The following is a 54,631-nucleotide window of genomic DNA, read 5'->3' on the forward strand; positions in this document are numbered from 1 at the left end:
TTGCTATATTTATTTTTTTTCCGTGTCCCGCCCCCCCCCCACTGTTTGGGGGGGGGGGTGTCACCTATCCACACTATATACGCCCCGCACTTTCAACTTCCACGCGGCGGGGTTGCCGGGGCCGCCCATTCCATCTGATCAAAGCGCGGTGCGAGGGAAAAAGCGAAGTCATCCCGTTCAGCCGCGCTTCAAATCGCCGTTACTCGGCGGCGGCCACTTCCGGCAGCTTCACCGACCCGCCGGCCTTCTCGATCTTCTCGATCGCGGCCTTGGAGGCGCCGGCGACGTCGAAGGAGAGCTTGGCCTTGAGCTCGCCGTCGGACAGCACGCGCACGCCATCCTTGGCGCGGCGGATGACACCGGCGGCGACCAGGGCCTCGGCCGTCACAGCCGCCTTGGCATCAAGCTTCTTGGCATCAACCGCCGCCTGGATCTTGGCCAGCGAGACGACCGCGAAGCTCTTGCCGAACAGGTTGTTGAAGCCGCGCTTCGGCAGGCGCCGATAGAGCGGCATCTGGCCGCCTTCGAAGCCGTTGATGGCAACGCCTGAACGGGCCTTCTGGCCCTTGACGCCGCGACCGGCGGTCTTGCCCGAGCCGGAGCCGATGCCGCGACCGAGGCGCTTCCTGGAATGCGTGGCGCCGTCCTTGTCACGCAGATCGTTGAGTTTCATCATTCTTCTCCTGCGCTTCCGTTCAGGCCTCGTCCACGACGCGGACGAGGTGCTGGACGGCTGCGATCATGCCGCGCACGGATGGGGTGTCTTCCAGCGTGCGCCGCTTGTGCATCTTGTTCAGGCCGAGGCCGACCAGCGTCGCGCGCTGCTCCTTCGGCCGGCGGATCGGCGAACCGATCTGCTCGACGGTGATGGTCTTGGTAGCTTTCTTGGCCATGGTCGAAATCCCTGGTCAGCGTCGACTATTCTTCAGCCGCAACGGCGGTGCCGCGGCGGGCCTGAAGGGTCGAATACTTGATGCCGCGCGCGGCAGCCACATCCTTCGGATGCATCTGGCTCTTCAGCGCGTCGAAGGTGGCGCGAACCATGTTGTAGGGGTTCGACGAACCCATCGACTTGGCGACCACGTCATGCATGCCGAGCGTCTCGAAGACGGCGCGCATCGGGCCACCGGCGATGATGCCGGTACCCTGCTTGGCGGCGCGAAGGAGAACGCGTCCGGCGCCCCAGCGGCCCTCGACGTCGTGATGCAGCGTGCGGCCCGAACGCAGCGGCACGAAGATCATGTCACGCTTGGCCGATTCGGTCGCCTTGCGGATCGCTTCCGGCACTTCGCGCGCCTTGCCGTGGCCGAAGCCGACGCGGCCCTTCTGGTCGCCGACAACGACGAGAGCGGCAAAGCCGAAACGACGGCCGCCCTTCACCACCTTGGCGACGCGGTTGATGTGGACGAGCTTGTCCACCATGCCGTCGTCACGCTCTTCGCGTTCACGCTCGCGGCCGCGGCCGCCTTCTCTACGTTCCTGTGCCATATCCTAGTCCTTGTTCTTTTCCGGAAGCACGGGTTGCTGTTTGCCGATGCCGCTTTGCGCCATCAGCGGCGAACTTTTCCTTTGCATGAGCTTGTCCGAAAAGTCTGCAACTTTTCGGGATCATGCATTAGAAGCTCAACCCGCCTTCGCGGGCAGCTTCGGCCAGCGCCTTGACGCGGCCATGATAGATGTACGGGCCGCGATCGAAGACAACTTCCTTGACACCGGCCTTCGAAGCGCGCTCGGCGATCAGCTTGCCGACCGCAGCCGCGGCGGCGGTGTCGGCGCCGGTCTTGAGCGAACCCTTGAGGTCCTTCTCGAGCGTCGAGGCGGCAGCCAGCGTGTGGCCGTTGGCATCATCGATGACCTGGACGTAGATGTTCTTCGAGGTGCGGTGCACCGAAAGCCGCGGACGCGCGCCGGCGACCTTCTTCAACTGGCGGCGGACGCGCTGCGCGCGGCGCTGGATGGTTTCCTTGGGGCTTGCCATGATGTCAGTTCCTTGCCTTCAGAAAACGGGGGCAACCCTGTGCGGTAGGCCAAGCCTCCCGCGGCCGCTCCCCGCGGCGTTACACTTCTCAAGCCTGGCCCCTTCCGAAAAGTCCGCGACTTTCCGGGGCCAAGCCTATTACTTCTTCTTGCCTTCCTTGCGCACGATGCGCTCGTCGGCATAGCGCACGCCCTTGCCCTTGTACGGCTCCGGACCGCGATATTCGCGGATCTCAGCGGCGACCTGGCCGACCTGCTGCTTGTCGATGCCCGAGACCGTGATCTCGGTCGGCTTCGGCACAGTGATGGTGATGCCCTGAGGCGTCTCATAGACGACGTCGTGGCTGAAGCCCAGCGCAAGCTGCAGATTCTTGCCCTGCAACGCCGCGCGATAGCCGACGCCGGTGATCTCGAGCTTCTTCTCGAAGCCGTCCTTCACGCCCTGCAGGATGTTGACGATCTGCGTGCGCGACATACCCCACTTGGAGCGGGCGGTCTTGGTCTGGTCGCGCGGCTCGACGGAGATCTCGTTGTTCTCCATCTTGACCAGCACTTCGTCGTTCACAACGAACTTCAGTTCGCCTTTCGGGCCCTTCGCCGTCACGGTCTGGCCGTTGACAGAGGCGGTCACGCCCTGCGGCAGCGAAACGGGTTTCTTTCCGATACGAGACATTTTGTTGTCCTCGTCACTTCTTTGGTTTCAGGTTCCAATTCCCGGGCGCGATCCCGAGAACCGAAGCCCATTCATCAATCTCTCAGCCGATCAGAAGATCTGGCAGAGGATCTCGCCGCCGACATTCTGCTCACGCGCTTCATGGTCGGCCATGACGCCCTTCGGCGTCGAAAGGATGGCGATGCCGAGGCCGTTTGCGACATGCGGGATCGACTTGGCCGAGACATAGACTCGGCGGCCGGGCTTCGAGACACGCTCGATTTCGCGCACGACCGGAGCGCCGTCGAAATACTTCAGCTCGATCTCGATTTCCGACTTGCCGTTTTCGAAGTCGGTCTGGCTGTAGTCGCGGATATAGCCCTCCGACTTCAGCACTTCCAGGACGCGGGCGCGCAGACGCGAGGCCGGGGTCGAGACGCTCGACTTCTTGCGGCCATAAGCGTTGCGGATGCGGGTCAGCATATCGCCGAGAGGATCGCTCAATGACATCTCAGTGTCTCCTTACCAGCTCGACTTGACCAAGCCCGGGATCTGGCCGGTATTGCCCAGATCGCGAAGCGCGATACGCGAAAGCTTCAGCTTGCGATAGTAGGCACGCGGACGGCCCGTGACTTCGCAACGGTTGCGGATGCGGATCTTGGCCGAGTTGCGCGGCAGCGCCGACAGCTTCAGCTGGGCGCGGAAACGCTCTTCCATCGGCTTGGACTGATCCATGATGATGGCCTTGAGCGCCGTGCGCTTGGCGGCGTACTGGTCGGCGAGCTTGCGGCGCCTGTTGTTCTTCTCGACTGAGCTGGTCTTTGCCATTTCAGATTTTTCCTTTTTCGCTGCCGTTACTGGCGGAAGGGGAAGTTGAAGGCCTTGAGCAGAGCCCTGGCCTCGTCATCCGTCTTCGCCGTCGTACAAACGATGACGTCCATGCCCCAGACCTGATCGACCTTGTCGTAGTTGATCTCCGGGAACACGATGTGCTCCTTGATGCCCATGGCGTAGTTGCCGCGGCCGTCAAAGCTCTTCGGGTTCAGTCCGCGGAAGTCGCGAACGCGCGGCAGCGCGATGTTCACGAGGCGGTCGAGGAACTCGTACATGCGTTCCTTGCGCAGCGTGACCTTGGCGCCGATCGGCATGTTCTCGCGCACCTTGAAGCCGGCAATCGAGTTGCGGGCGCGGGTGACGACGGCCTTCTGGCCGGCGATCAGCGCGAGATCCTCGGCCGCGACCGAGGGCTTCTTGGAATCGGCGGTTGCTTCGCCGACACCCATGTTCAGCACGATCTTGTCGATGCGCGGAACCTGCATCTCGTTGTCGTAGCCGAACTGCTCCTGCAGCGCCTTGCGGATGGTCTCTTGATAGACCTTCTTGAGGCGCGGCTCGTTCTTGGCAGCCGCCTGCTTGGTTTCAGCCTTAGCCATTGATGACTTCTCCCGAACGCTTGGCGACGCGCACCTTCTTGCCGTCCTTCTGGACGGTGAAGCCGACGCGGGTCGGCTTGCCGTCCTTGGGGTCGGCCAGCGCGATGTTCGACAGGTGGATCGGCGCTTCCTTGGTGATGATCCCGCCCTCTTGGGACTGGGTCTGCTTCTGGTGACGGCGAATGAGGTTCACGCCGCGGACGACAGCGGTGTCTTCTTTCGGCTGCACCGACAGGACTTCGCCCGAACGGCCCTTGTCCTTGCCGGCAAGCACGACGACCTTGTCGCCTTTTCTGATCTTTTGCATTGGTCCGGCTCCTTACAGCACTTCAGGCGCGAGCGAGATGATCTTCATGTGGTTCTTGGCGCGCAGCTCGCGCGGAACCGGTCCGAAGATACGGGTGCCGATCGGCTCTTTCTTATTGTCGACGAGAACGGCCGCGTTCTTGTCGAAACGGATCACGCTGCCGTCCGGACGGCGGATGTCCTTGGCCGTGCGAACCACGACCGCCTTCATCACATCGCCCTTCTTAACGCGGCCGCGCGGAATGGCTTCCTTGATCGACACCACGATGATGTCGCCGACGGAGGCGTACTTCCGCTTCGAACCGCCCAGCACCTTGATGCACATGACACGACGGGCGCCGGAATTGTCCGCGACGTCGAGGTTTGTTTGCATCTGAATCATGACTGGCCGCCTTCTTCTTTTCTAACGGGACAGGCGCGCGACGCCCCTCCCCGGTCTGTCCAAAATTCGTTTGTTTACGCCTGGTCCGAGGTAACCACGACCCAGCGCTTGTCCTTCGAAATCGGCTTCGATTCCTGGATGAACACCTGGTCGCCGACCTTGTGGGCGTTGTTCTCGTCGTGCGCCTTGTACTTCTTGGTCATGCGCACGGTCTTCTTCATCACCGGATGCGTGAAGCGACGCTCGACCTTGACGACAACCGTCTTCTCGTTCTTGTCGCTGACGACGGTGCCCTGCAGGATACGCTTCGGCATGGTCTTAACCCTTCTTGGCCGCGGCTTTTTCCGCGGCGATGGTCTTGATGCGCGCGATGTCCTTGCGGACCTGCTTCACGCGTGCGGTCTTCTCGAGCTGGCCGGTGGCCTTCTGGAAGCGCAGGTTGAACTGCTCCTTCTTCAGCGCGGCCAGATCGTCGGTCAGCTGATCCTGGGTCTTGGTCCGGATGTCTTCGGCTTTCATGATCGCCTGTCCTTATTCTGCGATGCGCTGCACGAAGCGCGTCTTGACCGAGAGCTTGGCGGCGCCGAGACGCAGCGCCTCACGCGCGGTCTCCTCGCTGACGCCGTCGATCTCGAACATGATACGACCGGGCTTCACGCGCGCCGCCCAATAGTCGACGGCGCCCTTGCCCTTACCCATGCGGACTTCGGTCGGCTTCGAGGTGACCGGCAGGTCCGGGAATACCCGGATCCAGACGCGGCCGGCGCGCTTCATCTCGCGGGTGATCGCGCGGCGGGCCGCCTCGATCTCGCGCGCGGTGACGCGGTTCGGCTCAAGCGCCTTCAGCCCGAAACCGCCGAAATCCAGATTGGTGCCGCCCTTGGCGGTACCGTGGATACGGCCCTTGAACTGCTTGCGGAACTTTGTGCGCTTTGGCTGCAGCATCGTTCTAACTCCAAATTCTCAAATGTCTCAGGCGTTCTCGCGACGACGTCCGCGTTCGCGCTCGCCGCCAGCACCGCCGCCGCCATGCGCGGCATCGCCTTCGGTTGCACGGCGCTCGGAAGCCATCGGGTCGTGCTCGAGGATCTCGCCCTTGAACACCCACACCTTGACGCCGCAGATGCCATAAGCCGTGTTCGCCTCGGCCGTGCCGTAGTCGACATCGGCGCGCAGGGTGTGCAGCGGCACGCGGCCTTCGCGGTACCACTCCATGCGCGCGATTTCGGCGCCGCCGAGACGGCCGGAGCAGTTGATGCGGATGCCTTCGGCACCGAGACGCATGGCCGACTGAACGGCGCGCTTCATGGCGCGGCGGAACGCGATGCGGCGCTCGAGCTGCTGAGCGATCGACTGGGCGATCAACGTGGCGTCGATTTCGGGCTTGCGCACTTCAACGATATTGAGGTGCGTTTCGGACTTCGTCATCTCGGTCAGCTTCTTGCGAAGCTTCTCGATGTCGGCGCCCTTCTTGCCGATGATCAGGCCTGGACGCGCCGCGTGGATGGTGACGCGGCACTTCTTGTGCGGGCGCTCGATCACGACCTTGGAGATCGCGGCCTGCTTGAGTTCCTTCTCGAGATACTTGCGGATCTTGAGGTCCTCATGCAGCAGCTGGCCGTACTCGCCGGTGTTCGCGAACCAGCGCGAATCCCAGGTGCGGTTGATGCCGAGACGCAGCCCGATCGGATTGACTTTCTGGCCCATTATGCGGCCTCCCCTTTTTCCTCGACTTCACGAACGACGATCGTGAGGTGCGAGAACGGCTTCTCGATACGGCTGGCGCGACCGCGGCCACGAGCGTGGAAACGCTTCATGACGATCGACTTGCCGACATAGGCTTCCGCCACCACCAGCGCATCGACGTCGAGGTCGTGATTGTTTTCCGCGTTGGCGATCGCCGATTCCAGCGTCTTCTTGACCGTGCCGGAAATCCGCTTGGCCGAGAATTCGAGGTCGGAAAGTGCTGTCGCGACCTTCTTGCCGCGGATCAGCGCGGCAACCAGGTTCAGCTTCTGCGGGCTGATACGGATCGTGCGCAGAACGGCGCGAGCCTCGTTATCAGCAAGCCTGCGCGGAGCTTTGGCCTTGCCCATGATTATTTCCTCTTCGCCTTCTTATCCGCGCCATGACCGTAATAGGTCCGGGTCGGAGCGAATTCACCGAACTTGTGGCCGACCATGTCCTCGTTAACCGAGACCGGGACGTGCTTCTGGCCGTTGTAAACACCGAAGGTGAAGCCGACGAACTGCGGCAGGATGGTGGAGCGACGGCTCCACATCTTGATCACCTCATTGCGACCGCCTTCACGAACCTTATCCACCTTCTTGAGAAGGTAGCCGTCGATGAAGGGGCCTTTCCAAATCGAACGAGTCACTTGGCGTTACCTCTTTTTAGCTCTTGCGCTGATGACGCGAGCGCAGGATGAACTTGTCGGTCGCCTTGTTGGACCGCGTCTTCTTGCCCTTGGTCGGCTTGCCCCAGGGCGAAACCGGATGACGGCCACCCGAGGTGCGGCCTTCGCCGCCGCCATGCGGATGGTCGACCGGGTTCATGGCCACGCCGCGATTGTGCGGACGCTTGCCGCGCCATACGGTGCGACCGGCCTTGCCGTCATTGATGTTGCCGTGGTCGGGGTTCGACACGGCACCCACGGTGGCCATGCAGGAACCGTGCACGACGCGCTGCTCGCCCGAGTTGAGGCGCAGGATCGCCATGCCCTGGTCGCGGCCGACAAGCTGGGCGTAACCGCCAGCCGAACGGGCGACCTGGCCGCCCTTGCCTGGCTTCAGCTCGATGTTGTGGACGATCGTGCCGACCGGCATGGAGGCCAGCGGCATCGCATTGCCCGGCTTCACGTCGACCGCTTCGCCGGCCACGATCTTGTCGCCGGCAGCAAGGCGCTGCGGGGCCAGGATGTAGGACAGCTCGCCATCGTCATACTTGATCAGCGCGATGAAGGCGGTGCGGTTCGGATCGTATTCGATACGCTCGACCGTGCCGACGACGTCATACTTCTTACGCTTGAAGTCGATGATGCGGTACGAACGCTTGTGACCGCCGCCGATGAAGCGAGCCGTGATGCGGCCGTAATTGTTGCGGCCGCCCGACTTGGTCAGGCCTTCGGTCAGGCCCTTGACGGGCTTGCCCTTGTAGAGGCCCGAGCGGTCGACGATGACCAGCTGGCGGGTGCTCGGCGTTACCGGGTTGAATTTCTTGAGTGCCATTGTCCTGTCCTCGCGGCCTTGCTCAGAGACCCGTCGCGACGTCGATCGACTGGCCGTCGGCCAGCGTCACAACCGCCTTCTTGACGTCGCCCTGGCGGCCAACCGTGCCGCGGAAGCGCTTGATCTTGCCCTTGCGGACGAGTGTGTTCACAGCCGTCACCTTGACGCCGAAGAGAGCTTCCACGGCAGCCTTGATTTCCGGCTTCGACGCCTTCTTGGCGACGTTGAAGACGACCTGGTTCTGCTCGGAAGCCATGGTCGACTTTTCGGTGATCGCCGGCGAGACGATCACGTCGTAGTGACGGAGGTCGGTCATTTAAAGCGCTCCTCGAGAGCCTCGACGGCGGCCTTCGAAAGGACCAGCGTGCCGCGGCGCAGAATGTCGTAGACGTTGATGCCCTGGATGGGCAGCACGTCGATGTTCGGAATGTTCGTCGCGGCCAGCTTGAAGTTCTGGTCAAGCTCGGCGCCGCCAATCACGAGGGCGTTGGTCAGCCCCAGCGTCTCGAGGTTCGCCGCCAGCGCTTTGGTCTTGGCTTCGGCAAGCTTCAGCTCGTCGACGATGATGAGCGAAGCGCTCTTGGCCTTGGCCGAGAGGGCGTGCTTGAGGCCAAGCGCGCGCACCTTCTTTGGCAGCTCATGCTCGTGGCTGCGTACGACTGGGCCGTGCGCCTTGCCGCCGCCGCGGAACTGCGGCGCGCGAGCCGAGTGGTGACGGGCGCGGCCCGTACCCTTCTGCTTGTACATCTTGGCGCCGGTGCGCGCGATCTCGGCGCGCCCCTTGGCCTTGTGCGTGCCCTGCTGCTTCTTGGCGAGCTGCCAGCGCACGACGCGCTGCAGGATGTCCTCGCGCGGGTCGAGGCCGAAAATCTCTTCGGAGAGCTTCAGCTCGCCGGCGTCCTTGCCGCCCAGCGTTTTAATCTTGAGGTCCATTATTCCGCTCCCTCAGTGGCCGGGGCTTCGTTCTTGGCGGCAGCAGCGGCACGGATCGCGGCGGGCTTCGGCGCGTTGGCCGGCAGCGCAACCTTGGCAGCGTCGCGAACCAGGATCCAGGCGCCCTTGACGCCGGGAACCGCGCCGCGGATCAGGATCAGGCCGCGATCCACGTCCGTCGAGACGACCTCGACATTCTGCGTGGTCACGCGGGCGTCACCCATGTGGCCGGCCATCTTCTTGCCTTTGAACACCTTGCCGGGGTCCTGGCGCTGACCGGTCGAGCCGTGCGTGCGATGCGAGACCGAGTTACCGTGGGTCGCGCGGCCACCGCCCATGTTGTGCCGCTTGATCACGCCCTGGAAACCCTTACCGGTCGAGGTGCCGGTGACGTCGACCTTCTGACCGGCGACGAAATGTTCGACGGTCAGCTCGGCGCCGACATCGATCATGTTGTCGGCGGAGACGCGGAACTCCGCGAGCTTGGCCTTCGGCTCGACGGAGGCGGCGGCGAAATGGCCGCGCAGCGCCTTCGACGTGTTCTTCACCTTGGCGAGGCCAACGCCGAGCTGGACGGCGGTGTAGCCGTTCTTCTCCTGCGTGCGCTGAGCCACGACCTGGCAGTTCTCCATCTGGAGAACAGTGACGGGAACGTGTTCGCCGGCATCGTTATAGATGCGGGTCATTCCCACCTTCTTTGCAATCACACCTGAACGCATCGGTTCAATTCCTTTAGAGTTCCGGGCCAGGGGCAGTGCCCCTTGCCGCGCTCTCGTTCCCTTAGAGCTTGATCTCGACGTCGACACCGGCGGCCAGATCGAGCTTCATCAAAGCATCGACCGTCTGCGGGGTCGGATCGACGATGTCGAGCAGCCGCTTGTGCGTGCGCATCTCGAACTGCTCGCGGCTCTTCTTGTCGACGTGGGGCGACCGGTTGACCGTGAATTTTTCGATCCGCGTCGGCAGCGGGATGGGGCCGCGGACGTTGGCGCCGGTGCGCTTGGCGGTCGACACGATTTCTCGGGTCGAGGCGTCGAGCACCCGGTGGTCAAACGCCTTAAGGCGGATGCGGATATTCTGTCCGTTCATGCGTCAATTCCTTGTTCTGGCGCGGCGCGGGCAGCTCCCGCGCCCGCGACAGATCCGTTTCAGTCCAATTATTCCTTGATGGTGACGACGATGCCTGCACCGACGGTGCGGCCGCCTTCACGGATGGCGAAGCGCAGCTTCTCTTCCATCGCGATCGGCACGATCAGCTCGACGTCGACGGTGATGTTGTCGCCGGGCATCACCATCTCGGTGCCGGCCGGCAGCGTCACGATGCCCGTAACGTCCGTCGTGCGGAAGTAGAACTGCGGACGGTAGTTGGTGAAGAACGGCGTGTGACGGCCACCCTCGTCCTTGGTCAGGATGTAGGCTTCGGCCACGAACTTCTTGTGCGGCTTCACCGAGCCGGGCTTGGCCAGAACCTGACCGCGCTCCACGCCTTCGCGGTCGATGCCGCGCAGCAGCGCGCCGATGTTGTCGCCGGCCTGGCCCTGGTCGAGCAGCTTGCGGAACATCTCTACGCCCGTGCAGGTCGTCTTGGCGGTCGGACGGATGCCGACGATCTCCAGCTCCTCGCCAACCTTGACCACGCCGCGCTCGACGCGGCCGGTCACGACCGTGCCGCGGCCCGAGATCGAGAACACGTCCTCGATCGGCATCAGGAACGGCTTGTCCAGCGGACGAACAGGCGTCGGGATGTAGGCGTCGACCTGAGCCATCAGCTCGCGGATGGCGTCCTCGCCGATGGTCTTGTTGGAATCCTCAAGCGCAGCCAGAGCCGAGCCCTTGACGATCGGAATGTCGTCGCCGGGGAACTCGTTCTTCGACAGAAGCTCGCGAACCTCAAGCTCGACCAGCTCGAGCAGCTCGGCGTCGTCGACCTGGTCGACCTTGTTCAGGAACACCACGATCGAAGGCACGCCAACCTGGCGGGCCAAGAGGATGTGCTCGCGGGTCTGCGGCATCGGGCCGTCGGCGGCCGAAACGACCAGGATCGCGCCGTCCATCTGCGCGGCACCCGTGATCATGTTCTTCACATAGTCGGCGTGGCCGGGGCAGTCGACATGGGCATAGTGACGGTTGGCCGTCTCATACTCGACGTGAGCCGTCGAAATCGTGATGCCGCGCGCCTTCTCTTCCGGCGCCGCGTCGATCTGGTCATAGCGCTTGTATTCGCCAAAATACTTCGTGATCGCCGCCGTCAGCGACGTCTTGCCATGATCGACGTGGCCGATCGTGCCAATGTTCACATGCGGCTTGGTGCGCTCGAATTTACCTTTTGCCATGTGATCTCTCCATTCCTGCCTGCCCGTGCGGGCCTTGAATTAAGGTCTCGTGCAACCCGCTCGAGTTACGCGTATTTCTTCTGAACTTCCTGGGCGACCGCGGTCGGAACCGGCTCGTAGTGGTCGAACTGCATCGTGTACTGGGCGCGGCCCTGCGACATCGAACGCAGATTGTCGACGTACTTGAACATGTTCGCCAGCGGCACCATCGCGTTGATGACGACGGCAACGCCGCGCGCTTCCTGACCCTGTATCTGGCCACGACGGCCATTGAGGTCGCCGATGACGCCGCCAACATAATCTTCCGGCGTCACGACCTCGACTTTCATGATCGGCTCCAGCAGCTGCACGCCGAGGCGCGGAGCCGCTTCCTTGAAGCAGGCGCGGGAAGCGATTTCGAAGGCCAGCACCGAGGAGTCGACGTCGTGGAAGGCGCCGTCGACCAGCGTGGCCTTGACGCCGATCATCGGGAAGCCAGCGAACGGGCCGGAACCCATGACGCTGTTGATGCCCTTCTCGACGCCCGGGATGTATTCCTTCGGAACCGCACCGCCGACGATCTTGGACTCGAACACGAACTCTTCGCTCTCGGTGTTCGGCTCGAAGATGATCTTGACGCGAGCGAACTGGCCGGTACCGCCGGTCTGCTTCTTGTGCGTGTAATCCTGTTCGTGCGTGCGGGTGATCGTTTCGCGATAAGCCACCTGCGGCGCGCCGACATTGGCTTCCACCTTGAACTCACGGCGCATGCGGTCGACGATGATGTCGAGATGCAGCTCGCCCATGCCTGCGATGATGGTCTGGCCCGATTCCTCGTCGGTCTTGACGCGGAAGGACGGATCCTCAGCCGCCAGGCGATGCAGGGCGAGGCCCATCTTTTCCTGGTCGTTCTTGGTTTTCGGCTCGATGGCGATCTGGATGACCGGATCGGGGAATTCCATACGCTCGAGGATGACCGGGTGCAGCGGGTCGCAGAGCGTGTCGCCGGTGGTCGTGTCCTTGAGGCCAGCCAGAGCGACGATGTCGCCGGCATAGGCTTCCTCGATGTCGGCGCGCGAGTTCGCATGCATCTGCAGCATGCGGCCGATGCGCTCCTTCTTGCCCTTGACCGTGTTGTCGAGCGATGTGCCCTTGGTGAGCTTGCCCGAATAGATGCGGGCGAAGGTCAGCGAACCGACGAACGGGTCGTTCATGATCTTGAACGCCAGCATCGACAGCGGCTCGTTGTCGTCGGCATGACGCTCGATCTCGGCGTCGGTCTTGGCGTCGACGCCCTTGATGGCCGGCACGTCGATCGGCGACGGCAGGTATTCGACGACGGCGTCGAGCAGCGGCTGCACGCCCTTGTTCTTGAAGGCCGAACCGCAGAACATCGGGAAGAACTTGACCGCGATGGTGCCCTTGCGGATCAGCGCGCGGATCTCGTCATTCGACGGCATGTTGCCTTCGAGGTAGTTCTCGAGCGCGGTCTCGTCCATCTCGACCGCGGCTTCGATCATCTTCTCGCGGTACTGAGCGGCCTTCTCCTTGAGGTCGGCCGGGATCTCGACGACGTCCCAGGCAGCACCCAGGGTCTCGTCGCGCCAGACGAGCGCGTTCATCTCGACGAGGTCGACGACGCCCTTGAACTCGGTCTCGGCGCCGATCGGCAACTGCATGACGACGGCCTGAGCGCCGAGGCGCGAACCGATCATTTCCACCGAGCGGTAGAAGTCGGCGCCGATCTTGTCCATCTTGTTGCAGAAGATCATGCGCGGCACGTGGTATTTGTCGGCCTGGCGCCACACGGTCTCGGTCTGCGGCTCCACGCCGGCGTTGGCGTCGAGCAGCGCGATGGCGCCGTCGAGCACGCGCAGCGAACGCTCGACTTCGATGGTGAAGTCGACGTGTCCGGGAGTGTCGATAATGTTGAAGCGGCGCATCTTGCCGTCACGACCCTTCCAGAAGGTCGTGGTCGCGGCAGACGTGATGGTGATGCCGCGTTCCTGCTCCTGCTCCATCCAGTCCATGGTGGCAGCGCCGTCATGGACTTCGCCGATCTTGTGCGACTTGCCCGTGTAGTACAGGACGCGCTCGGTCGTCGTCGTCTTGCCGGCGTCGATATGCGCCATGATACCGAAATTGCGGTAGTCTTCGATCTTGTATTCGCGGGCCATGGGAGGTGCCTCTCAGTCTCTTTCGCGTTACCAGCGGTAATGCGCGAAGGCGCGGTTGGCTTCCGCCATCTTGTGGGTGTCTTCACGCTTCTTGACGGCCGTGCCGCGGTTATTGGCCGCGTCCATCAGCTCGCCCGAGAGGCGGTCGACCATGGTGGTCTCGTTGCGGTTGCGAGCCGCGGCGATCAGCCAGCGGATGGCCAGCGCCTGACGGCGCTCGGGGCGCACATCGACCGGAACCTGGTAGGTGGCGCCGCCGACGCGACGCGAGCGCACTTCCACATGCGGCGCGACATTGTCGAGCGCCTGATGGAATACGGTGACCGGCTCCTGCTTGGTCTTGGCCTGGACCTGGTCCAGCGCGCCATAGACGATGGTCTCGGCAACCGACTTCTTGCCGTCATACATGACGGCGTTCATGAACTTGGTGACGATCAGATCGCCGAACTTGGGATCCGGATTGATCTCACGCTTTTCTGCACTGTGACGACGGGACATGGGAAACCCTTACTTCGGACGCTTGGCGCCGTATTTCGAACGACGCTGCTTGCGGTTCTTCACACCCTGCGTGTCGAGCACGCCGCGGATGATGTGGTAGCGGACGCCCGGCAAATCCTTGACGCGACCGCCGCGGATCATGACCACCGAGTGTTCCTGAAGGTTGTGGCCTTCGCCGGGGATGTAGCCGATCACTTCAAAACCATTGGTCAGGCGAATCTTGGCCACCTTGCGCAGCGCCGAGTTCGGCTTCTTCGGCGTCGTGGTGTAGACGCGCGTGCAGACGCCCCGCTTCTGCGGGTTCTGCTGCATGGCCGGGACCTTGTTTCGCTTCACCGGCGCCAGGCGCGGCTTGCGGATCAGCTGGTTGACGGTAGGCATTAAACCCTCTTGTCTCTCAATTCCGTGTCTGCCCTGTCAGGGCCGCTCAAAGCGTCATTTCCATACGCGAATTCGGGCAACACACCGCGTCTCGCGGTCCTGCCCGAACAAATTGCAGAGGAAGCGGATGCCGCTTCATGCGCGCCGGAAATGTCTTTTCGCTCGTAAAACGAACCCTGTTTGAGACAAACTCCAAAGCGTGTCGCCTCGGAAAGGCTGGTCTCACATCGGTTCTGACGTCGCGGCTTCTACTCGTAAGGCCATTGCCCGTCAACCCCGCAACGGCAAATATTGCGGTCAATTCGAGGCTAATGAGCCATGCGCAAAACGCATGTAATTTTATTGCGCCTTTTTTCAAGAGCGAGGAAGAAAGTGACCGGCTTGCGGCTGTCTTCCGCACCGGCTTCGTGCCAAAAGGCGGCTTGAGCCGGACTTTCTGCCGGAAAACGAGGAATCAGCCCGTGAACGACAACGAAGAACGGCCGGTCACCATCATCACCGGACGAGTCTGGCGCAAGAAGGGCGGCAAGCCGGAGGGCGTGCATGTAATGCTCGTTGCGCCCGACGATGATTCTGCCGTGCGCCGCGCGCTCGAATCGCTCGCCGCGGAAGGATTCGCGGAGGCCGAGCTCGACCAGATCGGCGACATGGAAGGCGAGCCGGACGAGGAACCGCATCTGTCAGCCTATCAGGGCGCGCTGGAAGGCGAGGTCTCCATCGTCACTTTCGACGAGCCGTTCTGATCTCGCTGCCGGGCGCAACATCCCTTCCCGCTCTGCCCCCCACGCTTCTCTACTAGACGGCCATTCTTTCCTTCCGGAGTTCCCCATGACCAGCAATCCCATCAAGCTCGGCATCGTCGGCGTGGGAAAGATCGTGCGCGACCAGCATCTGCCGGCGGTCGCCAAAGACGGCGACTATCAGCTCGCCGCCGCGGCCAGCCGCCACGGCAAGGTCGACGGCATCACGAACTATCCGACGATCGAGGCGATGCTTGCGGCTGAACCAGGTCTTGAGGCGGTCTCGCTCTGCATGCCGCCGCAGTTCCGGTACGACGCTGCGCGCACCGCGCTGGAGGCGAAAAAACATGTGTTCCTCGAAAAGCCGCCGGGCGCGACGGTGAGCGAGGTCGAGCATCTCAAGGCGCTGGCCGAAAAGAACGGCGTCTCGCTCTTTGCCAGCTGGCATTCGCGTTATGCGCCGGCGGTAGAGGCTGCGCGCTCCTTCCTCGGTTCGGCCAAGCTGGCTTCGGCCGCCATCAACTGGAAGGAGGATGTGCGCCGCTGGCACCCGAACCAGGAATGGATCTGGGAGCCCGGCGGCTTCGGCGTCTTCGATCCGGGCATCAACGCGCTGTCGATCGCCACCCACATCCTGCCGCCGATGTTCATCACCTCCGCCGTGCTCGACTTTCCGGAGAACCGCGCGGCTCCGGTCGCGGCGCATGTCGCCTTCCGCACCTCGAACGGCCTGCCGGTGACGATGGAACTCGACTGGCTGCAGACCGGCCCGCAAAGCTGGGATATCCTGGCCGAGACCGACAAGGGCAAAATGGTGTTGTCGGGCGGCGGCGCGAAGCTCATCGTCGACGGCAAAGTCATCCACGACGAGCCGGAGGCAGAATATCCGATGCTTTACAAGCGTTTCGCCGAGATCATTCGCGGGGGAGTTTCGGATGTCGATCTCGCGCCGCTGCAGCACGTCGCCGATGCCTTCATGCTCGGCAAGCGTAATGTGGTCGAGGCGTTCTTCGACTGAGTCAGCGGCAATGCGCCGAGGCGAACGAGGGCCTTATTCTACGATCGCGATGGCAAAGCCGTCATAGCCCTTGGCGCCGACGGTCTGGACGGCGGTGCCGTCCAGCCGCTTCTCGCCGCCGATGAACGAGAACGCGGCGCGGGCGCCTTCGACATTGACGTCGCCGCTGTTCTTCTTCACGACCGCGCCGTCGCGGATGACGTTGTCGCAGACGATGACCGTGCCCGAACGTGACAGCTTCATCGCCCAGTCTAGATAATTCGGGTTGTTGGGCTTGTCGGCGTCAATGAAGATCAGGTCGAACGTGCGGGCATTTTCATCAACCAGCGCGGCGAGCGACTGGAGCGCGGGACCGACCAGCAGGTCGACCTTGTCGGAAACCCCAGCCCGCTCGAAATTCGAGCGCGCAACCTTGGCATGGTGCGGATCGAGTTCCAGCGTCACCACCTTGCCGTCCGCCGGCAGTCCCCTCGCCATCCAGATGGTCGAGTAGCCGCCGAGTGTGCCGACCTCCAGCACGGTCTTCGCGCCGCGGATGCGCACCAGCAGCGACAGAAACTTGCCCTGGGCAGCCGAGACGTCGATCGCCGGCAGCCCCTGGTCGCGGTTGGCCGTAAGCACCGCGTCCAGCACGGGGTCCGCTTCGAAAAGCGACGAAACGATGTAGTCGTCGACTGCGACCCAGGTCTTGCTACTCATAGCTCTTCCTCGTTGCATGAAGCCAGATCAGGATGACGGCTAAGAGCCATCATCCCGATCCGGTTTCTTTGTTGAAGCATGATCTTCCCGAAAACCGGTACCCACTTTTCGGGATCATGCTCTGAATGCAAGAAGGGGCCCGCGTGGGCCCCTTCTCTTCTTCTCTCACATCATGCCGCTTTACTGCGCGGCGTTGACCATGTCAGTCAGCATCGGCTCGGCGACCTCGACACCGGAGGCCTTGCGGCGCTCGTCGATGATGAGCTCGTCGCGCGAGGTGGCGATGCGCCTGATCTGGCTCATCGTGCCGCCGGTGCCGGCCGGGATCAGACGGCCAACGATGACGTTTTCCTTCAGGCCCTGCAGCATGTCGGTCTTGCCGGCAACCGCAGCCTCGGTGAGCACCCTGGTCGTCTCCTGGAAGGAGGCGGCCGAGATGAAGGACGGCGTCTGCAGCGAGGCCTTGGTGATGCCGAGCAGCACCGGCTGACCTTCGGCCGGCTTCTTGCCGTCCTCGATCAGGCGCTCGTTGACCTCTTCCAGCTCGATCACGTCGACGTGGTCGCCCGGGATGTAGGTGGAGTCGCCCTGCGTGGTGATCTCGACCTTCTGCAGCATCTGGCGAACAATCACCTCGATGTGCTTGTCGTTGATCGACACGCCCTGCAGACGGTAGACCTCCTGGATTTCGTTCACGAGATAGGAGGCAAGCGCCTCCACGCCCTTGATCGCCAGGATGTCGTGCGGCGCCGGATTGCCGTCGAGGATGTAGTCGCCCTTCTCGATGACGTCGCCGTCCTGGAGATGGAACGGCTTGCCCTTCGGGATCAGGTACTCCACCGGCTCGAGCGTCGAGTCATGCGGTTCGATGATGATGCGGCGCTTGTTCTTGTAGTCGCGGCCGAAGCGGATCGTGCCATCGATCTCGGCGATGATGGCGTGATCCTTCGGACGACGAGCCTCGAATAGTTCGGCCACGCGCGGCAGACCACCGGTGATGTCCTTGGTCTTGGCGCTTTCCATCGGGATACGCGCCAGCACGTCGCCAGGCTTCACATGCGCGCCTGGCTCGACCGAGAGGATGGCCTCGACCGAGAGCAGGAAGCGCGCATCGCCGCCCTTCGACAGCTTGCCGACCTTACCCTTGGCGTCCTGGATGACGATCGCCGGCTTCAGGTCGCTGCCGCGCGGCGTCGAACGCCAGTCGATGACCTCACGCTTGGTGATGCCGGTCGACTCGTCGGCCGTTTCCTGGACGGAGATGCCGTCGACCAGGTCCTCGAACGCCACCCGGCCCTCGATTTCGGTGAGGATCGGACGGGTATAGGGATCCCACTCGGCGATACGCTGGCCGCGCTTCACCTTGTCGCCGTCGTCCACGAAGATGCGCGAACCATAGGCGACGCGATGCGTGGCGCGCTCCTTGCCGGCCTCATCGAGGATGAGCACCGCCATGTTGCGGCCCATGACCATCTGCTGGCCTTCCGAGTTGCGCACCACGTTGCGGTTCCGGATCTGCACCTTGCCCTCATAGGAGGCTTCAAGGAACGAAGAGTCCACCACCTGCGCCGTGCCACCCATGTGGAAGGTACGCATGGTGAGCTGGGTGCCCGGCTCGCCGATCGACTGCGCCGCGATGACGCCCACAGCCTCGCCCTGGTTGACGGGGGTACCGCGGGCCAGGTCGCGACCGTAGCAGACGGCGCACACGCCGGTCCTGACCTCGCAAGTCAGCGCCGAACGGATGCGGACCGACTGCACGCCGGCCTTTTCGATCTGCTCCACATCGCGCTCGTCCATCAGCTTGCCGGCCTTGACCAGCAGATCGCCGGTGACCGGATGGTTGATGTCGTCCAGCGCGGTGCGGCCCAGCACGCGCTGGCCAACCGAAGCGACGATCTGACCGGCATCGACGATCGGCTGCATGGTGAGGCCCTTGTCGGTGCCACAATCAACCGAGTTGACGATGCAGTCTTGCGCCACGTCGACGAGGCGGCGGGTGAGGTAACCCGAGTTCGCCGTCTTCAAGGCGGTGTCGGCCAGACCCTTGCGGGCGCCGTGGGTCGAGTTGAAGTACTCGAGCACGGTGAGGCCTTCCTTGAAGTTCGAGATGATCGGCGTCTCGATGATTTCACCCGACGGCTTGGCCATCAGGCCACGCATGCCGGCGAGCTGACGCATCTGAGTGGGCGAACCGCGCGCACCCGAATGCGACATCATGTAGATCGAGTTCATCGGCTTCTGACGGCCGTTGTCCTCGAACTCCACCGCCTTGATGCGGGCCATCATCTCGTCGGCGACCTTTTCGGAGCACTTGGCCCAGGCGTCGACGACCTTGTTGTACTTCTCGCCCTGCGTGATCAGGCCGTCATTGTACTGCTGCTCGTACTCCTTGGCCAAAGCCTCGGTTTCGGAGACCAGCTTCAGCTTGGTATCCGGGATCAGCATGTCGTCCTTGCCGAACGAAATGCCGGCACGGCAGGCATGGGCGAAGCCGAGCGCCATGATGCGGTCGCAGAAGATGACCGTCTCTTTCTGACCGCAGTGGCGGTAGACGGTGTCGATCATCTTGGAGATGTTCTTCTTGGTCATCTCCTGGTTGGCGGTCTCATACGGCACGTTGACGTTCTTCGGCAGAAGCTCGCCGATGATCATGCGGCCAGGCGTGGTGTCGTAGATCTTCGACACGACGTTGCCTTCGGCGTCGACCGTGCGGAAGCGGCCCTTGATCTTGGCGTGCAGCGTCACGGCCTTGGTCTCCAGCGCATGCTGGAGTTCGCCCATGTCGGCAAACACCATGCCCTCGCCCGGCTCGTTCTGGTTGACGATCGAGAGATAGTAGAGACCGAGAACCATGTCCTGCGACGGCACGATGATCGGCGCGCCGGAGGCCGGGTGCAGGATGTTGTTGGTCGACATCATCAGCACGCGGGCTTCGAGCTGCGCTTCCAGCGACAGCGGCACGTGGACCGCCATCTGGTCACCGTCGAAGTCGGCGTTGAAGGCCGTGCAGACCAGCGGATGGAGCTGAATTGCCTTGCCTTCGATCAGGGTCGGCTCGAACGCCTGGATGCCGAGGCGGTGCAGCGTCGGCGCACGATTGAGCAGCACCGGATGCTCGCGGATGACCTCGTCGAGGATATCCCAGACCTCCGGACGCTCCTTCTCGACCAGCTTCTTTGCCTGCTTGACGGTCGAGGAGAACCCCTTGGCGTCGAGGCGGGCGTAGATGAACGGCTTGAACAGCTCTAGCGCCATCTTCTTCGGCAGGCCGCACTGATGCAGTTTCAGCTCCGGGCCGGTCACGATGACCGAACGGCCGGAATAGTCGACGCGCTTGCCGAGCAGGTTCTGACGGAACCGGCCCTGCTTGCCCTTGAGCATGTCGGACAGCGACTTCAGCGGACGCTTGTTGGCGCCGGTGATGACGCGGCCGCGACGGCCGTTGTCGAAGAGCGCATCGACGGCTTCCTGCAGCATGCGCTTCTCGTTGCGCACGATGATGCCGGGCGCGCGCAGCTCGATCAGTCGCTTCAAGCGGTTGTTGCGGTTGATGACGCGGCGATAGAGGTCGTTGAGGTCGGACGTCGCGAAGCGGCCGCCGTCCAGGGGAACCAGCGGACGCAGATCCGGCGGGATCACCGGAACCACCTTCATGATCATCCATTCCGGACGGTTGCCGGATTCCATGAAGTTCTCGACGACCTTGAGCCGCTTCAGATACTTCTTCTGCTTCAGCTCGGAGGTGGTCGAAGCCAGCTCCGAACGCAGATCGCCGGCGATCTTCTCCAGGTCCATGCCGGCCAGGAGGTCATGGATGGCCTCGGCGCCGATCATGGCGGTGAAGGAATCCTCGCCATACTCGTCGACGGCGAGCATGTACTCCTCCTCGCTGAGGAGCTGGTTCTCCTTCAGCGCGGTGAGGCCCGGCTCGGTGACGATGTAGTTCTCGAAGTAGAGCACACGCTCGATGTCCTTGAGGGTCATGTCGAGCAGCGTGCCGATGCGCGAGGGCAGCGACTTCAGGAACCAGATATGGGCGACGGGGGCGGCGAGCTCGATATGGCCCATGCGCTCGCGGCGAACGCGCGACAGCGTGACCTCGACGCCGCACTTTTCGCAGATGACGCCCTTGTACTTCATGCGCTTGTACTTGCCGCACAGGCACTCATAGTCCTTGATCGGACCAAAAATGCGCGCGCAGAACAGGCCGTCACGCTCCGGCTTGAAGGTGCGGTAGTTGATGGTCTCCGGCTTCTTGATCTCGCCGAACGACCAGGACAGAATCTTCTCTGGGCTGGCAAGCGAGATCCGGATGGAATCGAACACCTGCGCAGGCGCCTGCGGGTTGAAGAGATTCATGACCTCTTGGTTCATGCCGTTCTCCTTTTCGGGGTCCTCGATAACCCCTTCAATCGATCGCGGACGAAATGTCCGCAGACTGGCCGGTTGCCCGACCGAAAATTTGAAGGGCGCGCCGCTCACAGGATGCGGCGCGCCATAGGCTTTACTCGGCCGCGTCGGGCAGACGCGTCTGGGTCTCTTCGACCTGGGTGTTCTCCAGCTCCACATTGAGGCCGAGCGAGCGCATTTCCTTGACGAGAACGTTGAAGCTCTCCGGAATGCCGGCCTCGAACGTGTCGTCGCCGCGCACGATCGCCTCGTAGACCTTGGTGCGGCCGGCGACGTCATCCGACTTCACCGTCAGCATTTCCTGCAGCGTGTAGGCGGCGCCGTAGGCTTCGAGCGCCCAGACCTCCATTTCGCCGAAGCGCTGGCCGCCGAACTGGGCCTTGCCGCCCAGCGGCTGCTGGGTGACGAGCGAGTACGGACCGATCGAACGCGCGTGGATCTTGTCATCCACCAGGTGATGCAGCTTGAGCATATAGATATAGCCCATCGTCACCTTGCGATCGAACGGCTCGCCGGTGCGGCCGTCATAGAGCTGCGACTGACCGCTGGTGTGCAGGCCTGCCTGCTCCAGCATGGTGTTAATGTCGACCTCGTGCGCGCCGTCGAACACCGGTGTCGCGATGGAGACGCCGCGGCGCATCTGCTCGCTCAGGCGAACGATGCTCTCGTCGTCATACTCGCGGATCGGCTCGTTGCGGTCGTTGGCCGGCATGAAGCTTTCCAGCGTCTTGCGCAGCGGCTTGATGTCACCGCCACCCTTATACGCGTCGATCAGCTCGCCGATCTTCCTGCCCATGCCGGCGCAAGCCCAGCCCAGATGCGTTTCCAGGATCTGGCCGACATTCATGCGGCTCGGCACACCCAGCGGGTTGAGCACGATATCGGCATGCGTGCCGTCCTCGAGGAAAGGCATGTCCTCGACCGGAACGATGCGCGACACGACACCCTTGTTGCCGTGGCGGCCGGCCATCTTGTCGCCCGGCTGCATCTTGCGCTTCACTGCCACGAAGACCTTGACCATCTTCATGACGCCCGGAGGCATTTCGTCGCCGCGCTGCACCTTCTCGACCTTGTCCATGAAGCGCTGCTCGAGCGCCTTCTTGGACTCGTCGTACTGGCCGCGGAGGGCCTCGAGCTCGCCCTGGAGCTTCTCGTTCTCCACGGCGAACTGCCACCACTGCGAACGCGGATACTCGTCGAGCGTGTCCTTCGACAGCTTCGAGCCCTTCTTGAAGCCCTTCGGTCCGGCGATCGCTTCCTTGCCGACCAGCATGTCGGAAAGACGCGCGTAGACGTTGCGGTCGAGAATCGCCTGTTCGTCGTCGCGGTCCTTGGCCAGACGCTCGATCTCCTCGCGCTCGATCGCCATCGCGCGCTCGTCCTTCTCCACGCCGTGGCGGTTGAAGACGCGCACTTCGACGACCGTGCCGAAGGTGCCCGGAGGCATGCGCATGGAGGTGTCGCGGACGTCCGAGGCCTTTTCGCCGAAGATAGCGCGCAGAAGCTTCTCTTCCGGCGTCATCGGGCTTTCACCCTTCGGCGTGATCTTGCCGACCAGGATGTCACCCGGCTGCACTTCGGCGCCGATATAGACGATGCCGGCTTCATCGAGGTTCTTCAGCGCCTCTTCCGAAACGTTCGGAATGTCGCGCGTGATTTCCTCCGGCCCGAGCTTGGTGTCGCGCGCCATGACCTCGAACTCCTCGATGTGGATCGAGGTGAAGACGTCGTCGGCCACGATGCGCTCGGAGAGCAGGATCGAGTCCTCGTAATTGTAGCCGTTCCAAGGCATGAACGCGACCAGGACGTTGCGGCCGAGCGCCAGATCGCCCAGCTCGGTCGACGGACCGTCGGCGATGATGTCGCCCTTGTTGACGCGGTCGCCCATGCGCACCAGCGGACGCTGGTTGATGCAGGTGTTCTGGTTCGAACGCTGGAACTTCATCAGCCGGTAGATGTCGACGCCCGACTTGCCGGGATCGAGATCCTCCGTGGCGCGGATGACGATACGGGTAGCGTCCACCTGGTCGACCACGCCGCCGCGGCGGGCGCCGATGGCCGCGCCCGAGTCACGGGCGACGACCGGCTCCATGCCGGTGCCGACGAACGGCGCCTCGGCGCGCACCAGAGGCACGGCCTGACGCTGCATGTTCGAGCCCATCAGCGCGCGGTTGGCGTCGTCGTTCTCGAGGAACGGGATGAGCGCTGCCGCGACAGACACCATCTGTTTCGGCGAGACGTCCATCAGGTCGACGTTCTCGCGTGGCGCCATCATCACTTCGCCGGCGTTACGGCAAATGACGAACTCGTCGACGAAGCTGCCGTTCTTGTCGAGCTCGGCGTTAGCCTGCGCGACATAGTGCTTGGCCTCTTCCATCGCCGACAGGTAGACAACCTCGTTGGTCAGCTTGCCGTTCACGATCTTGCGGTACGGGCTTTCGATGAAGCCGTACTTGTTGACCCGCGCGAAGGTGGCCAGCGAGTTGATCAGACCGATATTCGGGCCCTCCGGCGTCTCGATCGGGCAGATGCGGCCGTAATGCGTCGGGTGCACGTCGCGCACCTCGAAGCCGGCGCGCTCGCGGGTCAGACCGCCCGGTCCAAGCGCCGAGAGGCGACGCTTGTGGGTGATCTCCGACAGCGGGTTGGTCTGGTCCATGAACTGCGACAGCTGCGAGGAGCCGAAGAACTCGCGCACGGCGGCGGCCGCCGGCTTGGCGTTGATCAGGTCCTGCGGCATGACCGTGTCGATCTCGATCGAGGACATGCGTTCCTTGATCGCGCGCTCCATGCGCAGCAGGCCGACGCGATACTGGTTCTCCATGAGCTCGCCGACTGAACGCACGCGGCGGTTGCCGAGATTGTCGATGTCGTCGATCTCGCCCTTGCCGTCGCGCAGCTCGACGAGCGTCTTGACCACGGCCAGGATGTCTTCCTTGCGCAGCACGCGCACGGTGTCCTCGGCCTTGAGCTCGAGGCGCATGTTCATCTTGACGCGGCCGACGGCCGACAGGTCATAGCGCTCGCTGTCGAAGAACAGCGAGTTGAACATGGCTTCGGCGGTCTCGAGCGTCGGCGGCTCGCCCGGGCGCATGACGCGGTAGATGTCGAACAGCGCGTCCTGGCGGCTCTCGTTCTTGTCGACGGCCAGCGTGTTGCGGATGTAGGCGCCGACATTGACGTGGTCGATGTCCAGGATCTGGATCTCTTCCTCGCCGGTGCCGAGCAGCACCTTCAGCGTCTTGTCGTCGATCTCGTCGCCGGCCTCGAGGAAGATCTCGCCGGTGGCGTAGTTGACGATGTCCTCGGCAAGGTAGTTGCCGAGCAGGTCCTCGTCGGTCGCCTTGATGGCCTTGAGGCCCTTCTCGCCGAGCTGGCGGGCCTGGCGGGCGGTGATCTTCTTGCCGGCCTCGACAACAACCTCGCCCGTGTCGGCGTCGACAAGGTCGCCAACGGCCTTGAGGCCGCGGAACCGCTCGACGTTAAACGGAATGCGCCAATGGTCGCCGGAGCGCTTGTAGGTGATCTTGTTGTAGAAGGTCGACAGGATCTCCTCGCCGTCCATGCCGAGCGCCATCAAGAGCGACGTCACCGGAATCTTGCGGCGGCGATCGATGCGGGCATGCACGACATCCTTGGAATCGAACTCGATGTCGAGCCACGAACCGCGATAGGGGATGACGCGCGCGGCAAACAGCAGCTTGCCCGACGAGTGCGACTTGCCCTTGTCATGGTCGAAGAAGACGCCCGGCGAACGGTGCATCTGCGAGACGATGACGCGCTCGGTGCCGTTGACGATGAAGGTGCCGTTCGACGTCATGAGCGGCATGTCGCCCATGTAGACGTCCTGCTCCTTGATGTCCTTGATCGACTTCGCGCCGGTATCCTCGTCGATATCGAACACGATGAGGCGCAGCGTCACCTTGAGCGGCGCAGCATAGGTCAGGTCGCGCTGACGGCACTCGTCAACGTCGAATTTCGGTGCCTCGAACTCATACTTCACGAACTCCAGCATAGAGGAGCCCGAAAAGTCGGAGATCGGGAAAACCGACTTGAAAACGGCCTGCAGCCCTTCGTCCGGACGGCCGCCCTTGGGCTCGTCCACCATCAGGAACTGGTCATAGGATGCCTTCTGAACCTCGATCAGGTTCGGCATCTCCGCAACTTCCGGGATCTTTCCGAAGAACTTGCGTACGCGTCTGCGGCCATTGAAAGTCTGGGTCTGGGCCATCGTCGCTCCTTAGCTCTAAACTCGGGACGAACCTCGCCGCGGCTCGCCTTGCACCAACGGGCGGCCTCGGCGGCTGCCCCTAACTGTTTTCCGGCCTTCACTACCAGCAGCTTGGCGGCAGTCGGCTAAAACGGGAGAAAACCCGTTTCCGGAAGGCCGCTTTTCGGCCCTCGGGAAAGAGGTTTTCAAACGCCTCGCGCAACAAAGCCCCTCCCTCATCCAAGGGAGGGGGCGGACGGCGCGAGACCGTCCGCCCTCACCTATTACTTCAGCTCGACCTTGGCGCCAGCTGCTTCCAGCTGAGCCTTGAACTTGTCGGCGTCGGCCTTGGAAACGCCTTCCTTGACCGGCTTGGGAGCCGCTTCGACCAGGTCCTTGGCTTCCTTGAGGCCAAGGCCGGTGATGGCGCGGACTTCCTTGATGACGTTGATCTTCTGGGCGCCGGCGTCGGCAAGAACGACGTCGAATTCCGTCTTCTCTTCGGCCGGAGCAGCGGCAGCGGCAGCACCACCAGCAGCGGCGGCAACAGCCACCGGAGCGGCGGCCGAAACGCCCCACTTCTCTTCCAGGAGCTTCGACAGCTCAGCCGCCTCGAGGACGGTCAGCTTCGAAAGGTCGTCTACGATCTTCGCGAGATCAGCCATTTTGATATTCCTTTACTTGGTTCGAACGTGTGTTGTTGACAGCGAGGAACGGCCTCATGCCGCCTCGTCCTTCCGGGCGTAAGCGCCGATGACGCGCGCGACCGAAGCCGCGGGTGCATTGACGATCTGGGCGATCCGGGTTGCCGGCGTGGCGATCATGCCAACCAGCTTGGCGCGCAGCTCGTCGAGCGACGGCATCGTGGCGAGCGCCTTGACACCATCGGCGTTGAGCGAGGTCGTGCCCATCGCGCCGCCGAGAATGACCAGCTTGTCATTCCCCTTGGCGAATTCGGACGCGACCTTCGGCGCCGCAATCGGATCCTCCGAATAAGCGACCAGCGTCTGTCCCTTGAACAGATCGATGATCGATGCGGAGTCCGTGCCCTGAAGAGCGATCTTGGCGAGACGGTTCTTCGCGACTTTGACGGTGCCGCCGGCAGCGCGCATCTTCGACCGAAGGTCGTTCATTTGCGCCACGGTGATACCGGCGTAGTGGGCCACGACGACTGAACCCGCGTTCGAGAACGCATCATTCAGGCCCGTGACGAGTTCGCGCTTTTCCGCTCTGTCCACTGCCTATCTCCAGTTGACCACTGCCTCATTTTCGAGGTCAGAAGTCGGGTTGCCTTTTGCCGGCCGGGCCATCCAAAAAACGGATCTCCCGAACGACGCTCGAGGATCCTGCCCCCTTTCGCCACACCGACGGCAAAGCCGGCGATGCGCTGACAAAAGGCAAACACGGTTCGAACCTTTCATTGGAGCCTTGGCTCCTTTGTCGGGTCTTCACCCGTCTCATGCAGGCCTACATGAATTAAGGCTGTTGGGCCGCCTGCAATCTCGGACAGGATATCCGGAAACCTTTCGGCTCCCGGGGTACCGGGCCGCCGACAGATCGGCGATCCGGAATTCTTCAAGGGTCGACTCAGAGCCGACCCGACGACACTTACGACGCGGCGAGCGTCGCGACGTCGAGCTTGAGGCCGGGGCCCATCGTCGAGGTGACCGACACCTTCTTGACGTAGTTGCCCTTGGCGCCCGCAGGCTTGGCCTTGTTCACAGCATCGGCGAAAGCACGCACATTCTCTTCCAGCGCCTTGACGTCGAACGAGACCTTGCCGACGCCGGCCTGGACGATGCCGGCCTTCTCGACGCGGAACTCGACGGCGCCGCCCTTCGAAGCCTTGACGGCGGCGGCGACGTCGGTGGTCACGGTGCCAACCTTCGGGTTCGGCATCATGCCGCGCGGGCCGAGCACCTTACCCAGACGGCCGACCAGCGGCATCATGTCCGGCGTGGCGATGCAGCGATCGAAATCGATCGTGCCCTTCTGGACGATGTCGACCAGGTCCTCGGCGCCAACGATATCGGCGCCGGCGGCCTTGGCTTCCTCGGCCTTGTCGCCACGGGCGAACACCGCGACGCGCACGGAGCGGCCGGTTCCGTTCGGCAGGTTGACCACGCCGCGGACCATCTGGTCGGCATGACGCGGGTCGACGCCGAGATTCATCGAGATCTCGACGGTCTCGTCGAACTTCACCTTGGACCGGTCCTTCAGCAGCTGCAGCGCCTCGGAGAGCGCGTAAGCCTTGTTCGGATCGATGCCTTCGCGGCTCTTGGCAACACGCTTTGCAATCTTTGCCATGATCTTAGCCCACCACTTCCAGGCCCATCGAGCGGGCGGAGCCCTCGACCATGCGCATGGCCGCTTCGACGTCGTTTGCGTTCAGGTCCTTCATCTTCTGCTCGGCGATCGCGCGCACCTTGTCGCGGCTGATCGTACCGACCTTGGTCTTGCCCGGCTCCTTGGAGCCCGACTTCAGGTTGGCGGCCTTCTTCAGGAAGTAGCTCACCGGCGGCGTCTTCATGACGAAGGTGAACGACTTGTCCTGGTAGTAGGTGATGACGACCGGGATCGGCGACCCCTTCTCAAGCTCCTGCGTCTGCGCGTTGAACGCCTTGCAGAATTCCATGATGTTGATGCCGCGCTGACCAAGCGCCGGGCCAATCGGGGGCGACGGCGTGGCCGAGCCCGCGGCAACCTGGAGCTTGAGCTGGCCTGCAACTTTCTTAGCCATCTCTATTCCTGCCTTTTCTCATGCCGGCCCATTAGCGGGACACCGGCGGTTGCAGTCTGGTGGTGCGGTTCCGACGGCCGGCTATGCCGCCCTCGCCTCCCACCCGTTCATGCGGCGCTTTAAGCAACCGCCCCTACGCCCTGCGGGCGCGGGTGTGCCGACGCCTTGCGGCGCGGCCAATCGGATCAGCCCTTTTCGACCTGTCCGAATTCCAGATCGACGGGCACGGCGCGCCCGAAGATCGAAACTTCCACCTTGAGGCGGGCCCGCTCCTCGTCCACTTCCTGAACGACGCCGTTGAACGACGCGAACGGTCCATCCGAGACGCGGATCGCTTCGCCGATCTCGAAGGTGACCGAAGGCTTCGGCCGCTCGACACCTTCCTGAACCTGATTCAGGATGCGCTGCGCTTCGGTCTCGGTGATCGGCACGGGCTTGGAGTCGCCCAGGAACCCGGTGACCTTCGGAGTGTTCTTGACCAGCGAGAACACCGCGTCCGTCAGATTTGCCTTCAGGAGCACATAGCCCGGGAAGAACTTGCGCTCGGCATCGACCTTGCGGCCACGGCGGATCTCGACGACCTTCTCGGTCGGCACCACGATCTGCTCGATCTCGCCGGCCAGGCCCTTCTGCTTGGCCTTGTTCTCGATGTCCTCGGCGACCTTCTTCTCGAAGTTCGAATAGGCGTGGACGATATACCACCGCGCAGTCATTTCACGACCTCTCCGTAAACCGCCGAATTAATGCCCGAGACCCAGGATCCACTCGATCGCATAGCCCATCAGAATGTCGGCCGCGAAGAAGAAGAGCATTGCGATCACCGCAAACACCAGGACCATCACGGTCGAGATCATGGTTTCGCGCCGCGAAGGCCATGTCACCTTTGCCGTCTCCGCACGAACCTGCTGGAGAAAGGTGAAGGGATTAGTGGTTTTCGAAGCCATGTGCCGCCTGTTTTCAAGGCCCGTTGGCCGGGCCTCCTGGATGATCCCGCTGGCCGGGACGCGCCGCCTGGGTTCAATGTGGCGCCGAATCAGCGCTCCATTTCACCCACGCAAATCAGACGCGTAAAGCCGGCTTCCCAGCTCCACGCGTCGCGTGTCTGTTCTGTCTACATAAAACCGATTCTTAATCCACGCAAGTGGCAAGGGTCCGCTTTATGTCCTAACGCCGCCTCGGAACCATCCAGTCGTCCCGTCCCGGCTATGCGGGGCTTATGCCCCAATTTCCGCCATATGGCAAGCCACCCGCCGCTTTTCAACCGCGGAGGCGTTGATCGGCCACTTTTGGGGGAGATGGCACGGGCAGCAGGGCTCGAACCTACGACCTGCGGTTTTGGAGACCGCCGCTCTACCAACTGAGCTATGCCCGTGCATGCGCTTGTTCGGCGCAGGCGCTTCCTAAAAGCTTCCGGGCCCTCTGTAAAGAGCACTGACCTGCCGTTTTCAAAGCTTTGCGGATTTCTCGGTTGCATCTTCGCCAGCGACGGACTGCGTTCCCGGGAAAGCGCGCCTGGCCTACGACTTTCCGCCCGGCGGCTTATAAGGTCCGCCCGGCACGCCCCAGCCCCAGGCCGGCATCGGCTCCGTCTCAGGATCGCAAGTCTCGGCGAGATTCGAGTTCATTTTCGCCAGCCGCGATCCCCATTCGACATACCCCATGAAGGCGGACCGGAACTCGGGGTCGTCCGGCAGGCCGACTTCGTCCGCCGCGTCGGCAAGAAGACTGATCCAGCGCCGCCGCTGCTCCTCGGTCAGGTGCTTGCCGAGATGGCGCATCACCATCTCGCGGTGACCGCCAAGGTCCTCGCTGTAGGTCTTCGGGCCGCCGAAAACCTCGCCGATGAAGGCGGCGACATGAGCCGGATGGTCCGGCGACATGGTCTTGAACACTGGGCCGACGATCGGATCCAAAGCCACTTTGTCGTAGAAAGCGCGTGTCAGCCTGTTGAGCGCCTCGCTGCCTCCGGCCCATTCGTACAAAGTCGGAATTTCCGCGCTCATCGTCGATCCTCCATTCCGCAAATCGCGCGAGGAGGATAGCGGCACCGCCCTGCCCGCCTCAACCTGCCTCGATGGCCAGTGCGGGTTATCTCCTTGTCTACGCAATTCCGGATGGAAAACCGTAAACACGTTTCCTGGAATTGCTCTAAAGTTTCGCCGGCGCCTCGGCCTCGGCATTGGCGGCCGGCAGCACTCGGCAATTGTCCGGTTTCGGCGATGAGCTGCAGATGGTCGCCCCGGTCAGCGCATCCACTGATTGCGGTCCGGTCGTGAGCCCGAATTCGCGCAGTTCGCCCTGGCTAAGTTCCCTGTGCTTGGCATATTGGGCCGACTGCATCGCGGCAAAAAAGCCTGAGCCGATCGCCATATCGTCGAGATATGCCCTGACCTTCTCTTCCATCCCCATGGAATGCACCAAAAAATGCGCATGCGCGCCGACAAGGCGCCTGATGCCGCCGGCGATCATCACCCCGCAGGCGGCGTCGCATTGGGCGCCCGCATCGATGGTGAGGCCGCTGTAGAGCCCATCGGTCGCTTCGCAACCTGCCTTGCCCGGTTCGCAATCAAGAAAGTCCGTCCGGGCGACCGCGACATCCAACCCGCGCTCACGGATCAGGCGGCCTGCGGCAAGGGCCGCCTGCACATCGCCACCCGGCGAGTTGACGACCACCGGCAATCTGCGGCCGCCGATCGTATCGAGCAGCTGGCGAAGCTTGCCGGCCGTGCCTGCGGCGATCGTGCCTTCGGCCGAGATCCATTCCGGACAATCGGGATTGCAGAGCGGATTGCTGCCGCGCACGACAACGAGGCGCATCTCCTGTTCCTGGACCTGCGGCCAGGGCGCCGGGGCCGGAGCAGCGGGCGGAGGCGCGGTTTCGACGTTCGCGACCTCGGCTGGGTTGGCGTTCGACGGCACCTCGCGGCAATTCGCCGGTACGGGATTGCGCCGGCACATGGTCTTCTCGGTCAGCAGATCGATCGAATCCAGGCTGGTGACGAGCTTCATCTCCAGCATGTCGTCGGGCTCGATCTGCCTGATATCGCTGGCGGGCGTCGCCTTCATCACATCCAGCACGCCCTGTTCGACGCCCATCTCCTTCAGATAGGCCGACAGCCGCTTCTCGACCGCCTTGCTCATCTCATAGGTCTTATAGCTGCCGGCATTCTTGCGGCTGACGATCCTGGTGCTGATGATCTTCTTCTTGCCGTTCACGACCCGATAGGTGGTGCGGTAGAGCAGCTTCTCGCGCCGGAAGGTGGTGGTGATCTGGTGGACACCGAGATAGGCCCATTCACCGACGACGCGGCGGACGCCGCCGGCAAACATCAGCGGACAGGCCGAATTGCACATCGCGCCGCTGTCGTAAGCGACTCCGGAATAGGGCTGCTGCTTTGCGTCATTGTCCCGGCAGTTTTTCGTCCCCGGCAGGCAGCCGGAAAACTCCGTGATGCCGACCGCGATATCGAGCTTGTTCTTGCGGATCATGCGGCCAAGCTGCAGCGCGGCATCGACATTGCCGCCGGGAGAATTGACGACGATCGGCAGTTGCCGCCCGCCGAGCGTGCTCAGCAAACGCCTGAACAGCGCCGGCGTGCCAGCCTCGATCGTGCCTTCGGCGGAAATCCATTCAGGGCAGTTCGGCTCGCAGCCCGGCGCGCTGCTCCTCACGACGACGAAACGCATCGTCGGGCCATAGTCCGGCGGATCCTCCTTCGCGGCGGCACCGAAGGCGGCCAGCATCAGGGCAGCGGCCAACACTAGCCGCACCAATCCGCGCCAACGCCGTATGATCTTTGAACGGAATACGGAAACCACGCCTGGCAAGCCCCTCGGGTACAACTATACTAGTTGCAGCGACCATGCTTGCAACAGAATTGAGCTTGCCCGCCCGATACTGCTTCCAAAACGAAAAAGGGCGGCCCGAAGACCGCCCTTTCCTTGTCGAGCCGGCAAGTGCCGGATCAATTATTCCTTGATGGTGACGACGATGCCTGCACCGACGGTGCGGCCGCCTTCACGGATGGCGAAGCGCAGCTTCTCTTCCATCGCGATCGGCACGATCAGCTCGACGTCGACGGTGATGTTGTCGCCGGGCATCACCATCTCGGTGCCGGCCGGCAGCGTCACGATGCCCGTAACGTCCGTCGTGCGGAAGTAGAACTGCGGACGGTAGTTGGTGAAGAACGGCGTGTGACGGCCACCCTCGTCCTTGGTCAGGATGTAGGCTTCGGCCACGAACTTCTTGTGCGGCTTCACCGAGCCGGGCTTGGCCAGAACCTGACCGCGCTCCACGCCTTCGCGGTCGATGCCGCGCAGCAGCGCGCCGATGTTGTCGCCGGCCTGGCCCTGGTCGAGCAGCTTGCGGAACATCTCTACGCCCGTGCAGGTCGTCTTGGCGGTCGGACGGATGCCGACGATCTCCAGCTCCTCGCCAACCTTGACCACGCCGCGCTCGACGCGGCCGGTCACGACCGTGCCGCGGCCCGAGATCGAGAACACGTCCTCGATCGGCATCAGGAACGGCTTGTCCAGCGGACGAACCGGCGTCGGGATATAAGCGTCGACCTGAGCCATCAGCTCGCGGATGGCGTCCTCGCCGATGGTCTTGTTGGAATCCTCAAGAGCAGCCAGGGCCGAGCCCTTGACGATCGGAATGTCGTCGCCGGGGAACTCGTTCTTCGACAGAAGCTCGCGAACCTCGAGCTCGACCAGCTCGAGAAGCTCGGCGTCGTCGACCTGGTCAACCTTGTTGAGGAACACCACGATCGAAGGCACGCCGACCTGACGGGCCAAGAGGATGTGCTCGCGGGTTTGCGGCATCGGGCCGTCGGCGGCCGACACGACCAGGATCGCGCCGTCCATCTGCGCCGCACCCGTGATCATGTTCTTCACATAGTCGGCATGGCCGGGGCAGTCGACATGGGCATAGTGACGGTTGGCCGTCTCGTACTCGACGTGCGCCGTCGAGATCGTGATGCCGCGCGCCTTCTCTTCCGGCGCCGCGTCGATCTGGTCATAGCGCTTGTATTCGCCAAAATACTTCGTGATCGCCGCCGTCAGCGACGTCTTGCCATGATCGACGTGGCCGATCGTGCCAATGTTCACATGCGGCTTGGTGCGCTCGAATTTACCTTTTGCCATAGTCTCTTTCCTTGGACGGCCTTGACCTTCAGTTCAGTCGAATGCGGGGCGATTAGCGACAACGGCCGAAAAACACAAGTGCCTTGTGGCTGAGCGGATTCCCGCTCGACCCTAACCAACGGTCGATTTCATGGGGATGTGGGCGGATATAGGGCTGCCGCGCGCAAAATCAAAGGCGCGGGCTGGCCCATTGCCGTCGCGGCGCCGCTCTGATCTTGTCGGCGGATGCAGTTCATTCCATCCAATATCCGCGGTCCACTTTTCATGGTCGTTTCGACGGGGTCCTACCTCGTCAACGACACGATGATGAAGCTCGCGACCGCCGGGCTGCCGCCCTACGAAGTTCTCCTGCTGCGGGGCGCTGCCGCGACGTTGTGGGGCGTGCCGCTGCTCCTGATGCTGGGCTATGCGAGGCAGATTCCGCTGCTCTTCGAGCGCAAGGTGCTGCGCCGCAACCTGTTCGAGCTGCTGGCGATCCTCTGCTATGTCGTCGCACTGGCCAACATGCAGATTGCGGATTCCACCGCCCTCGGGCAGGTCACGCCGCTCATCGTGCTGGTCGGCTCCTCGATCCTGTTCGGCGAAAAGATTGGGGCCACGCGCATCGCGCTGATCGGCTTCGGCTTTGTCGGGGCGCTCATGGTGGCGCAGCCGACCATGCGGGGCATTTCGGTCTATGCGCTGCTGGCGCTCGGCAATGCGGCCTTCGCGGCGGTGCGCGATATAGCCGGCCGCAAAGTGGGCGCCGAGGTGCCTGGCATGATCGTCGCTATCTCCGCGGTCCTGGTGGTGCTGGTCGGCTCAGGCGCGGCGCATCTCGTCTCCGAGCAATGGGTAATGCCCGAAGGACGCCACCTGCTGTTGATCGCGGGTGCCGGCCTGTTCCTGATCTTCGGCCATTTCTTCATCTTCATGGCCTACCGGGTCGGACCGACAAGCGCGGTCGCGCCCTTCTATTATTGCTTCACCGTCTGGGCGGTGATTTCCGGCCTGCTGGTGTTCGGGCAGTTTCCCAATGCGCTCGCTGTCTGCGGCATCCTGCTGGTCATGGCCAGCGGCCTGGTGATCGTCTCACTCGACGAAAGACGCCGGCGAACGACAGTTATCGCCTGAGCTGCTCGCCGAGCGCCAACCGGCCTAGTGACCTACGCGCATCGCCAGCGGGCGTTTGGCGAGGAAATTCCTGAAGTTCCGGAGCGTGCGCGGATAGAGAAGGCGGCCGTCGCGGAACGCTGTCGGATCACCGTTGACATGCAAGGAGGATGTTTCGCCGGGGTCGCCGTCAGGTATGCCGCCCCATCTTGCCGGGTCGTAGTAGTCGACGAGGAACGCGTAGTCGTATCGGCAAAAGCGCATCGCTTTTGCGAGGGCCGCGGGCGACAGGTCGGACGGACTGACCTTTCTCCTTGCCGCCTGCAGCCTCGGTATGGCGATTTCCCTGCCGCTCACCGATGAGAGGAATGCCTCCACCTTGTTCATCTCTTCAAACCTGAAGACGCGCTCGAACAGGAAAAGGCTGGAGCCGACGAAATGACGCGGTGATGCGACATGGAATCGTATCTCCCACGAGGACGCGCTGTATTTTTCGACGTTGAGGATGAAAGTGTCGAGGTCAGGATCGGTCGGCAGCCCGACAGCCTCGAGCATTTCGGCCTTGGTCGACGAGCGCATCAGAACATTAGTGTCCAATACCCTGCTGGAATAGGCAGAGAGAAGCCGCTCCAGCGGATCGCGAACAATGGTGAACTTGTGGCGTAGGCCGTCATAGACCGGAGCAAACGGATCAACCCAACTGGTGAACAGGTGGCTCTGCACTTCATTGTCGGGGTCAGCCAGGGGCGCTTGCTTGCCGCGCAGCGACATCAGCGCGTATTTGATACTACTGGAGCCGCTTTTGGGGATGGGATAGTAGGTGACCGGGAGCTTCTCAGCCTGAATTGCCATCTCCGATCCTTTGCCGGCCAATGCCAATGTGTCGCCGTACGATCGCACGAACGCGATCGTCTCCGATTTCGACGTTATGGCCGCAGCCGATGGCTGCGGCTTGTCGGCCTTTACAGCGACCGGCTGCCGGTGATCTGGTGATAAGCCCACAGCACGACGATCGAGCCGATGACGGCCACGATCAGGCTCCAGATGTTGAGGCCGGTGACGCCCGCCGAGCCGAAAGCGCTGAAGATCAGCCCGCCGACGATGGCGCCGACAATGCCGAGCACGATATCCATGATCATGCCCTGGCCGGTCTTGTTGACGATCTTGCTGCCGATGAAGCCAGCGATAAGGCCCAGGATGATCCAGCTGATGATGCCCATGATTCCCTCCAAATTCCCCGCCCCGCCCATCATGGTCATATGATTGTCAAAAGCTCAAGACAGCTTGAAATCCCGCCGGTTTGCGCCATTCTGGGATCGGGCGGACCTGGCTGGACAAGGAGATCCACGATGGGCCTTTTCGACAATGCCGTCCCCGGCGGGAATATCACCAAACCGCTGATGATCGCGCTCGGCGCGCTTTTGGTCGGCAAGATGCTCAGCGGCAAAAGCGAGGAAGCGGCCGCGCCACAAGCGCCGGTGCAGACGCCTGCGGGAACCGACGCGTCGGCCGATGGCGGCCTGCTCGGCGGTCTCGGCGGCCTGCTCGGCAAGCTCAGGGATGCCGGCCACGGAAACGTCGCCGACTCCTGGGTCGGCACCGGCCAGAACCAACCGATTCACCCGAGCGATCTCGGTTCGGCGCTCGGTCCGGCGGTAATCCGCGAGATCGCGCAGCGCACCGGTATGAACGAGCAGGAGCTGCTGCAGCAACTCTCCACGGCGCTGCCCGGCATCGTCGACAAGCTTACGCCGAACGGCCAGGTCCCGCAGAACCATCAAGTCGCCTCGGCCTTCAATAGCTAGGGGCCGAACAGATCGGAACGCGCCGCGCGCCATGCTGCGCGGCGGTCCCTTTTCAGACAGCAGAGAAGCAATCTGGAGCGGGTAGCGGGAATCGAACCCGCATATTCAGCTTGGAAGGCTGCTGCTCTACCACTGAGCTATACCCGCGCCTTGCACTGAGGTACCGGATTCACCCGAAAAGCGCCATGCACTTTTCGGTCCGAGACTTTTCGTTTCAGGGCTTCCGGGCCGGCAGTGGTGGAGAGGGTTGGATTCGAACCAACGTAGGCTAAGCCAACGGATTTACAGTCCGTCCCCTTTAACCACTCGGGCACCTCTCCAGTCTGCCGCCGGAGCCCTGCAACGAGGCATTCGCACCGATCCGGAGCCCGAGTAAGTTCTTCTCCGAAATCAGCGAAGCGCCTTATGGCGGTAAGGCCGGTGGGTGTCAACCGGCGCGGTCAGGGTTTTTCGAAGATGTTCCGCATTCATTGCCGCAGGCCATATCCTTAGCCGGACGAGGCCGCTATAGAGGCCGCATGAGCGACGAGAAAAGCAACAAGCCCGGCACACGCAAGGACACCCATTATGCCAAGCTGAGGCGCGCGCATCGGGACCAGAAGGCAGGCGGGCCGCCGGCATTCCGGCCGCGCCAGCCGATGCCGCCGGGGGATGCGCCCGCCGACGGAGTGGTGCGGCTTTACGGCCTGCACACAGTGCGCGCCGCGCTCGACAATCCGCGCCGCAAGATCAGGAAGATGCTGGTGACCCGCAACGCCGCCGAGCGGCTTTCGATCGGCGATCTGGCCGCCCTGCCCTTCAAGGTCGAGCTGGTCGAGCCGAAGGACATCGACAGGATCACCGGATCGGACGCCGTGCATCAGGGCGTGCTGATCGAGGCCGAGCCGCTCAAGCCGAAGCGTCTCGACGCGCTCGGCGAGACCAGGCTGGTGCTGGTGCTCGACCAGGTGACGGACCCGCACAATGTCGGCGCGATCCTGCGCTCAGCGGTCGCGTTCGGGGCCGGCGCGCTGATCACCACCGCCCGCCACAGCCCGCAGGAATCCGGCGTGCTGGCGAAATCCGCCTCCGGCGCGCTGGAGCATATCGACCAGATCGAGGTGAAGAACCTCGCCGATGCGCTGGGGCAGTTGCACGAGGCTGGCTTCCAGACAATCGGGCTCGATTCGGAAGGACCGGCAGAGCTGGAAAAGAGCTTCAACGGCGACAAAATTGCGCTGGTGCTGGGCGCGGAAGGCAAGGGCCTGCGCCAGAAGACCCGCGAGACGGTGACCGCGCTTGCCCGCCTCGACATGCCGGGCGCCATCCATTCGCTGAATGTGTCGAATGCGGCGGCGGTCAGTCTCTACGCGGCCAGGAAATTCTTAGCGAATAGCGAATAGCGAAACACCGCGAGGTGCCAGCCTGCGATCCCTATTCGCTACTCGCTTCTAGGCCACTTCGTGCGCCGCCATGCGCTCCAGCGCCCTCACCAGTGCCGAGTGATCCTCCTTCGCGCCGCCATTGGCAGCGCAGGAATTGAACAGCTGCTGCGTGGTCGAGGTGTTGGGCAGCGCGACGCCAAGCGCCTTGGCGCCTTCCAGCGCCAGGTTAAGATCCTTCTGGTGCAATTCGATGCGGAAGCCCGGCGCGAAGGTGCGCTTGATCATGCGCTCGCCATGCACTTCGAGGATGCGCGAGGCCGCAAGCCCGCCCATCAGCGCCTGCCTGACTTTTGCAGGATCGGCGCCGGCCTTCGAGGCAAAGACAAGAGCTTCGCCGACCGCCTCGATGGTAAGCGCGACCACGATCTGGTTGGCCACCTTGGTGGTCTGGCCGACGCCGTTCGGGCCGACCAGCGTGATGTTCTTGCCCATCTTCTCGAACACGGGCCTGGCGCGCTCGAAGGCCTTTTCCTCGCCGCCAACCATGATGGTGAGCGACGCCGCCCTGGCGCCGACTTCGCCGCCCGACACCGGCGCGTCGAGATAGTCGCAGCCGAAATCGTTGATTTTTCGAGCGAAGTCCTTGGTGGCAATCGGCGAGATCGAGCTCATGTCGATGACGAGCTTGCCCTTGGTCAGACCTGAGGCGACGCCGTTTTCTCCGAACAGAACGTCCGCGACCTGGGGAGTGTCGGGCACCATGGTGATGATGATGTCGGCGGTCTTCGCCACCGCATTGTGGCCGGTGACTGACTTCAGCCCCTTGGCGATAATGTCGGCCGGCGGCTTGGAGCGGTGGTCGCTTGCAATGACCGCGTAGCCGGCGTCGAGAAGGTGCCCCGCCATCGGCGCGCCCATGATGCCGAGGCCGATGAAGCCGATGGTTTCCATTGACGTTCTCCGTAATTCCTATCGAGGTCGCGTTCCTTCGCGCCCTCCCCTCTGGCCTGCCGGCCATCTCCCCACTTGGGGTGAGATCACCTGTTCATCGCCGACTCTAAGCCGCCGCGCTCCCGTGCCCGGCGAATTCGCTGAACCAGCCAAGTCCGGCCTCAGTGCCGGCTTTCGGCTTGTATTCGGCGCCGATCCAGCCGGCATAGCCGAGGCGGTCGATGTGGTCGTAAAGGAAGGGATAGTTGATCTCGCCCGTCCCCGGCTCGTGACGGCCGGGATTGTCCGCAAGCTGGATATGCGCGATGCGGGGAAGGTTCGCTTCGATGGTACGGGCGAGATCCCCCTCCATGATCTGCATGTGGTAGATGTCGTACTGCAAATAGAGGTTTTTGGAGCCGATGCGGTCGATCAGCGCCAGCGCCTGGTCGGAATAGTTCAGGAAGAAGCCGGGGATGTCGCGGGTGTTGATCGGCTCGATCAGCAGCCTGATGCCGGCCTGTTCCAGCTTCTCCGCGGCGAAGGCAAGGTTTTCGGCAAAGACGTTTTCCAGCACCGCGCGATCGGCGCCCTGCGGCACAATGCCGGCCAGGCAGTTGATCTGCTCGCAGCCCAGCGCATGGGCATAGCTGATCGCCTTGGCGACGCCCTGCCGGAACTCCGGCACCCGGTCGGGCAGCACGGCAATGCCGCGCTCGCCCTTCGCCCAATCACCCGCCGGCAGGTTGAAGAGAACCTGGCTGAGGCCGTTCTTTTTCAGGCGCGCCGCGACGACGTCAGGCGCATGATCATAAGGGCCGATATATTCGACACCCTTGAAGCCCGCGCGGCCGGCGGCGTCGAAGCGGTCGAGGAAGTCATGCTCGCCGAAGAGCATCGACAGATTGGCTGAAAAACGCGGCATTCTTGTTCTCCTTCTTTCCGCTAGTCGAGCATCACGATCGCCGTCGGCGCATCCTCATGGCTCTCGGCAAGTTCCTCGAATTCGGTGATCTTGTCGATTTCGGTGCCCATGGAAATGTTGGTGACGCGCTCTAGAATGGATTCGAGGACGACCGGAACCTGGTGCTCCTTCATCAGCCGCTGCGCTTCCTTGAAGGCGCCGGCGAATTCCTCGGGCTTCTTCACGCGGACCGCCTTGCAGCCCATCGCCTCGGCGACCGCGACATGATCGACGCCGTAGCCCGCCTCCGGATCGCCTGCGCGGTTGACGTTCTCGAAGGCGAGGCTGACCTCGTAATCCATCGAAAAGCCGCGCTGCGCCTGGCGGATAAGGCCGAGATAGGCGTTGTTCACCACGACATGGATGTAGGGCAGCTTGTGTTGCGCACCGACCGCCAGCTCCTCGATCATGAACTGGAAGTCATAGTCGCCGGAGAGCGCGACGATATCGCGGTCCGGGTCGGCGGCGCGCACGCCAAGCGCTGCCGGCAGCGTCCAGCCGAGCGGGCCGGCCTGGCCGCAATTGATCCAGTTGCGCGGCTTGTAGACATGCAGGAACTGCGCGCCGGCGATCTGCGATAGGCCGATCGTGGTGACATAGGTGGTGTCGCGGCAAAACGCCTTGTTCATCTCCTCATAGACGCGCTGCGGCTTCAGCGGCACCTGCTCGAAATGCGTCTTGCGCTTCATGGTCTTCTTGCGCTGCTGGCATTCCTTGGCCCAGCCCGACCAGTCGCGCAGCCTGCCTGCCGTGCGCCACTCGGTGGCGACATCGAGCAGGATCTTCAGCGCCGCGCCCGCATCCGAAACGAGGCCGAGATCCGGCGCGAAGACGCGGCCGATCTGGGTAGGCTCGATGTCGACATGGATGAACTTTTTCCCCCTGGTGTAGACGTCGACCGAGCCGGTGTGGCGGTTGGCCCAGCGGTTGCCGATGCCGAAGACGAAGTCGGCGGCCAGCATCGTCGCATTGCCGTAGCGATGCGAGGTCTGCAGGCCGCACATGCCGGCCATCAGTCGATGGTCGTCTGGGATCGAACCCCAGCCCATCAGCGTCGGGATGACCGGGACGCCGGTGACTTCGGCGAACTCGATCAAGAGGTCGGACGCATCGGCATTGATGATGCCGCCGCCGGCGACGATCAGCGGCTTTTCCGCTTCGTTGAGCATCGAAAGCGCCTTCTCGGCCTGGCCGCGCGTCATCGCCGGCTTGAAGGGAGCAAGCGGTTCATAGGCGTCGATGTCGAACTCGATCTCGGCAAGCTGGACGTCCAGCGGCAGGTCCACCAGCACCGGTCCCGGCCGCGAGGAGCGCATCAAATGAAACGCCTTCTGCAGCGCCATCGGCACCAGATAAGGCTCCATGACGGTGACCGCCCATTTGGCGACAGGCGAGGCGATCGATGCGATATCGACGGCCTGGAAATCCTCCTTGTTGAGGCGGGCGCGCGGCGCCTGGCCGGTGATGCAGAGGATCGGGATGGAGTCCGCCGAGGCCGAATAGAGGCCGGTGATCATGTCCGTGCCGGCCGGACCGGAGGTGCCGATGCAAAGGCCGATATTGCCGGCCTTGGCGCGAGTATAGCCCTCGGCCATATGCGAGGCGCCCTCGACATGGCGGGCAAGCACGTGGCGGATGGTGCCGCGTGCCTTCAGCGCCGAATAGAGCGGATTGATCGCCGCGCCCGGCACGCCGAAGGCATTGGAGATGCCTTCCTTTTCGAGAACGAGAACCGCCGCGTCGATAGCGCGCATCCTGGCCATGACAAGCCTCCATTTCGTTGGTTGGCTTGATAGTGACAGCGGGTCCTTGATTTTTCAACTTTTTCAGAATATTTTTTCATTTCGAGAAAGTGGCTGTTATCATTTGATTTCACACCGCTTTTCGTTTTCCAGAAAATTCACTGCAGCAATGACTGAAAAACTTTTTCATTGCGTCCAAGCGCAAATCGTCGAGAATGCCGCCCATGGAAACGACGGAAAAACGCCAGCGCGGCAGGCCGCGCGCCTTTAATGGTCCCTCCGAAGCGGCGTCGGTGCAGTCGCTCGACCGCGCGCTGCGGATCCTCGCGATCGTCGCCGAGGCCAGCGGCCTGTCGCTGAGCGAGATCGCGGCGCAAAGCGGCATCGCCGCCTCCACCGCCTATCGCATGCTGACCACGCTGGAGAACCACGGCATGGTCGAGTTCGACACGACCGACCAGCTCTGGTCGGTCGGGGTCGAAACCTACCGCATGGGTGCTGCCTTCCTGCGCCGCAGAAAGCTCGTCGACCGCGCCCGCATCGTCATGCAGGAACTGATGGAAAAGACTGGCGAAACGGCCAATCTGGGTGTCGCCGAGGACGATTGTGTCGTCTTCGTCAGCCAGGTTGAGACGCACCAGGCAATTCGCGCCTTCTTCCGGCCGGGCACACGCAGCCCCTTCCATGCTTCGGGCATAGGCAAGGCGGTGCTCGCGCATCTCGAGCCGGAGCGGGTCGCGGCGATCCTGCGAAAGGCAGGTTTGCAGCGCTACACCGACAAGACGCTGTCCGATATCTCGGCGCTCGCCCATGATCTCGCCACCATCAAGCATCGCGGCTGGTCGGTCGATGACGAGGAACGCCATCCCGGCATGCGCTGCGTGGCCGCGGCCATCTTCAACGAATATGGCGAGCCGATCGGCGGCGTTTCGGTGTCCGGGCCGACGGTGCGGGTCACGCCTGAACGCCTGGCCGAGATCGGCCCGCTGGTGCGCGACGCCGCGGTCGAGGTGACGAAGATGATCGGCGGCGTGAAAGCGTATTAGGACGCGCCCGGCAAGGCGCTCTTGGCCGCCACCTCGAAGAAGTCGAGCAGGATCGCCATCCCGACGCCGCAGGCCGCCAGGATGAGGTCGGCGATGAATATCCGACTTGCGCGATCATGAATGCTTCGCTGCAGGGATTTGATGTCGAGCAGGATGGCAAGCGCCCGGATCTGCAGCGCGATGCCGACCAAGATTGGCAGGACGGCAATCAGATGGTAGGTCTACCATGGGATCGGGCTCGCCGCCCAATGCGTGATGAAGCCCAGCGAAAACGCAAGCAGGAGGGCCGACGATGGTGATGATGCCGTTGCGGAAAACCGGCTCGACCCGTTCTTCCTTGGGATGCTGCTCGTCTATGGCACCCTCCTTGGCGCCAAAGGCAGACTAAACGCTTGCAAAATCGCTGTACATCGCTGGTTGCCTGGCAGGAGCCTACCCGGCACAGCCAGGCCGGACGACGGACTGGACCGCCTTGCCGGGGTGTCCGGATGCATGCGAAAGGGCACGTATGCGGAAAACAGCTTTCCTTCTGCCCGTCGCTTCCCTTTGCGGATGCGTGGCGGCGGCACCGGTGCCGGTCGACCCCACCGGCAGCCCCAGTAGCAACCCGCTCGTCGATCCCGTTCCGATCTCGCTGGCCCTGGAGGAGATCATCACGGCCGGCGTCCGCCAGCACCTGAAGAACCCGCTCGGCGCCAAGTTCGGAACGATGCTTGCCGGCGAGCGCGGTTTGAACGGCCGCCAGGAGATCGTTGTGTGCGGCTATGTCGACGACAAGGGTTCTTCCGGGGGTAACGAGCCTTTCATCGGTAAGGTCTATCCCGATGCCGGGAACAGTTTCGAGCTCGTCGCGATAAACGACGCCTCGGTGAGCGGCGCCTGCAAGGCGGTCGGACTGGCGATGCCGAGCTGAAGCCCAATGCCTAAATCGGTCGAGGCAGGAGAGTTATCCGCTTCAAATCAAACCAATCAGGCTACTGTCTAAAGCTAAAACACGAGAAAAGGGGCCGCGTGAAGCCCCTCTTTCGTGGTCCGCCCTTTCTTACAGATGGCAATAGTGCGGGTAACCGTCGTAGCCGATATAGGTGTTCGTTTCCGGGTCATAGCTACCGTAGCGGGCCATGCAGCGGCGAACATGCCAGGAACCGTCGTAGCCGTCTTCCTCCACATAGACCGGGCGCGGCTGCTGCTGGGATAGCAGGCTGCCGAGGACGAAGCCGCCGACGCCGGCGGCAATGCCGATGCCGAGCTCCCGATTGTGATGGTTGTGAGCAGCCGAAGGCTGGACGGTACCGACGAGCGAGCCGGCGGCGACGGTCGTGGCGATGAGGCCCGAAACGATGGTGCGCTTGAACATGACGATCTCCTGGGTTTCGTTGGAGAGGCGAACCATCCGCCTCTTGACCATGGGTCGCGGCGGGCCGCAAAAAGGTTCGAAGATTTTTCGCGATTTTTTCGCCGGCGATTTTGCCAGGCTTCAGCCGTGGGTTGGGCCGTTCCTCGGAATGCAAAGAAGGGCGGCTCGAGCCGCCACTTTGAAGACGTCTCGCCAAAGGAAGATGATCACTTCGCCGTGGTGGTGGGTTCGAGGTAGGGAACTTGAAGCTCAGCTACTGCCTACTGCCTAGTCCCTGCTCACTCCCCTCACCCCATTCCCGTGACATGCCTCAGCCAAAAGGCCAGCACGATGAAGCCGATGAAGGTGGCAACGCCGGTCCAGTCGATATTGGCCTTCTTCAGGTCGCTGACGACCTTCACCAGGAGAAGCCAGGTCACGACGATGAGCGGCAGGACGATGACGAATCTGATCATGCGGCACCCCGTTCGATGCGATTGCACGCTGGCGGGGATATAGGAAGCGGCGCGCCGCTTTTCAGCAGGTTGGCAAAGCCACGGCATCCATTGGCAACCCAAAACGGAGTTTTGTCTTTACTGGCGCACGAAATATGCTACCGGAGCGCCGTGCCCTTGTAGCTCAGCTGGTAGAGCAGCGGTTTTGTAAACCGAAGGTCGCGGGTTCGATCCCTGCCGGGGGCACCATCCTTCGCTCTTCCAGCTTCGACGGATCACCCGAACGAGTGTCCACCGAAGCCTTGACGAAGGAGGACCGCCGGCACCCATGCGACGAGCCGAGCTCCTCGCTCCTCACTGAAAGGCAGTCCCGATCTCTGCGGTTGCCGCGGCCTTATCGAACGTGTTTCTCACCCGGATGGATCTGTAGACATAGGCGACCCAAATGCCCGTGAGGGCGAAGGATACTATGACCGCGACCAGCGCATCCGCTGCAAGGATCTGGCTGATTGGAATGCCAAGAACAGTCGAAGTCCAAACTGCGTCGAGGATGAACACGACGGGAATCGCAATCCACTGACAAAGGAACAGCCCCTTGAAACGCGGGCTGCACCGCAGCATTGCGAAAAGAACGACCACCTGAAGCCCTGCAAACGCCAGCAACAGCACGATCTCGCCACAGACGGCCAAAGGGCCGTTGGGCAGCGGTATCAGCTGCTTGTAACCCTCGCTCGAGGAGAACAGCTCAGCTAGCGTGCGAAAAGGCGACAAAACTTGCCCGATCGCCAAGAGCATCAGCCAACCGCCGAATCCAACCAAATCGCTCGGATTCTGCGATGGCTTGCTCGCCGAGCGAAGGGCAAAAAAGACAGGCACGCCGATCAGCAGCAGCACGATCGCCCAGTGCCAGATCGAAAACGACCCCATTTGTCTTCCCGCCCCTTTGATGCCCTTAAAAGTTGTATCATATTTCAATTTCAACTCAAGAGCCAAGCAGGAGGCGGCCGCCTTGTTAATCCTTCAGGCGATAATGTCTCTTGCCTTCTGCTGACATCCTCACTCCCCAATCGCCGCCACCAGCACCCTATTCTGCCGCCGTATCGCTGCCCTCAGCTCCGGTATCCTTGCCTCGTCGCGCTTCACGAACTCGATGAACATCATGTTCATATTGTTGAAGATCAGTTCGCCCACCGCCGGCCCGTCGATGTCCGGGCGCACCAGGCCAATCTCCTGCAGGCGGGCGATCAGCGCGCTGATCTGCCTGGTCAGTTCCCGGTCGAGCGCGGTGTAGGCCTGGCCGAAGGGGCTGTCTGGCAGCTGCGTCGAGATCGCCATCGCCTGGCGCCACATCTCCTTGCTGAGATAATTCAGCGAGTGCTCGATATAGATGCCGATCAGCGTGTCCAGCGCGTCGCCCACATTGGCCGGCGGGCTGGCGACCACGCCGCGTCCAGCATTCAGTACCTCGTTCACCTCCATCGACACGATGGCGCCGAGGATGTCGCCCTTGTTCTGGTAGTAATTGTAGATGGTGCCAATCGAGACCTCGGCACGTGATGCGATCGCCTCGATCTTGGCGCCTTCATAGCCGGCTTCGCGAAACAGCGCGGTGGCCGCATCAATGATGCGGCGGTGCCGGTCCGCCTTCTGCCGTTCGCGCAATCCGCTCATATCGGCCTCTCTGCCACAAAATCATAATTGACTCAATTTTAGAATTGGTTCAACTTTTCTTCCAACAAGCCAGCAAGGCAGGGAGAACACTCGATGACCACCACCGCCCGGAATCCGCTTTCCAACCTGAAGTCCCATCTTTCCGCCGCCTGCGCGGGCGCGGCGCTGCTCATGGCGGCGGGCAGCGCCCAGGCCGCCGATCTCAATGCGCTGATCTGGTGCGACCACTCCGATCCGGCTCTGCTCGAGCCATTCGAGAAGGCCAACGACGTCAAGGTCAACGTCAAGGAATTCGAGGGCACCGGCGCGGGTCTGGCCATCGTCGACCAGTCGCAGCCCGGGGACTGGGACGTGATGGTGATCGACAGCACCGACGTGCCGCGCGGCGTCGAAAAGGGCCTGTTCGAGCCGCTGCCCGAGGACAAATTACCCTTCGCCGATCTCTTCCCGGAAGTGAAGATGGACAAGTCGACCATCGTCGACGGCAAGCGCTACGGCATCACCGAAAAATTCGGCTACAACACGATCGGTTTCAACAAAACCAAGGTCGACCCAGCTGACATGCAGTCGCTCACCTCGCTCACCAGTGACAAATACAAGGGCAAGGTCGCGATCTACGATTATTACCTGCCGGTGATCGGCATGGCGGCTTTGGCCATCGGCAAGAAGACCGCCGACCTCACCGGAGCCGACCTGCCGGCCCTGAAGGCCGAGCTCCTCAAGATGAAGGCAAACGCCAAGCTGGTCGGCGAGGTCACCGCCAGCCAGACGGCTCTCGCCACCGGCGAGGTCGATATCCTGGTCGGCGGCGGCGAGTGGGTGACGGCCGGCCTTGCCAAGGAGAACCCGGCGCTTGACTTCTCGATCCCGAAGGAAGGCGCGGTGCTGTGGTCGCAGTCGCTCGCCATGTTCAAGGATTCCAAGAACAAGGACATGGCGCTGAAGTTCATCCAGTACATACTGAGCCCGGAGGGCCAGGCGCGGCTTGCTACGTCCTCCTGCTACTGGGGGATGCCGGCGAACACCAAGGCCGCGCTGACCGACGAGCAGAAGAAGATTCTGCGCTTCGACGAGCAGCCGGGCTTCCTGGCCCGCGCCCAGGCCTATCCGGCGCCGAACGCCGATCTCGACAAGAAGATGCAGGACATGTGGACCGAGATGCTGCAGGCGCAGTAAATCGGCCGATGAGCGTTTTTGGAAGCAACTCGCGTGCCCTGCCCTGGGCGCTGGTCACGCCGGCGCTGGCATGGACTTGTGCTTTCTTCGTGCTGCCCTTCATCGCCATGGGGTTTTCCAGCCTCACGGCGCATGAAGGCGGCGGCTTCACTATAGCCAATTACAGCCAGTTCTTCACCGATCCCTCCTACTGGCGGGCGATGGTGAACTCGCTGGAGGTTACGGGAACCGTCACCGTGATCTCGATTCTGCTCGCCTATCCCTTCGCCTGGATCCTCGCCGAGATGGTGCCGGAGCGCTGGCAGCGGCTGGCGCTGATCCTGGCCGTGCTGCCGTTCTGGACGTCCTATGTCGTGCGCTCCTATTCCTGGCTCCTGGTGCTGGCGCAGAACGGCGTCGTCAACCGGGCGCTGACCGGCACCGGCCTTGTCGCCGAGCCGCTGCAGCTCGCCAACACTCGGCTAGCCACCGTCACCGGCTTCGTGCATTTCTTCGTCATGCTGCTGACGCTGACAATCTTCGCCAATCTCAAGCAGCTCAGCCCGAGCTACCGCAAGGCCGCCGCCGATCTCGGCGCCGGGCCGGTGCGCACCTTCCTGCATGTCGTGCTGCCGCTCACCCTGCCCGGCATCATGGTCGGCGCCTTCCTCACCTTCGTCCTCTGCATCGGCGACTACATCACGCCGCAGATTCTCGGCGGTAACAACGAGCTGGTCATGCCGCAGCTTGTCATGATGCAGATCGGCCGGCGCGGCGATTTCCCGCTGGCCTCGGCGCTTTCGATCATCCTGATGGCCGTGGTGACCATCGCCTATCTCGCCTGCGCGCGTTGGCTGAAGATCGAGCGGGCCTGATCATGCGCGCCCTCGTCCGCCTCACCGCCTGGCTTTACGCCATCGCCATCTATGGCTTCATCTTCCTGCCGGTGGTCGTGCTGGTGCTCTTCTCGCTGCAGGCGACCTCCTTCCCGATTCCGCCCTTCACCGGCCCGTCGCTGCGCTGGTATCAGGCGGTGCTTTCCGACGCGCGGCTGACCTCCGCGCTGGTCAACTCGCTGCTGGTGGCGGTGCTTTCTTCGCTCGCTTCGGTCACGCTCGGCTTCCTCTCGGCTTGGGGTTTTGCCCGTTTCGTGCTGCCGGGCTCGGCCTTCCTGCGCGGTCTGATCACGCTGCCGCTCACCGTTAGCTACCTGATCATCGGCATGGGGCTTTTGGTGCTGTTCAACTGGGCCGGCGTGCCGAAATCGCTTGTAGCGGCCGGCATCGGCCATGTCGTGATCAACCTGCCGCTCTGCTTCGCCATCATCTACAGCCAGATGGGCGATCACCAGATCAACATCGAGCGCGCCGCGCGCGACCTGGGCGCCGCCGAATGGAAGGTGCTCTTGATGATCACTGTGCCGGTGATGGCGCCGGCGATCTTCGCCGGCTTCTTCCTGTCGATGACCTTTTCCTGGGACGAGTTCGTCATCTCCTTCCTGCTTACCCGCTTCGAGACGACGCTGCCCGTGGAAATCTGGAACCTCTTGCGCTCCGGCCTCAACCCCAAGACCAATGCCGTCGGCTCGCTGGTCTTTGCCGTCTCCATCGTGCTGGTGGTGTTTTTCGAACTGACGCTGTTGCGGAGAAAGCCGGCATGAGCGCGCCCCTCGTCGACATCCGCAACGTCTCGCACCAGTTCGGCCAGCTGCCGGTGCTGAAGAACGTCTCGCTGGCGATCGACCCCGGCAGCTACACGATCCTGCTTGGGCCGTCGGGTTCCGGCAAGACGACGCTGCTGTCGATCCTTGGCGGCTTCGTCACGCCCAGCGAAGGCAAGGTGTTCATCCGGGGCGCGGACTGCACCGCCGTGCCGCCGGCCAAGCGCCCGACCACCACCGTGTTCCAGGATTATGCGCTGTTTCCGCATATGAGCGTCGGCGGCAATGTAGGTTTCGGCTTGCGCATGCAGGGTGTCGACGGCGCGACCCGGGCGGCGAAGGCGCGCGATGCGCTGGCTCTCGTCGGCCTGGCGGCCGCCTTCGACAAGAAGCCGCATCAGCTCTCCGGCGGCCAGCGGCAGCGCGTGGCGCTGGCCCGGGCACTTGTTATCGAGCCCGCGGTGCTGTTGCTCGACGAGCCGCTCGGCGCACTCGACCTAAAACTGCGCCGGCAGATGCAGGACGAATTGAAGGCGATCCAGAAGCGGGTCGGCACCGCTTTCGTCCATGTCACGCATGACCAGGAAGAGGCGATGGCGCTGGCCGACCATTGCGTGGTGATGAATGACGGCCGCATCGAGGACGAAGGGCCGCCCGAGCGCGTCTATGCGCGGCCGAAGACGCGCTTCTCGGCGACCTTCATGGGCGAAAGCACGATCCTGGCCGGCACCGTGACCGGAGCGGAGAACGGGATCGTCACGGCCTCGACGGCGGTCGGGCCGATTTCACTGCCCGGCGCCTCACCTGCCGGCGCCACGGTCGCGCTCGCGATCCGGCCCGAGCACCTGGTTCTCACCGAAGCGAAAGGCAATGTCGCGCTCGGCGCCGCCGAGGTCGGCGACGTCGTCTTCCAGGGCAGCTTCAAGCGCGTGCTGGCCACGTCGACGCTGGATCCGGCACTGCAGTTCATCGCCAAGACTTCCGCTTCCGCCACCGTTCAGGCAGGCGACACGATAGCGGTTTCATGCAACGCTCAAGACATCATCCTGCTGGCGGACTGATCCATGGGCATGCTTCCGGTCATCGAGGCTCCGGACTGGTACGAAACAATCCGCATGGGCGACGACGTCACGCTCATCCATGAGCCGTGGATAAAACCGTTCTTCCGCTGCAACATCTGGCATGTGCGCGGGCGCGACCGCGACCTGTTGTTCGACACCGGCCTCGGCCATTTCAGCCTGAGAAACCATGTGCCGCTGGTCACCGAGCGCAAGCTCACCTGTGTCGCCAGCCACACCCATTTCGACCATATCGGCTGTCATCACGAGTTCCCGTATCGCTGCGTGCATTCGGCGGAAGCTGCAATCCTCGCCGATCCGCGCAACGAATGGACGGTGGCGGACCGTTACGCCAATGAGGAGATGTTCGATCGTTTGCCTCGGGGATGGGACAGGGCACGCTACAGTATCCCGCCGGCCCCCGCCGGCCAACTGCTTGAGCATGGCGACGTGATTGATCTCGGCGATCGCGCCTTCGAGGTCATCCACACGCCGGGTCACTCGCCGGGCGGCATCGCTCTGTACGAGAAAAAGACCGGCATCCTGCTGTCGGGCGACATCGTCTATGATGGACCGCTGATCGACGACGTCTACCACTCCGATATCGATGACTATGTCGACACACTGCTGGCCCTGCGCGAGCTCGATGTCTCGGTCGTGCATGGCGGCCATTTCCCGAGCTTCGGCAAGGTGCGCTACCGGCAACTCATCGACGAATATGTCGCGGGCAAACGCAAAGCGGGCTGCCACCTGCAGGGCGGCTGAACGATGAGGGGAAGCGAAGCCTACAGCGCCCGTTGCGGGCAAGGCGTTCCCGTGGCGTCACCGCAACGGGACACTGTCGGCTGCGGCCGCTGGCTCATCTCTTCCGACTGACGCACGAGTTCCGCGAACATCAGCGCGAAACTTCCCATCATCAGGAAGACTATGATCAGACGCGTTACCGGCAATAGACAGGTCTCTCGACTGGCCAGCCCCCGCCAACCCATCCACTGTCGGCTAACATGATCGATCCGGCTTTACGAGTGTTTAAGCTTCCTCTTAACCATTGTGGCCATCACATTCATGTCGCGGCTGTCACGAAGCGCGATTGCCGGGTGGGCCAGCCGGCCGCTGCGCCCTTCACAGATACAGGCGACGCATGCTACGCCGTCGCCGGCGCGGCCCCGCAGATGGTCGCCCTCCGGGAGCCATGAGCAAAGCCGCCAGCCGTTTCGCCTTCGTCTCTTCCGACACTGACGACGCCCGGGCAGCGTTGCAGAGCCTGTCGTCGCGCTATGGCCAGATATCGGTTGCCGAGGCCGACATCATCGTGGCTTTGGGCGGCGATGGCTTCCTGCTGCAGACGCTGCGCGACACGATGAGCACCGGCAAGAAGGTCTACGGCATGAACCGTGGCACCATTGGCTTCCTGATGAACGAGTATCGCGCCGGTGGTCTCGAGGAACGCGTCGCCGCCGCGGTCGCCGAGACGATCCGTCCGCTGGAAATGGCCGCAGTGACGCATGACGGCGAATCCGTTTTGGCGCTGGCCATCAACGAAGTGGCACTGTGGCGACAGTCCTACCAGACGGCGAAGATCCGCATCACCATCGACGGCCAGGTGCGGCTGGAGGAGCTGAACTGCGACGGCGTCATGATCGCCACCCCCGCCGGCTCTACGGCCTATAATCTGTCGGCTCACGGGCCGATCCTGCCGCTCGATGCGCCGCTCCTGGCATTGACGCCCGTCAGCCCTTTCCGGCCGCGCCGCTGGCGCGGGGCGCTGCTGTCCAACAAGGCGACCGTGCGTTTCGACATACTGGAAGCCGAAAAGCGTCCGGTGAATGCCGCCGCGGACCATACCGAGGTCAAAGCGGTGGCCTCGGTCACCGTGCGGGAATCGCCGACGGCTACGGCAACTTTGCTGTTCGATCCGAACCATTCCTGGAATGAACGCATCCTTGCCGAGCAGTTCCGATACTGAGCCGGCGCAACGATTCTGGTTCGATCAATGCATGTCGCTCAAAAGTGCGAAGCGGTTTTGGGAAAACGACATGCATCAAGCAAAGACTTGAAGCGCGTAGCCTGATTCCGTTTCAACGCGACGCGCTTTAAGCATCGCGATTAAGGTTACGTTTTCACAATCACCGGGATTCGCGGCTGTTTCTGTTGACAAATCGCGGACTTGCGCCTAACTGCAACCGCGATCTCGCAGGCGCGTGGCGCCTGCCGCAACACGCGTTGCGATTTCCCGAACCAGCCAAAGACAACAAACACTTGTCCTCAGACATCACGACCGCTCAAGAAGCGTTGACATTTTCAGACCTCGGCCTTTCGCCCAAGGTCCTCTCCGCAGTCTCAGATGCCGGCTACACCAAGCCGACTCCGATCCAGGCCGGCGCCATCCCGCATGCGCTGCTCGGCAAGGATGTGCTGGGCATCGCCCAGACCGGCACCGGCAAGACCGCTTCCTTCGTGCTGCCGATGCTGACCCGCCTGGAAAAAGGCCGGGCACGCGCCCGCATGCCGCGTACGCTGATCCTCGAGCCGACGCGCGAGCTCGCCGCGCAGGTCGAGGAAAACTTCATCAAATACGGCAAGAACCACAAGCTCAACATCGCGCTTCTGATCGGCGGCGTCTCCTTCGATGAGCAGGACAAGAAGCTTGAACGTGGCGCCGATGTGCTGATCGCAACGCCCGGCCGCCTGCTTGACCACCGCGAGCGCGGCAAGCTCCTGCTCAATGGCGTAGAGATCCTCGTCATCGACGAAGCGGACCGCATGCTCGACATGGGCTTCATTCCCGACATCGAGCGCATTTGCGAGATGATCCCGTTCACGCGCCAGACGCTGTTCTTCTCGGCGACGATGCCGCCGGAGATCACTAAGCTCACCGAGAAATTCCTGCATGCGCCGGTACGGGTGGAAGTCTCGAAGGCTGCATCCACCGCGACCAGCATCACGCAGCGCCTGGTGAAATCCGGCAAGAAGCCGTGGGAGAAGCGCGAGACGCTGCGCAATCTGATCAAGGCCGAAGACGCCGACCTGAAGAACGCCATCATCTTCTGTAACCGCAAGGTCGAAGTGTCGGAGCTGTTCCGCTCTCTGCTGAAGCATGATTTCGATGCCGGCGCGCTGCATGGCGACATGGACCAGCGTGCGCGCATGCAGATGCTCAACAATTTTCGCGACGGCAAGCTACGCTATCTCGTTGCCTCGGACGTCGCCGCGCGCGGCCTCGACATTCCCGATGTCAGCCACGTTTTCAACTACGACGTGCCGATCCATGCCGAGGACTATGTCCACCGCATCGGCCGCACCGGCCGCGCCGGGCGCGCGGGCAAGTCCTTCACCATCACCACGCGCGCCGACACCAAATATGTCGACGCCATCGAGAGGCTGATCGGAACCAAGATCGAATGGCATGACGGTGACCTGTCGACCGTGACCGAGAGCGAGGGCGAGGAGCAGCCGCGCCGTGGCCGCGGCGCGCCTCGCCGGGCCGGCCGCAAGGACGACGACCGCAAGGACGATCGAAAAGAAGGCGGCGAGCGCCGGAAGGACCGTCACGCCAAGCGCGACGAGGCTCCTGAAGCCGTGCGCGACGAGCAGCCGATCGCCGAAGTGGCCGATATCGCTGAACGCCGCGCCCGCAAGGATGCGATCCGTTCCGAGAACGAGCGCAAGGGCTCCGGCAACCGTCAGGAACAGCGCGGCGATGCCCGCCCGCAGCGCGACCGCCCGGGCCGCCATCGCGAGGAAGACGACGCGACCGTCGGTTTCGGCGACGACGTGCCGGCCTTTATGCGGATCGTCGCGAAAGTCTGAGGCTTCCCGCCAGTACGAGCAGGAATGAAAACGGCCCCAAACAGGGCCGTTTCTTTTTAAGCTGCTTGCTCACCCTGTCCTACATTGGACCAGGCATCATCTTGGTCGGCTTCTCCAGCATCGGGAACTCGGCCTTGGTGCATTTCACCTTGGGATTCGTGGGGGTGAACATGCCGTTCGGATTGTCCCTGAACAGCCAGGCATGCAGGTCGTAGTGGACAAACTCCCTCGGGATGAGCGGATAATGTCCTTCCATCGGCCCCATGAATTTCTGGCCGAACAACGTCGGAACCTCCTTCACGTCCGGCGTCAACGGCACCAGCCATTCCACACCAACCAGCTTCAGGCCTTTGCCGGTCGGCTCGTAGATCAGGACGTTGGGCTTCATCGGGTCGAGCGGTTTGCCGATGCTCGGGACGTTGACAAAATGGATCCCCATGGCCCCTTTCGGATAGTACATCGCGCCGTCTATCTTCTCGCCAGCATAGTAGACGCAGCCTTCGGTCGACAAATAGAGGTCGCGGATGGCGGCCGTGTAATCTTCATATTTGGCCAGCGATTTCTTCAGGGCTTCGATGTCGACCTTGTTGGCGTCCTCCGCCCGAGCCGTAGCCGCTCCGAGCCATGCGCCGATAAGGCCAGTCAAAACGAGGACGCCGCAGCGCCCGAGGCGAGCTGTTCTTTTCATGCATTCCTCCCAGATTCCCTTGATCTGGCCGTGCAAGACCGGGGCGGCAGATGCTGATTGCGCGGCCGTTTTGCCCGCCCCATCCCCTCTGGAACAGCAGGATGTTAGTCCTTTCCCTGGATTTGAAAAGCACGAATTAGGAAAAGCTAATGTCCTAAGACCTTCGACCCATCTTTGGACCGAGCCGACAAAAAAACGGCCCCGTACGGGACCGTTTTGCCTTGATGGCGCTGCGCTGTTGGCGCGGCCTTCTCAGGTGAGCGGCGACAGCTGGATTTCGACGCGCCGGTTCTGCTCGCGGCCGGCGGCCGTGGCATTCGATGCGATCGGACGCGTCTTGCCGAAGCCGGTCACCGCGAAGCGGCGCTGATCGACACCCTGGCCGGCCAGATAATTGGCGACGGCAAGCGCCCGGCGTTGCGACAGGTCGAAATTGTGCTGGTCGCCGCCGGTCGAATCGGTGTGGCCGAACACGTCCACCGTGGTCTGACGGAACTTCTTCAGCACCAGCGCGACCGAATTCAGCACCGGATAGAAGCCCGGCTTCACCGCGTCCTGGTCGACGTTGAAAGTGATGTCGGACGGCATGTTGAGGATGATCTGGTCGCCGCT

63 protein-coding genes and 4 tRNA genes (1 of these 67 cut by a window edge) are annotated in these 54,631 nt (G+C 62.8%); 15 read left to right on the forward strand and 52 right to left on the reverse strand.

Annotated features, from left to right (window positions below; all coding sequences use genetic code 11):
- Positions 1-199 precede the first annotated feature (199 nt).
- From rplO to rpsL, 25 genes are all read right to left on the reverse strand, one after another.
- Positions 200-673: a 50S ribosomal protein L15 gene (rplO, locus tag P9272_RS20815; protein WP_128260680.1), complete on the reverse strand. Its 474-nt coding sequence runs from the start codon at positions 671-673 to the stop codon at positions 200-202.
- Between the two features lie 22 nt (positions 674-695).
- Entirely contained in the window at positions 696-893 is a 198-nt protein-coding gene (rpmD, locus tag P9272_RS20820; RefSeq protein WP_027170355.1) for a 50S ribosomal protein L30, read from the reverse strand.
- A 25-nt stretch (positions 894-918) separates the two neighbouring features.
- Entirely contained in the window at positions 919-1,488 is a 570-nt protein-coding gene (gene rpsE / locus P9272_RS20825) for a 30S ribosomal protein S5 (protein ID WP_027046810.1), read from the reverse strand.
- Between the two features lie 127 nt (positions 1,489-1,615).
- Positions 1,616-1,978 (reverse strand): 50S ribosomal protein L18, encoded by a 363-nt coding sequence (gene rplR, locus P9272_RS20830; protein WP_042642205.1) that lies wholly within the window; start codon positions 1,976-1,978, stop codon positions 1,616-1,618.
- 138 nt (positions 1,979-2,116) lie between these two features.
- Positions 2,117-2,650, reverse strand: coding sequence for a 50S ribosomal protein L6 (rplF, locus tag P9272_RS20835; RefSeq protein ID WP_042642203.1), 534 nt, complete (start codon positions 2,648-2,650; stop codon positions 2,117-2,119).
- A gap of 90 nt (positions 2,651-2,740) precedes the next feature.
- Positions 2,741-3,139 (reverse strand): 30S ribosomal protein S8, encoded by a 399-nt coding sequence (gene rpsH, locus P9272_RS20840; RefSeq protein ID WP_066989600.1) that lies wholly within the window; start codon positions 3,137-3,139, stop codon positions 2,741-2,743.
- 12 nt (positions 3,140-3,151) lie between these two features.
- Positions 3,152-3,457 carry a 30S ribosomal protein S14 gene (gene rpsN / locus P9272_RS20845; RefSeq protein ID WP_042642199.1) on the reverse strand — a complete coding sequence of 102 codons (306 nt, stop codon included), beginning with the start codon at positions 3,455-3,457 and terminating at the stop codon, positions 3,152-3,154.
- A 26-nt stretch (positions 3,458-3,483) separates the two neighbouring features.
- On the reverse strand, positions 3,484-4,062 hold the full coding sequence (gene rplE, locus P9272_RS20850; protein WP_042642197.1) for a 50S ribosomal protein L5: 579 nt from the start codon (positions 4,060-4,062) through the stop codon (positions 3,484-3,486).
- Positions 4,055-4,369, reverse strand: coding sequence for a 50S ribosomal protein L24 (gene rplX, locus P9272_RS20855; RefSeq protein WP_128260681.1), 315 nt, complete (start codon positions 4,367-4,369; stop codon positions 4,055-4,057). Before rplX ends, rplE begins: the two co-directional genes overlap by 8 nt.
- Before the next feature lie 12 nt (positions 4,370-4,381).
- The gene (gene rplN, locus P9272_RS20860) at positions 4,382-4,750 is read right to left on the reverse strand and encodes a 50S ribosomal protein L14 (protein ID WP_006205457.1); all 369 of its coding nucleotides are present in this window, start codon (positions 4,748-4,750) and stop codon (positions 4,382-4,384) included.
- Between the two features lie 74 nt (positions 4,751-4,824).
- Positions 4,825-5,064, reverse strand: a complete 240-nt coding sequence (rpsQ, locus tag P9272_RS20865) for a 30S ribosomal protein S17 (RefSeq protein ID WP_042642192.1) — start codon at positions 5,062-5,064, stop codon at positions 4,825-4,827.
- 4 nt (positions 5,065-5,068) lie between these two features.
- Positions 5,069-5,269 carry a 50S ribosomal protein L29 gene (gene rpmC, locus P9272_RS20870; protein WP_042642190.1) on the reverse strand — a complete coding sequence of 67 codons (201 nt, stop codon included), beginning with the start codon at positions 5,267-5,269 and terminating at the stop codon, positions 5,069-5,071.
- A gap of 12 nt (positions 5,270-5,281) precedes the next feature.
- Positions 5,282-5,695, reverse strand: a complete 414-nt coding sequence (gene rplP, locus P9272_RS20875) for a 50S ribosomal protein L16 (RefSeq protein ID WP_027170364.1) — start codon at positions 5,693-5,695, stop codon at positions 5,282-5,284.
- 27 nt (positions 5,696-5,722) lie between these two features.
- Positions 5,723-6,457, reverse strand: a complete 735-nt coding sequence (gene rpsC / locus P9272_RS20880; RefSeq protein WP_112129139.1) for a 30S ribosomal protein S3 — start codon at positions 6,455-6,457, stop codon at positions 5,723-5,725.
- Entirely contained in the window at positions 6,457-6,846 is a 390-nt protein-coding gene (gene rplV / locus P9272_RS20885; RefSeq protein ID WP_010909277.1) for a 50S ribosomal protein L22, read from the reverse strand. Before rplV ends, rpsC begins: the two co-directional genes overlap by 1 nt.
- A gap of 2 nt (positions 6,847-6,848) precedes the next feature.
- Positions 6,849-7,127, reverse strand: a complete 279-nt coding sequence (gene rpsS, locus P9272_RS20890; RefSeq protein WP_006205463.1) for a 30S ribosomal protein S19 — start codon at positions 7,125-7,127, stop codon at positions 6,849-6,851.
- 16 nt (positions 7,128-7,143) lie between these two features.
- Positions 7,144-7,977 carry a 50S ribosomal protein L2 gene (gene rplB, locus P9272_RS20895; protein WP_126084116.1) on the reverse strand — a complete coding sequence of 278 codons (834 nt, stop codon included), beginning with the start codon at positions 7,975-7,977 and terminating at the stop codon, positions 7,144-7,146.
- A gap of 22 nt (positions 7,978-7,999) precedes the next feature.
- Positions 8,000-8,293: a 50S ribosomal protein L23 gene (locus tag P9272_RS20900; RefSeq protein WP_040983033.1), complete on the reverse strand. Its 294-nt coding sequence runs from the start codon at positions 8,291-8,293 to the stop codon at positions 8,000-8,002.
- Positions 8,290-8,910, reverse strand: coding sequence for a 50S ribosomal protein L4 (gene rplD, locus P9272_RS20905; RefSeq protein WP_128260682.1), 621 nt, complete (start codon positions 8,908-8,910; stop codon positions 8,290-8,292). Before rplD ends, P9272_RS20900 begins: the two co-directional genes overlap by 4 nt.
- Positions 8,910-9,629 carry a 50S ribosomal protein L3 gene (gene rplC / locus P9272_RS20910; protein WP_128260683.1) on the reverse strand — a complete coding sequence of 240 codons (720 nt, stop codon included), beginning with the start codon at positions 9,627-9,629 and terminating at the stop codon, positions 8,910-8,912. The genes rplD and rplC overlap by 1 nt, the downstream gene beginning before the upstream one ends.
- Before the next feature lie 61 nt (positions 9,630-9,690).
- Positions 9,691-9,999 (reverse strand): 30S ribosomal protein S10, encoded by a 309-nt coding sequence (gene rpsJ, locus P9272_RS20915; RefSeq protein WP_006205468.1) that lies wholly within the window; start codon positions 9,997-9,999, stop codon positions 9,691-9,693.
- 68 nt (positions 10,000-10,067) lie between these two features.
- Positions 10,068-11,243: an elongation factor Tu gene (gene tuf / locus P9272_RS20920; protein WP_040983039.1), complete on the reverse strand. Its 1,176-nt coding sequence runs from the start codon at positions 11,241-11,243 to the stop codon at positions 10,068-10,070.
- A 65-nt stretch (positions 11,244-11,308) separates the two neighbouring features.
- Positions 11,309-13,399, reverse strand: a complete 2,091-nt coding sequence (fusA, locus tag P9272_RS20925; RefSeq protein WP_128261365.1) for an elongation factor G — start codon at positions 13,397-13,399, stop codon at positions 11,309-11,311.
- Between the two features lie 27 nt (positions 13,400-13,426).
- Positions 13,427-13,897 carry a 30S ribosomal protein S7 gene (gene rpsG, locus P9272_RS20930; RefSeq protein ID WP_027170372.1) on the reverse strand — a complete coding sequence of 157 codons (471 nt, stop codon included), beginning with the start codon at positions 13,895-13,897 and terminating at the stop codon, positions 13,427-13,429.
- 9 nt (positions 13,898-13,906) lie between these two features.
- Positions 13,907-14,278 (reverse strand): 30S ribosomal protein S12, encoded by a 372-nt coding sequence (gene rpsL / locus P9272_RS20935; protein ID WP_006202128.1) that lies wholly within the window; start codon positions 14,276-14,278, stop codon positions 13,907-13,909.
- A gap of 461 nt (positions 14,279-14,739) precedes the next feature.
- On the opposite strand from rpsL, the gene P9272_RS20940 reads away from it, so the two are divergent.
- Together P9272_RS20940 and P9272_RS20945 are read left to right on the forward strand one after the other, a co-directional pair.
- Positions 14,740-15,021, forward strand: a complete 282-nt coding sequence (locus P9272_RS20940) for a hypothetical protein (RefSeq protein WP_040983044.1) — start codon at positions 14,740-14,742, stop codon at positions 15,019-15,021.
- Positions 15,022-15,106: 85 nt separating this feature from the next.
- Complete coding sequence (locus tag P9272_RS20945) at positions 15,107-16,036, forward strand: Gfo/Idh/MocA family oxidoreductase (RefSeq protein WP_278162000.1); 930 nt, start codon at positions 15,107-15,109, stop codon at positions 16,034-16,036.
- Positions 16,037-16,069: 33 nt separating this feature from the next.
- On the opposite strand, the gene P9272_RS20950 is transcribed toward P9272_RS20945, so the two are convergent.
- From P9272_RS20950 to tuf (P9272_RS21010), 13 genes are all read right to left on the reverse strand, one after another.
- Positions 16,070-16,735 (reverse strand): O-methyltransferase, encoded by a 666-nt coding sequence (locus P9272_RS20950; RefSeq protein ID WP_278162002.1) that lies wholly within the window; start codon positions 16,733-16,735, stop codon positions 16,070-16,072.
- A 180-nt stretch (positions 16,736-16,915) separates the two neighbouring features.
- Positions 16,916-21,112, reverse strand: coding sequence for a DNA-directed RNA polymerase subunit beta' (gene rpoC, locus P9272_RS20955; RefSeq protein ID WP_128261367.1), 4,197 nt, complete (start codon positions 21,110-21,112; stop codon positions 16,916-16,918).
- A 130-nt stretch (positions 21,113-21,242) separates the two neighbouring features.
- Positions 21,243-25,379, reverse strand: coding sequence for a DNA-directed RNA polymerase subunit beta (rpoB, locus tag P9272_RS20960; RefSeq protein WP_128261368.1), 4,137 nt, complete (start codon positions 25,377-25,379; stop codon positions 21,243-21,245).
- Between the two features lie 263 nt (positions 25,380-25,642).
- Positions 25,643-26,023 carry a 50S ribosomal protein L7/L12 gene (gene rplL / locus P9272_RS20965; RefSeq protein WP_040983055.1) on the reverse strand — a complete coding sequence of 127 codons (381 nt, stop codon included), beginning with the start codon at positions 26,021-26,023 and terminating at the stop codon, positions 25,643-25,645.
- A gap of 54 nt (positions 26,024-26,077) precedes the next feature.
- Entirely contained in the window at positions 26,078-26,596 is a 519-nt protein-coding gene (rplJ, locus tag P9272_RS20970) for a 50S ribosomal protein L10 (protein WP_128261369.1), read from the reverse strand.
- A 370-nt stretch (positions 26,597-26,966) separates the two neighbouring features.
- On the reverse strand, positions 26,967-27,665 hold the full coding sequence (gene rplA / locus P9272_RS20975) for a 50S ribosomal protein L1 (protein WP_128261370.1): 699 nt from the start codon (positions 27,663-27,665) through the stop codon (positions 26,967-26,969).
- Positions 27,666-27,669: 4 nt separating this feature from the next.
- Positions 27,670-28,098, reverse strand: a complete 429-nt coding sequence (gene rplK, locus P9272_RS20980; protein ID WP_042642146.1) for a 50S ribosomal protein L11 — start codon at positions 28,096-28,098, stop codon at positions 27,670-27,672.
- A 185-nt stretch (positions 28,099-28,283) separates the two neighbouring features.
- A complete protein-coding gene (gene nusG / locus P9272_RS20985; RefSeq protein WP_095818149.1) occupies positions 28,284-28,811 on the reverse strand; it encodes a transcription termination/antitermination protein NusG in 528 nt (175 codons plus the stop codon).
- Positions 28,812-28,838: 27 nt separating this feature from the next.
- Positions 28,839-29,042: a preprotein translocase subunit SecE gene (gene secE / locus P9272_RS20990; protein WP_027170383.1), complete on the reverse strand. Its 204-nt coding sequence runs from the start codon at positions 29,040-29,042 to the stop codon at positions 28,839-28,841.
- Between the two features lie 352 nt (positions 29,043-29,394).
- Positions 29,395-29,470: transfer RNA gene (locus tag P9272_RS20995), tRNA-Trp, on the reverse strand.
- Positions 29,471-29,615: 145 nt separating this feature from the next.
- Positions 29,616-30,101, reverse strand: a complete 486-nt coding sequence (locus P9272_RS21000) for a group II truncated hemoglobin (RefSeq protein ID WP_278162005.1) — start codon at positions 30,099-30,101, stop codon at positions 29,616-29,618.
- Positions 30,102-30,246: 145 nt separating this feature from the next.
- Positions 30,247-31,842: a hypothetical protein gene (locus P9272_RS21005; protein WP_278162087.1), complete on the reverse strand. Its 1,596-nt coding sequence runs from the start codon at positions 31,840-31,842 to the stop codon at positions 30,247-30,249.
- Positions 31,843-32,067: 225 nt separating this feature from the next.
- Positions 32,068-33,243: an elongation factor Tu gene (gene tuf, locus P9272_RS21010; protein WP_040983039.1), complete on the reverse strand. Its 1,176-nt coding sequence runs from the start codon at positions 33,241-33,243 to the stop codon at positions 32,068-32,070.
- Between the two features lie 225 nt (positions 33,244-33,468).
- Between tuf (P9272_RS21010) and P9272_RS21015 the strand changes: the two genes are divergently transcribed.
- Positions 33,469-34,356 (forward strand): DMT family transporter, encoded by an 888-nt coding sequence (locus P9272_RS21015; RefSeq protein ID WP_347404059.1) that lies wholly within the window; start codon positions 33,469-33,471, stop codon positions 34,354-34,356.
- A gap of 24 nt (positions 34,357-34,380) precedes the next feature.
- On the opposite strand, the gene P9272_RS21020 is transcribed toward P9272_RS21015, so the two are convergent.
- Positions 34,381-35,214, reverse strand: coding sequence for a sulfotransferase family 2 domain-containing protein (locus tag P9272_RS21020; RefSeq protein ID WP_278162008.1), 834 nt, complete (start codon positions 35,212-35,214; stop codon positions 34,381-34,383).
- Between the two features lie 83 nt (positions 35,215-35,297).
- A complete protein-coding gene (locus P9272_RS21025; RefSeq protein ID WP_128260876.1) occupies positions 35,298-35,555 on the reverse strand; it encodes a GlsB/YeaQ/YmgE family stress response membrane protein in 258 nt (85 codons plus the stop codon).
- Positions 35,556-35,684: 129 nt separating this feature from the next.
- Here P9272_RS21025 and P9272_RS21030 point away from each other — a divergent pair, with 129 nt between their 5' ends.
- Positions 35,685-36,140 (forward strand): YidB family protein, encoded by a 456-nt coding sequence (locus tag P9272_RS21030; protein ID WP_128260875.1) that lies wholly within the window; start codon positions 35,685-35,687, stop codon positions 36,138-36,140.
- A gap of 73 nt (positions 36,141-36,213) precedes the next feature.
- Here the strand turns inward: P9272_RS21030 and P9272_RS21035 are convergent.
- Together P9272_RS21035 and P9272_RS21040 are read right to left on the reverse strand one after the other, a co-directional pair.
- Positions 36,214-36,287: transfer RNA gene (locus P9272_RS21035), tRNA-Gly, on the reverse strand.
- Positions 36,288-36,375: 88 nt separating this feature from the next.
- Positions 36,376-36,460: transfer RNA gene (locus tag P9272_RS21040), tRNA-Tyr, on the reverse strand.
- A 198-nt stretch (positions 36,461-36,658) separates the two neighbouring features.
- Between P9272_RS21040 and P9272_RS21045 the strand changes: the two genes are divergently transcribed.
- Complete coding sequence (locus P9272_RS21045; protein ID WP_278162014.1) at positions 36,659-37,522, forward strand: RNA methyltransferase; 864 nt, start codon at positions 36,659-36,661, stop codon at positions 37,520-37,522.
- 48 nt (positions 37,523-37,570) lie between these two features.
- Here the strand turns inward: P9272_RS21045 and P9272_RS21050 are convergent, their stop codons facing one another.
- The 3 genes from P9272_RS21050 to gcl all read right to left on the reverse strand — a co-directional run bounded on the left by P9272_RS21050 (position 37,571) and on the right by gcl (position 41,161).
- On the reverse strand, positions 37,571-38,455 hold the full coding sequence (locus P9272_RS21050) for a 2-hydroxy-3-oxopropionate reductase (protein WP_128260873.1): 885 nt from the start codon (positions 38,453-38,455) through the stop codon (positions 37,571-37,573).
- A gap of 106 nt (positions 38,456-38,561) precedes the next feature.
- Positions 38,562-39,359 (reverse strand): hydroxypyruvate isomerase, encoded by a 798-nt coding sequence (gene hyi, locus P9272_RS21055; RefSeq protein WP_278162017.1) that lies wholly within the window; start codon positions 39,357-39,359, stop codon positions 38,562-38,564.
- Positions 39,360-39,379: 20 nt separating this feature from the next.
- Positions 39,380-41,161, reverse strand: a complete 1,782-nt coding sequence (gene gcl, locus P9272_RS21060; RefSeq protein WP_278162018.1) for a glyoxylate carboligase — start codon at positions 41,159-41,161, stop codon at positions 39,380-39,382.
- Positions 41,162-41,364: 203 nt separating this feature from the next.
- Here gcl and bhcR point away from each other — a divergent pair, with 203 nt between their 5' ends.
- On the forward strand, positions 41,365-42,186 hold the full coding sequence (bhcR, locus tag P9272_RS21065) for an HTH-type transcriptional regulator BhcR (RefSeq protein WP_041006435.1): 822 nt from the start codon (positions 41,365-41,367) through the stop codon (positions 42,184-42,186).
- On the opposite strand, the gene P9272_RS21070 is transcribed toward bhcR, so the two are convergent.
- Entirely contained in the window at positions 42,183-42,377 is a 195-nt protein-coding gene (locus P9272_RS21070; protein ID WP_278162020.1) for a hypothetical protein, read from the reverse strand. The two genes, bhcR and P9272_RS21070, sit on opposite strands and share 4 nt — an antisense overlap.
- 365 nt (positions 42,378-42,742) lie before the next feature.
- Here P9272_RS21070 and P9272_RS21075 point away from each other — a divergent pair, with 365 nt between their 5' ends.
- Positions 42,743-43,099, forward strand: a complete 357-nt coding sequence (locus P9272_RS21075; protein WP_278162022.1) for a hypothetical protein — start codon at positions 42,743-42,745, stop codon at positions 43,097-43,099.
- Between the two features lie 129 nt (positions 43,100-43,228).
- Here P9272_RS21075 and P9272_RS21080 read toward each other — a convergent pair whose 3' ends face one another.
- Entirely contained in the window at positions 43,229-43,543 is a 315-nt protein-coding gene (locus P9272_RS21080) for a BA14K family protein (RefSeq protein ID WP_128260868.1), read from the reverse strand.
- Positions 43,544-43,830: 287 nt separating this feature from the next.
- Positions 43,831-43,998, reverse strand: a complete 168-nt coding sequence (locus P9272_RS21085) for a hypothetical protein (RefSeq protein ID WP_128260867.1) — start codon at positions 43,996-43,998, stop codon at positions 43,831-43,833.
- Positions 43,999-44,150: 152 nt separating this feature from the next.
- On the opposite strand from P9272_RS21085, the gene P9272_RS21090 reads away from it, so the two are divergent.
- A tRNA-Thr gene (locus tag P9272_RS21090) sits at positions 44,151-44,226 on the forward strand.
- Between the two features lie 105 nt (positions 44,227-44,331).
- On the opposite strand, the gene P9272_RS21095 is transcribed toward P9272_RS21090, so the two are convergent.
- A complete protein-coding gene (locus P9272_RS21095) occupies positions 44,332-44,952 on the reverse strand; it encodes a DUF2569 family protein (RefSeq protein WP_278162025.1) in 621 nt (206 codons plus the stop codon).
- A gap of 81 nt (positions 44,953-45,033) precedes the next feature.
- On the reverse strand, positions 45,034-45,648 hold the full coding sequence (locus P9272_RS21100; protein ID WP_128260865.1) for a TetR/AcrR family transcriptional regulator: 615 nt from the start codon (positions 45,646-45,648) through the stop codon (positions 45,034-45,036).
- A 93-nt stretch (positions 45,649-45,741) separates the two neighbouring features.
- On the opposite strand from P9272_RS21100, the gene P9272_RS21105 reads away from it, so the two are divergent.
- The 7 genes from P9272_RS21105 to P9272_RS21135 all read left to right on the forward strand — a co-directional run bounded on the left by P9272_RS21105 (position 45,742) and on the right by P9272_RS21135 (position 53,331).
- Positions 45,742-46,824: a spermidine/putrescine ABC transporter substrate-binding protein gene (locus tag P9272_RS21105; RefSeq protein ID WP_278162027.1), complete on the forward strand. Its 1,083-nt coding sequence runs from the start codon at positions 45,742-45,744 to the stop codon at positions 46,822-46,824.
- A gap of 8 nt (positions 46,825-46,832) precedes the next feature.
- Positions 46,833-47,678: an ABC transporter permease gene (locus P9272_RS21110; protein ID WP_278162029.1), complete on the forward strand. Its 846-nt coding sequence runs from the start codon at positions 46,833-46,835 to the stop codon at positions 47,676-47,678.
- A 2-nt stretch (positions 47,679-47,680) separates the two neighbouring features.
- Positions 47,681-48,463, forward strand: coding sequence for an ABC transporter permease (locus P9272_RS21115; protein ID WP_128260862.1), 783 nt, complete (start codon positions 47,681-47,683; stop codon positions 48,461-48,463).
- Positions 48,460-49,524: an ABC transporter ATP-binding protein gene (locus tag P9272_RS21120; protein ID WP_278162032.1), complete on the forward strand. Its 1,065-nt coding sequence runs from the start codon at positions 48,460-48,462 to the stop codon at positions 49,522-49,524. The genes P9272_RS21115 and P9272_RS21120 overlap by 4 nt, the downstream gene beginning before the upstream one ends.
- Before the next feature lie 3 nt (positions 49,525-49,527).
- Positions 49,528-50,286 carry an MBL fold metallo-hydrolase gene (locus P9272_RS21125; RefSeq protein WP_278162033.1) on the forward strand — a complete coding sequence of 253 codons (759 nt, stop codon included), beginning with the start codon at positions 49,528-49,530 and terminating at the stop codon, positions 50,284-50,286.
- 427 nt (positions 50,287-50,713) lie between these two features.
- Positions 50,714-51,487, forward strand: a complete 774-nt coding sequence (locus tag P9272_RS21130) for an NAD kinase (protein WP_278162035.1) — start codon at positions 50,714-50,716, stop codon at positions 51,485-51,487.
- Positions 51,488-51,780: 293 nt separating this feature from the next.
- The gene (locus tag P9272_RS21135; protein WP_278162037.1) at positions 51,781-53,331 is read left to right on the forward strand and encodes a DEAD/DEAH box helicase; all 1,551 of its coding nucleotides are present in this window, start codon (positions 51,781-51,783) and stop codon (positions 53,329-53,331) included.
- A 79-nt stretch (positions 53,332-53,410) separates the two neighbouring features.
- Here P9272_RS21135 and P9272_RS21140 read toward each other — a convergent pair whose 3' ends face one another.
- Both P9272_RS21140 and P9272_RS21145 read right to left on the reverse strand, forming a co-directional pair.
- A complete protein-coding gene (locus tag P9272_RS21140; RefSeq protein ID WP_278162039.1) occupies positions 53,411-54,019 on the reverse strand; it encodes a hypothetical protein in 609 nt (202 codons plus the stop codon).
- A gap of 252 nt (positions 54,020-54,271) precedes the next feature.
- On the reverse strand, positions 54,272-54,631 hold the 3' portion of the coding sequence (locus P9272_RS21145) for an OmpA family protein (protein WP_128260855.1). Its footprint extends 291 nt past the window's final position; only the last 360 of its 651 coding nucleotides appear in the window; its start codon lies beyond the right edge, outside the window; the stop codon is at positions 54,272-54,274.

Source organism: Mesorhizobium sp. WSM4976, from assembly GCF_029625685.1.
Classification (GTDB): Bacteria; Pseudomonadota; Alphaproteobacteria; order Rhizobiales; family Rhizobiaceae; genus Mesorhizobium.

Coding starts and splice junctions, on each gene's coding strand:
- rplO (WP_128260680.1), bottom strand. CDS start 673: ATGAAACTCAACGATCTGCGTGACAAGGACGGCGCCACGCATTCCAGG.
- rpmD (WP_027170355.1), bottom strand. CDS start 893: ATGGCCAAGAAAGCTACCAAGACCATCACCGTCGAGCAGATCGGTTCG.
- rpsE (WP_027046810.1), bottom strand. CDS start 1,488: ATGGCACAGGAACGTAGAGAAGGCGGCCGCGGCCGCGAGCGTGAACGC.
- rplR (WP_042642205.1), bottom strand. CDS start 1,978: ATGGCAAGCCCCAAGGAAACCATCCAGCGCCGCGCGCAGCGCGTCCGC.
- rplF (WP_042642203.1), bottom strand. CDS start 2,650: ATGTCTCGTATCGGAAAGAAACCCGTTTCGCTGCCGCAGGGCGTGACC.
- rpsH (WP_066989600.1), bottom strand. CDS start 3,139: ATGTCATTGAGCGATCCTCTCGGCGATATGCTGACCCGCATCCGCAAC.
- rpsN (WP_042642199.1), bottom strand. CDS start 3,457: ATGGCAAAGACCAGCTCAGTCGAGAAGAACAACAGGCGCCGCAAGCTC.
- rplE (WP_042642197.1), bottom strand. CDS start 4,062: ATGGCTAAGGCTGAAACCAAGCAGGCGGCTGCCAAGAACGAGCCGCGC.
- rplX (WP_128260681.1), bottom strand. CDS start 4,369: ATGCAAAAGATCAGAAAAGGCGACAAGGTCGTCGTGCTTGCCGGCAAG.
- rplN (WP_006205457.1), bottom strand. CDS start 4,750: ATGATTCAGATGCAAACAAACCTCGACGTCGCGGACAATTCCGGCGCC.
- rpsQ (WP_042642192.1), bottom strand. CDS start 5,064: ATGCCGAAGCGTATCCTGCAGGGCACCGTCGTCAGCGACAAGAACGAG.
- rpmC (WP_042642190.1), bottom strand. CDS start 5,269: ATGAAAGCCGAAGACATCCGGACCAAGACCCAGGATCAGCTGACCGAC.
- rplP (WP_027170364.1), bottom strand. CDS start 5,695: ATGCTGCAGCCAAAGCGCACAAAGTTCCGCAAGCAGTTCAAGGGCCGT.
- rpsC (WP_112129139.1), bottom strand. CDS start 6,457: ATGGGCCAGAAAGTCAATCCGATCGGGCTGCGTCTCGGCATCAACCGC.
- rplV (WP_010909277.1), bottom strand. CDS start 6,846: ATGGGCAAGGCCAAAGCTCCGCGCAGGCTTGCTGATAACGAGGCTCGC.
- rplB (WP_126084116.1), bottom strand. CDS start 7,977: ATGGCACTCAAGAAATTCAACCCGGTAACGCCGAGCACCCGCCAGCTG.
- P9272_RS20900 (WP_040983033.1), bottom strand. CDS start 8,293: ATGACCGACCTCCGTCACTACGACGTGATCGTCTCGCCGGCGATCACC.
- rplD (WP_128260682.1), bottom strand. CDS start 8,910: ATGGACCTCAAGATTAAAACGCTGGGCGGCAAGGACGCCGGCGAGCTG.
- rplC (WP_128260683.1), bottom strand. CDS start 9,629: ATGCGTTCAGGTGTGATTGCAAAGAAGGTGGGAATGACCCGCATCTAT.
- rpsJ (WP_006205468.1), bottom strand. CDS start 9,999: ATGAACGGACAGAATATCCGCATCCGCCTTAAGGCGTTTGACCACCGG.
- tuf (WP_040983039.1), bottom strand. CDS start 11,243: ATGGCAAAAGGTAAATTCGAGCGCACCAAGCCGCATGTGAACATTGGC.
- fusA (WP_128261365.1), bottom strand. CDS start 13,399: ATGGCCCGCGAATACAAGATCGAAGACTACCGCAATTTCGGTATCATG.
- rpsG (WP_027170372.1), bottom strand. CDS start 13,897: ATGTCCCGTCGTCACAGTGCAGAAAAGCGTGAGATCAATCCGGATCCC.
- rpsL (WP_006202128.1), bottom strand. CDS start 14,278: ATGCCTACCGTCAACCAGCTGATCCGCAAGCCGCGCCTGGCGCCGGTG.
- P9272_RS20945 (WP_278162000.1), top strand. CDS start 15,107: ATGACCAGCAATCCCATCAAGCTCGGCATCGTCGGCGTGGGAAAGATC.
- P9272_RS20950 (WP_278162002.1), bottom strand. CDS start 16,735: ATGAGTAGCAAGACCTGGGTCGCAGTCGACGACTACATCGTTTCGTCG.
- rpoC (WP_128261367.1), bottom strand. CDS start 21,112: ATGAACCAAGAGGTCATGAATCTCTTCAACCCGCAGGCGCCTGCGCAG.
- rpoB (WP_128261368.1), bottom strand. CDS start 25,379: ATGGCCCAGACCCAGACTTTCAATGGCCGCAGACGCGTACGCAAGTTC.
- rplL (WP_040983055.1), bottom strand. CDS start 26,023: ATGGCTGATCTCGCGAAGATCGTAGACGACCTTTCGAAGCTGACCGTC.
- rplA (WP_128261370.1), bottom strand. CDS start 27,665: ATGGCAAAGATTGCAAAGCGTGTTGCCAAGAGCCGCGAAGGCATCGAT.
- rplK (WP_042642146.1), bottom strand. CDS start 28,098: ATGGCTAAGAAAGTTGCAGGCCAGCTCAAGCTCCAGGTTGCCGCGGGC.
- nusG (WP_095818149.1), bottom strand. CDS start 28,811: ATGACTGCGCGGTGGTATATCGTCCACGCCTATTCGAACTTCGAGAAG.
- secE (WP_027170383.1), bottom strand. CDS start 29,042: ATGGCTTCGAAAACCACTAATCCCTTCACCTTTCTCCAGCAGGTTCGT.
- P9272_RS21000 (WP_278162005.1), bottom strand. CDS start 30,101: ATGAGCGCGGAAATTCCGACTTTGTACGAATGGGCCGGAGGCAGCGAG.
- P9272_RS21005 (WP_278162087.1), bottom strand. CDS start 31,842: ATGCTGGCCGCCTTCGGTGCCGCCGCGAAGGAGGATCCGCCGGACTAT.
- tuf (WP_040983039.1), bottom strand. CDS start 33,243: ATGGCAAAAGGTAAATTCGAGCGCACCAAGCCGCATGTGAACATTGGC.
- P9272_RS21015 (WP_347404059.1), top strand. CDS start 33,469: ATGCAGTTCATTCCATCCAATATCCGCGGTCCACTTTTCATGGTCGTT.
- P9272_RS21025 (WP_128260876.1), bottom strand. CDS start 35,555: ATGGGCATCATCAGCTGGATCATCCTGGGCCTTATCGCTGGCTTCATC.
- P9272_RS21030 (WP_128260875.1), top strand. CDS start 35,685: ATGGGCCTTTTCGACAATGCCGTCCCCGGCGGGAATATCACCAAACCG.
- P9272_RS21045 (WP_278162014.1), top strand. CDS start 36,659: ATGAGCGACGAGAAAAGCAACAAGCCCGGCACACGCAAGGACACCCAT.
- P9272_RS21050 (WP_128260873.1), bottom strand. CDS start 38,455: ATGGAAACCATCGGCTTCATCGGCCTCGGCATCATGGGCGCGCCGATG.
- hyi (WP_278162017.1), bottom strand. CDS start 39,359: ATGCCGCGTTTTTCAGCCAATCTGTCGATGCTCTTCGGCGAGCATGAC.
- gcl (WP_278162018.1), bottom strand. CDS start 41,161: ATGGCCAGGATGCGCGCTATCGACGCGGCGGTTCTCGTTCTCGAAAAG.
- bhcR (WP_041006435.1), top strand. CDS start 41,365: ATGGAAACGACGGAAAAACGCCAGCGCGGCAGGCCGCGCGCCTTTAAT.
- P9272_RS21080 (WP_128260868.1), bottom strand. CDS start 43,543: ATGTTCAAGCGCACCATCGTTTCGGGCCTCATCGCCACGACCGTCGCC.
- P9272_RS21085 (WP_128260867.1), bottom strand. CDS start 43,998: ATGATCAGATTCGTCATCGTCCTGCCGCTCATCGTCGTGACCTGGCTT.
- P9272_RS21100 (WP_128260865.1), bottom strand. CDS start 45,648: ATGAGCGGATTGCGCGAACGGCAGAAGGCGGACCGGCACCGCCGCATC.
- P9272_RS21105 (WP_278162027.1), top strand. CDS start 45,742: ATGACCACCACCGCCCGGAATCCGCTTTCCAACCTGAAGTCCCATCTT.
- P9272_RS21110 (WP_278162029.1), top strand. CDS start 46,833: ATGAGCGTTTTTGGAAGCAACTCGCGTGCCCTGCCCTGGGCGCTGGTC.
- P9272_RS21115 (WP_128260862.1), top strand. CDS start 47,681: ATGCGCGCCCTCGTCCGCCTCACCGCCTGGCTTTACGCCATCGCCATC.
- P9272_RS21120 (WP_278162032.1), top strand. CDS start 48,460: ATGAGCGCGCCCCTCGTCGACATCCGCAACGTCTCGCACCAGTTCGGC.
- P9272_RS21125 (WP_278162033.1), top strand. CDS start 49,528: ATGGGCATGCTTCCGGTCATCGAGGCTCCGGACTGGTACGAAACAATC.
- P9272_RS21130 (WP_278162035.1), top strand. CDS start 50,714: ATGAGCAAAGCCGCCAGCCGTTTCGCCTTCGTCTCTTCCGACACTGAC.
- P9272_RS21140 (WP_278162039.1), bottom strand. CDS start 54,019: ATGAAAAGAACAGCTCGCCTCGGGCGCTGCGGCGTCCTCGTTTTGACT.